We start from the raw sequence: 56856 nt of genomic DNA, 5'->3' as shown, positions 1-56856 counted from the left end.
AGAAGGACGAGATCAGCGGCGCCGACGCGGAAGCGGGCGTCGACGAGAAGCAGGAGAAGTAGCCGTGGCTGTTCCGAAGCGGAAGATGTCGCGCAGCAACACGCGCCACCGCCGGTCGCAGTGGAAGGCTGCGGTCCCCAACCTGATTGCGTGCGAGCGCTGCCAGGAGCCCAAGCTGCAGCACATCGCGTGCCCGTCTTGCGGCACTTACAACAAGCGCCAGGTCCTCGAGGTCTGAGCGGCTGGTGAGAGGCTTCATGTCTGACGCCCAGGCGGACTCGACCGCCAAGAAAAAAACGGCGGACACGGCCTCGTCCCACACGCTTCTGGAAGGGCGGCTCGGCTACCAGCTGGAGTCCGCCCTTCTGGTGCGTGCACTGACCCACCGTTCGTACGCGTACGAGAACGGCGGTCTGCCCACCAACGAGCGGCTGGAGTTCCTCGGGGACTCCGTGCTCGGCCTGGTGGTCACGGACACGCTGTACCGCACCCACCCCGACCTCCCAGAAGGCCAGTTGGCCAAGCTGCGGGCCGCGGTGGTCAATTCTCGTGCGCTCGCGGAGGTGGGCCGTGGGCTCGAACTCGGCTCCTTCATCCGGCTCGGCCGCGGTGAAGAGGGCACGGGCGGGCGGGACAAGGCGTCCATCCTCGCCGACACCCTCGAAGCGGTGATCGGCGCTGTCTATCTCGACCAGGGTCTCGACGCGGCGGGCGAACTCGTCCACCGTCTCTTCGACCCGCTGATCGAGAAGTCCTCGAATCTCGGTGCTGGCCTGGACTGGAAGACCAGTCTCCAGGAACTCACCGCGACCGAAGGGCTCGGTGTTCCCGAGTACCTGGTCACGGAAACCGGTCCGGACCACGAGAAGACCTTCACTGCTGCCGCCCGCGTCGGAGGCGTCTCGTACGGCACCGGCACCGGCCGCAGCAAGAAGGAGGCGGAGCAGCAGGCTGCGGAGTCGGCTTGGCGTTCCATCCGTGCTGACGCGGATGAACGTGCCAAAGCGGCTGCCGAGGCTGCCGTTGCTGAGGCCGCGGTGCCTGTTGAGGAGGACGTGGAGGCGTCTTCCTCAACCTCTGCCTGAGGTTGCTCGCGTGCACCAGTGCTTGTCCCTGGCGGGACTTGCACTGGTGTTCTTCGGTTTGTTCTTCGGCTGCGGGCCCGTCGTGGCTTGTCGCGCAGTTCCCCGCGCCCCTAAAAGCAGGGGGTTTCTATGCCCGAGTTGCCTGAAGTTGAGGTTGTGCGGCGGGGGCTTGCTCGGTGGGTTGCTCAGCGGATCATTGCTGATGCCGAGGTTCTGCATCCTCGGGCTGTGCGGCGGCACATTGCCGGTGGTGATGACTTCACTTACCGCCTCAAAGGGCATCGCGTCGGTACGCCCAGTCGGCGTGGGAAGTATCTGTGGCTGCCGTTGGAGGACACCGGGCAGTCGGTGTTGGCGCATCTTGGGATGAGTGGGCAGTTGTTGGTGCAGCCGCAGGACGCCGTCGATGAGAAGCATCTGCGGATTCGGGTGCGGTTCGCCGACGATCTCGGCACCGAACTCCGGTTCGTCGATCAACGCACCTTCGGTGGGCTGTCGTTGCACGACAACACGCCCGACGGGCTGCCCGACGTCATCGCCCACATCGCGCGCGACCCCCTCGACCCGCTGTTCGACGACGAGGCCTTCCATCAGGCGCTGCGCCGGAAGCGTACGACCATCAAACGGGCCCTGCTCGACCAGTCGTTGATCAGCGGCGTCGGCAACATCTACGCGGACGAGGCCCTTTGGCGGTCCCGCGTCCACTACGAACGTCCGACCGCCGGCTTCACCCGGCCGCGTACGGCCGAACTCCTGGGCCATGTACGGGATGTGATGAACGCGGCGCTGGCCGTGGGCGGCACGAGTTTCGACAGTCTATATGTCAACGTCAATGGCGAATCGGGGTACTTCGACCGCTCGCTCGACGCGTACGGACGCGAGGGACTGCCGTGCAAGCGGTGTGCGACGCCGATGCTCCGCCGTCCCTGGATGAACCGGTCCAGCTACTTCTGTCCGAAGTGTCAGAGGGTCCCGCGCGCGGTGTCGTAGCGTTCGCGAGCCGCCAGTACGGAGTCCATGCGGCCCTCCACGCAGTGGATGAGCGACAGCAGGCGCTCGGCGACCTCGTGGCCCAGGGGGGTCAGTTCGTAGTCCACGCGGGGCGGGTTCGTCGGCTGGGCCTCGCGGTGGACCAGGCCGTCGCGCTCCAGGGCCTGGAGGGTCTGGGAGAGCATCTTCTCGCTCACGCCGTCGACACGGCGGCGCAGCTCGTTGAAGCGGAGCGAGCCCTCCTGAAGGGCACCGAGCGTGAGCGCGCCCCAGCGGCCCGTGACGTGTTCCAGCGTGCCGCGCGACGGACACGCCTTGGCGAACACGTCGTAGGGGAGGTTCTGCTCCTCCGTGGCGTTCATCATGACCCCAGCGTACGCGAACGCAGCGCTGACCTGAAGGTTGCGCTAACTGTTGGTTAGCGCAACCTTCAGGCCGCTCAGCCGATTCCGACGGCGGATCTGCCGGTCAGTAGCCGAAGTCCTGCGTCCACCAAGGGCCGCCCGAGCCCAAGTGGACACCCACCCCCAGCGTCTTGAAGTCGCAATTCAGGATGTTCGCCTTGTGGCCGGGGCTGTTCATCCAGGCCTCCATCACCGCGGCCGCGTCGGCCTGGCCCCGGGCGATGTTCTCGCCGCCGAGGTTGGTGATGCCGGCCTTGTCCGCACGGTCCCAGGGCGAGAGGCCGTCGGGGTCGGTGTGGTCGAAGAAGTCCCGGGCGGCCATGTCGTCGCTGAGCGCCTCCGCCAGCTCCCGCAGGGCGCTGTTCGCCGCCACCGCGCTGCAGCCGACCTTCGCCCGCTCCTCGTTGACGAGCTTGAGCACCTCCGCCTCGGCGGCGGCCTCCGCGGTCACCGTGATCGGGGCGGAGGACTGCTGCTTCTCCTTCGACTTCGTCGGCGTGGGAGTCGGAGTCGGAGTCGCCTTCGGTTCCTTGGTGGGAGTGGCCGAGGGCTTCTTCGGTGGGGCCTCGGTCGTCGGGGCCGCCGACGCGGTCGACGTCGAGGGGGACGGAGACGGGGACGAGGTGTCGCGGTCGGCGTCCCGGCTCGTCGACGTACCGCTGTCGCGGTCCGTGTCGGCGTTGCCGGACGTGCCGCCCTGCTGGGTCTCGTCGTTCGTCGGGGAGTCAGCGGCCTGCACCTTGTCGCCGTTGCTGCCGCCGCCGAGCGTGTACTTGTCGCCGCCGGGCAGCACGCCCGTGGCGACCGCGACGGTACCGAGGGCGACCGCGGCGGAGACGCCGAGCAGGCCTGTACGGAGCGGCCTGGGCGACCGCTTCTTGCGGCTGCGCGCACCGCCGGCGCCCGGTCCGTCGAAGGAGCCGTCGCCGTTCAGTGCCCCGTGGGTGCCGGTGTCGTCCGGGGCGAAGAGGTAGGCGTTGCTCTTCGCGTAGGCCTCGGAGTGTGCCTCGGGGTTCAGATAAGGGGCGATGCCCACGGTCGTGGGCGCGTCCTCCCACAGTGTGCTGTAGGCGGTGTGCGGTATGTGATGAGTGGGCGGGACCCGGGAGTCGTACGGTCCGTGATCGGATCCGTGACCACCAGTGCCCGAATCGTATGTTTCCGTGACCCCCGTGGCGCGACCCGTGGTGGCGCGGCCGGCGGCGGAGCGTCGGTGGCGTCCCATGTTTTGGCCTTCCTCGTCCTTGCGGTCCGGGTAACTCACTCGATCGAGTGAGTTTCATATGAGATTCGTTGGGTGGGGACGGTACCCCATGGCGCAAGGGGAGGAAGTGCTGAGAGAGACATTGGCCCGTTAGCGTGCACCCATGAACGAGGATGTACGGCTGGTCGCCTGGGTGCGCGGACGCGTCCAGGGTGTGGGTTTCCGCTGGTTCACGCGGGCGAAGGCCCTGGAGATCGGCGGCCTGAGTGGTTTTGCTCTCAATTTGGACGACGGACGTGTGCAAGTGGTCGCGGAAGGGCCGCGTCCGGGCTGTGAAGGACTGCTCGACTGGCTGCGGGGGAGCGACACGCCCGGCCGCGTGGACGGGGTCACCGAGATCTGGGACACACCTCGCCGGATCTACGACGGCTTCGCCATCCGCTGAGGGGGTTCTGTAAAGGGGCCCAGGCGACGGCCCGTGGACATGCCACGCGCACCTGTCCACAGCAGAAACGGCCTGGTGGTTGCCAAGAAGCGCAGGTCGTGGCAGGCTCCGCAGAAAACGCTTGTCGTCACGCCCGCGGGCCCCGCCGGAGTCGCAGCGCCGCCCCACAGGGGCCGTGCGCCACGGTGCCGCCCGCCAATGCAGGGCGTGATCGTGTTGACCGTCAAACTTTTTGGTGAGACGCTGAAAGCCCCGCGCACCTTAGCTGTTTGGCATGTAAGAACGGCAGCAAGAACTCCAGAGTGCCAAGCATCGCGGGTGCGATTCCCTCACGACCCACACCGCTTCGGTCGGTCACTCAGTGTGGAGGACCATCAATCATGGCAAAGGCGCTTCTCGGTTACGTCGGCGGCTCTGACCCGCGACTCCTCGCCGAGATGCGACGGCTCCAGCAGCGCGTACAGGACCTGGAATCCGAACTCGGACGCATCCAGGCGGAGAACGACGAGCTGACGGCTGCCGCTTCTCACGACTCGCTTCTCGAGAGCATCGACGCACGCCAGGCGGAGCCCGCGCTCACCTGATCACTGCATCAGTCACGACACGCAGTGGTTGGCTGCCCGTATCAACCGCTAAGTCGTCAGAGTTCAGATTTTGGCCAGAGTATTGCAAGGGACGCTTCGGCGTCCCTTCTTTATTTCCCCCGGGTGCTTGGGTGCCTGGGGGCTTCTGTGGGTGCCGCTGTGCTTCCTCAAGCGCTTGCACTCTCTTTAACGTCTGGTGTGCCCTGCACGTTCATCCGTGAAACCGCGGGGTATCCGGGGGTTCACTGTGTGACATAACGGCGGAAGGTAGAGTCCAGCGGCGTGCACCTCAAGGCCCTGACCCTCCGAGGGTTCAAGTCGTTCGCCTCGGCGACCACGCTCCGGTTCGAGCCGGGCATCACGTGTGTCGTGGGACCCAACGGTTCTGGCAAGTCCAACGTCGTGGACGCGCTCAGCTGGGTCATGGGCGAACAGGGCGCCAAGTCGCTGCGCGGCGGCAAGATGGAGGACGTCATCTTCGCCGGCACCACCGGGCGCCCGCCGCTCGGCCGCGCCGAGGTGTCCCTCACCATCGACAACTCCGACGGCGCGCTGCCCATCGAGTACGCCGAGGTCACCATCACGCGGATCATGTTCCGCAACGGCGGCAGCGAGTACCAGATCAACGGCGACACCTGCCGGCTCCTCGACATCCAGGAACTGCTGTCCGACTCCGGCATCGGCCGCGAGATGCACGTCATCGTCGGCCAGGGCCAGCTGGACTCCGTACTGCACGCCGATCCGATGGGCCGCCGCGCCTTCATCGAGGAGGCGGCGGGCGTACTGAAGCACCGCAAGCGCAAGGAGAAGGCGCTGCGCAAGCTGGACGCGATGCAGGCGAACCTCGCCCGTGTCCAGGACCTCACCGACGAACTGCGGCGCCAGCTGAAGCCGCTCGGGCGGCAGGCGGCGGTCGCGCGCCGGGCCGCGGTCATCCAGGCGGACCTGCGCGACTCCCGGCTCCGGCTCCTCGCCGACGACCTCGTACGGCTGCGGGCGGCGCTCCGGACGGAGGTCGCGGACGAGGCCGCGCTCAAGGAGCGCAAGGATGCGGCGGAGGCCGAGCTGAAGAAGGCGCTCCAGCGCGAGGCGCTGCTGGAGGACGAGGTACGGCAGCTCACCCCGCGCCTCCAGCGCGCACAGCAGACCTGGTACGAGCTGTCCCAGCTCGCCGAACGCGTACGCGGCACCGTCTCGCTGGCCGACGCGCGCGTGAAGAGCGCCACCTCCGCCCCCGACGAGGAACGGCGTGGCCGTGAGCCCGAGGACATGGAGCGCGAGGCCGCGCGCATCCGGGAGCAGGAGGCCGAGCTGGAAGCGGCCCTGGAGGCCGCCGAACACGCGCTGGAGGACACGGTCGCGCACCGCGCCGAACTGGAACGCGAACTCGCGGTCGAGGAACGGCGCCTGAAGGACGTGGCCCGCGCGATCGCCGACCGCCGCGAGGGCCTGGCCCGGCTGAACGGCCAGGTCAACGCCGCCCGTTCACGTGCGGCCAGCGCCCAGGCCGAGATCGACCGTCTCGCCGCCGCGCGCGACGAGGCCCAGGCACGTGCGGTCGCGGCCCAGGAGGAGTACGAGATCCTGAAGGCCGAGGTCGACGGCCTCGACGCCGGTGACGCGGACCTGGCGGAACAGCACACCACGGCGAAGGCGGCCCTGACCGACGCGGAAGCGGCCCTCTCGGCGGCCCGCGAGGCGGCCACGGCAGCGGAACGCCGGCGCGCCGCCACCCAGGCCCGCCACGAGGCCCTCGCCCTCGGCCTGCGCCGCAAGGACGGCACGGGCGCGCTCCTGGCCGCCCAGGACCGCCTCACGGGCCTGCTCGGCCCGGCGGCCGAACTCCTGACGGTCACCCCGGGCCACGAGGTCGCCGTGGCCGCCGCCTTCGGTGCGGCGGCGGACGCCATCGCGGTGTCGACCCCGGCCGCGGCAGCAGCCGCGATCCGCCTCCTGCGCAAGCAGGACGGGGGGCGCGCTTCGCTGCTGCTTGCGGGGGCGCCCGAGCTGGAGGGCGATGGGCTGCGGCGGTCCAGGGGTTCGGCAGGGGAGTCGGGTCCGGGTGCGCTTGGCTCGGTGGGTGCTGCGGGGGGCGGTCCGGGGGCTGGTGAGGGGCTGGGTGGCGGCTCGGGTTCTGGGGGCGGTGCGTCGGGGGCGGGTGTCCGTGGCTCGGTGAGTGCTGCGGGTGGTGTGGGTGCGGGTGGTTCGGTGGCTTCTGGGGATGTCGGTGGGGGGTCGGGGAGTGGCTCGGGTTCTGCGGGTGGTGCGTCGGGGGCGGGTGTCCGTGGCTCGGTGAGTGCTGCGGGTGGTTCGGTGGCTTCTGGGGGTGCCGGTGGGGGGTCGGGGAGTGGCTCGGGTTCTGCGGGTGGTGCGTCGGGGGCGGGTGTCCGTGGCTCGGTGAGTGCTGCGGGTGGTTCGGTGGCTTCTGGGGATGTCGGTGGGGGGTCGGGGAGTGGCTCGGGTTCTGCGGGCGGTTTGCCGGAGGCGGCACCGCGCGTGGCGGGGGAGCAGGGTGCAGGGCCAAGTGACTTGGCGGGCGTCGCGGATACCGACGGAGGGCAGTCGGGTGCCCGGCTCGGCCCTGCGGGCGACGAGTCCGGCGGTGGCCTTGGTGCGCGACAGCACGCGGTGGTCCCCGCGCAGGACGGCTCGGCTTTCGGGGGTGTACGCGGTGCCGGTGTCGGCGGTTCGGTCGAGGACGCCGGAATCCGTGCCGGACAGGAGGCCGACGCCGAGGGCCGGTCGGGTACGGGCGCCGCTCCGGGCAGTGGAACCGCCTCCGGTGATCGTGACGCGGCCCGGAGCAGCGGGCGCACAGTGCCTCTCCTTGCCGCCGATCTCGTCCGAGGCCCCCTCGAACTCATGCCCGCCGTACGGCGGTTGCTGCGTGGGATCGTCGTTGTGGAGACGCTCGAAGACGCCGAGGAACTGGTCTACGCGCGGCCGGAGTTGACCGCCGTGACCGCCGAAGGGGATCTGCTGGGCGCCCACTTCGCGCACGGTGGGTCCGCCGGGGCGCCGAGTCTGCTGGAGGTGCAGGCCTCCGTCGATGAGGCCGCCGGGCAGCTCGATGAACTGGCCGTGCGGTGCGAGGAGTTGGCCGGGGCGCAGCAGCTCGCCGTGGAGCGGCGCAAGGAGTGTGCCGCGTTCGTCGAGGAGATCGGGGAGCGGCGCAGGGCCGCCGACCGGGAGAAGTCGGCCGTCGCCCAGCAGCTCGGGCGGCTCGCCGGGCAGGCCAGGGGCGCCGCCGGAGAGGCCGAGAGGTCCACCGCGGCTGCGGCGCGGGCGCAGGAGGCGCTCGACAGGGCCGTACAGGATGCCGAGGAACTCGCGGAACGGCTGGCTGTCGTCGAGGAGATGCCCGTCGAGGAGGAGCCCGACACCGGCGTACGGGATCGGCTCGCCGCCGATGGTGCCAACGCGCGGCAGACCGAGATGGAAGCCCGGCTCCAGGTCCGTACGCACGAGGAGCGGGTCAAGGGGCTGGCCGGACGGGCCGACTCGCTCGACCGGGCCGCCCGTGCCGAACGCGAGGCACGCGCGCGTGCCGAGCAGCGGCGGGCTCGGCTCAGACACGAGGCGGCCGTCGCCGAAGCCGTCGCCTCCGGGGCCCGGCAACTGCTCGCGCACGTCGAGGTGTCGCTCGGGCGGGCCGAGGCCGAGCGGGTCGCCGCCGATGCCGCCAAGGCGCGCCGGGAACAGGAACGGGGCGCCGCTCGTGCCCAGGGGCGTGATCTCAAGGCGGAACTCGACAAGTTGACGGATTCAGTGCACCGCGGTGAGGTACTCGGCGCCGAGAAGCGGCTGCGGATCGAGCAGCTGGAGACCAAGGCGCTGGAGGAACTCGGTGTGGAACCGGAGGGGCTCGTCGACGAGTACGGTCCGCATCAGCTGGTGCCGCCCTCGCCCCCCGCCGAGGGCGAGGAGCTGCCTGAGGACCCGGAGCACCCGCGCAACCAGCCGAAGCAGTTCCACCGGGCCGAGCAGGAGAAGCGCCTCAAGGCGGCCGAGCGGGCCTACCAGCAGCTCGGCAAGGTCAATCCGCTCGCCCTGGAGGAGTTCGCGGCGCTGGAGGAACGCCACAAGTTCCTGAGTGAGCAGCTTGAGGACCTCAAGAAGACTCGTGCCGATCTGCTTCAAGTAGTGAAGGAGGTCGACGAGCGCGTCGAGCAGGTTTTCACCGAGGCATACCGGGACACGGCCGTGCAGTTCGAGGGTGTGTTCAGTCGGCTGTTCCCGGGCGGTGAGGGGCGGTTGATCCTGACCGACCCCGACAACATGCTCACCACCGGTGTGGATGTGGAGGCCCGGCCGCCGGGCAAGAAGGTCAAGCGGCTCTCGTTGCTCTCCGGTGGCGAGCGCTCACTCACCGCCGTAGCGTTGCTGGTGTCGATCTTCAAGGCTCGGCCGAGCCCCTTCTACGTCATGGACGAAGTCGAGGCGGCCCTCGACGACACCAACCTCCAGCGGCTCATCCGCATCATGCAGGAGCTGCAGGAGGCCTCGCAGCTCATCGTGATCACGCACCAGAAGCGGACGATGGAGGTCGCCGACGCGCTGTACGGCGTCTCCATGCAGGGCGACGGCGTGTCGAAGGTGATTTCACAGCGGCTCCGCTAGCCCTTCAATGCTTCGAGACTTGAACACATTCCGGCTAAGGCTGCCTCTTATCTCACACCCTTCGCCCTCTTGACTTCGAAACTTGAAGGAATAGTCTCGGCAACGTTGTTTTTACCTTCAGGTACCACCTACCTGGGAGTTGTACGTGACCAGCACTGAGCAGGCACTCAAGTCAGGAGCCGGGACGGCTCACCCCGAGCATCTCGGACACGTCATCTTCATCGCGGCGGCGGCCGCGATGGGCGGTTTCCTCTTCGGCTACGACAGTGCCGTGATCAACGGCGCCGTCGAGGCCATCCGGGACCGCTACGACATCGGCTCCGCCGCTCTGGCGCAGGTCATCGCCATCGCGCTGATCGGCTGTGCCATCGGTGCCGCGACCGCCGGACGCATGGCCGACCGCATCGGCCGTATCCGCTGCATGCAGATCTCCGCCGTGCTGTTCACGATCAGTGCCGTCGGCTCCGCGCTGCCCTTCTCCCTGTACGACCTCGCCTTCTGGCGGATCATCGGCGGCTTCGCCATCGGCATGGCCTCCGTCATCGGCCCCGCCTACATCGCCGAGGTCGCCCCGGCCGCGTACCGGGGACGGCTCGGCTCCTTCCAGCAGGCCGCGATCGTCGTCGGCATCGCCATCTCGCAGCTGGTCAACTGGGGCATCCTGAACGCGGCCGGCGGTGACCAGCGCGGCACGCTGCTGGGCGTCGAGGCCTGGCAGGTCATGCTCGGTGTGATGGTCGTACCAGCGGTGCTGTACGGGCTGCTGTCCTTCGCGATCCCCGAGTCGCCGCGCTTTCTGATCTCCGTCGGCCGTGACGAGCGCGCCCGTGAGGTGCTGCGCGAGGTCGAGGGCGACGGCATCGACATGGACGCCCGGGTCGCCGAGATCGAGCACGCCATGAGGAGCGAGCACAAGTCGACCTTCCGGGACCTGCTCGGCGGCACCTTCTTCTTCAAGCCGATCGTCTGGATCGGCATCGGGCTCTCGGTGTTCCAGCAGTTCGTCGGTATCAACGTGGCGTTCTACTACTCCTCGACGCTGTGGCAGTCGGTCGGCGTCGACCCGACGGAGTCGTTCTTCTACTCCTTCACCACGTCGATCATCAACATCGTCGGCACCGTCATCGCCATGATCTTCGTCGACCGGATCGGCCGTCGGCCGCTCGCGCTCATCGGTTCCGTCGGCATGGTCATCGGGCTCGCCCTGGAGGCCTGGGCCTTCTCCTTCGACCTCGTCGACGGCAAGCTGCCCGCCACCCAGGGCTGGATCGCCCTGGTCGCCGCCCACATCTTCGTCCTCTTCTTCGCCCTCTCCTGGGGTGTCGTCGTCTGGGTCTTCCTCGGCGAGATGTTCCCGAACAAGATCCGCGCCGCCGCACTGGGCGTGGCCGCCGCCGCACAGTGGATCGCCAACTGGGCCATCACCGCGAGCTTCCCGTCGCTGGCCGACTGGAACCTCTCCGCGACCTACGTGATCTACACGATCTTCGCGGCGCTCTCGATCCCGTTCGTGCTCCGCTTCGTCAAGGAGACGAAGGGCAAGACGCTGGAGGAGATGGGCTGATCCCCGGTACCCCGGTACCCCGGTACCCCGGTATCCGTATGAACTCGGGGAGGAGGGCCAAGTCCCCGCTGCCCTCCTCCCCGTACCTCCGCCGCCCCGGCTCGGCCACTGCCCGAGCCGGGGCGGCGGTCTTCGTACGTCACCACGTTTCACCAGATGAGGACGCCGCCGCCGATCTCCAGGGCCTTGTGGGCGCTCTCCTCGATGATCCGCAGCCGGTCCTCGATGCCCGCGCGGTGTTCCGCCAGGGTCCGAGGCCGCTCCGTGCCGGCGGCGATCGCGTCCAGGTGGGCGCGCAACAGGGCGACCTCACGCAGCAGGGCCGGCACCTCCCCGGCCTCGACATGCAGATCGGCGTCGGCCAGCCGGGGCAGGAGGCGGGCGCCCAGCGCGCGTACCGACTCCGATCCCCACACCGTCGTACGCCATGACTCGAAGCCGCCCGACTGATACACGTCGGCCGGCACGTCGAGCAGCCGCAGCTTCCCGTCCGGCTCGCGGACGAACACTTCCACCAACAGGCTCATGACCGCAGGGAACCACCGCCGGACCCGACCGGACCACCGGGTTTCGCGGCGGGTCAGCCGCCCAGCGCCGGAACCACCCGCTCCCCGAACAACCGCAGGCTCCGCCAGCCCTCCTCCACCGGCATTCCGCCCGACAGCGGATGCAGTACGTAGTTGTCCAGGCCCTGGGTCACGCACTCCTCCGGCGTCAGCATCCGGTAGACGCCCTCGGCGCGCAGTTCCTCGACCGTCGTGGCCGCAGACCTCACGGCCGACCGGATGTCGCCGGACTGCCAGGAGGCGTACGTCCGGGCCTCGTGCAGGAAGTGGTGACCGTGCTCGGCCCAGGCCCGGTCCGGGTCCTCGGTGATGTGCAGCAGCGGGGTCTCGGCGGCCGGCATCATCGTCCAGCCCTCGGTGCCGTACTCGACGAGCCGCTCCTTGTAGTAGGCCTCCAGCTCGGGCAGGTGCGCGCTGGGGAAGAGGGGGAGCCCGAGACGGGCGGCCCGTCTCGCCGCCGCCTTCGACGAGCCGCCTACCAGGAGCAGCGGGTGCGGGTCGGTGCACGGGCGCGGAGTGACCCGTACCGTACGGCCCCGGTACTCGAACTCCTCGCCGCTCCAGGCCTTCAGGAGGGTCTCCAGCAGCTCGTCCTGGAGCTTGCCGCGCCGCTTCCAGTCGGCGCCGAAGTGGGCGTACTCCTCGGGCCGGTATCCGATCCCGGCGACCGTGACCAGCCGGCCGCCGCTCAGGAGGTCGAGTACGGCTATGTCCTCGGCGAGCCTCAAGGGATCGTGCAACGGGCCGATCACCGCAGACACCGTCACCGCGATCCGCCGCGTCGCCCCGAACACGGCTCCCGCGAAGGCGAACGGCGACGGCAGCCAGTTGTTGGCGACGCCGTGGTGCTCCTCGGTCTGGACGGTGGTGATTCCGTGGGCGTCGGCGTACGCGGCCATCTCGATCGCGGCCTCGTAGCGGGCGCGGAGATCGGCGGGGGCGGCGTCGGGGGCGACCAGGTTGAAACGTACGACGGTGACGGGCATGGGGGTCCCTTCCGGCGGGTGTGCCGGGGGAGATTAGCTGACGGTGTGTCAGATTGCCAGAGGTAAGGGGAGGGGGTGTCGCGGCCCACCGGATGGGCCGTGACACCCCCTGGGGACGCTGCTCCGCGTACCCGACGAGCACGGACGCATACTGGTGCGTGCTGTGACTCCGCCCCTGAGGGGCTTCCCGGCCGACGCGAAGTCGGACGGCGGACCAGCCCGGCCCGGTGGGACGCGTGGCCCCGCACGGACAACGAACGTCCGAGCGGGAGGTCACGCATACTGGACCGGCTATGGAAACCATCATCCTTGCTGTAGTCATCGCCGTGATCGTGCTCGGTGTGCTCGGTGGGCTCGTCGTCGGCAGCCGCAGGAAGAAGCCGCTGCCCCCGGCGCCCCCCACGACACCCGACCTCACCGCCCCTCCGGCCGAGCCGCACGTCGGCGACGAGGCCGAGACGCCGCGCGACGAACCGCGCCGCACGATAGAGGAGGTGGATCTTCCGGAGGGTGCGGACGGCACGTCCGTCGCCGTCGAGGAGCCTCCCTCCGCTCCCGAGATCGAGGTACCGGAGCCCACCGCCGGCCGGTTGGTCCGGTTGCGCGCCCGGCTCTCCAGGTCGCAGAACGCGCTCGGCAAGGGGCTGCTCACGCTCCTCGCGCGCGAGCACCTCGACGACGACACCTGGGAGGAGATCGAGGACACCCTCCTCACCGCCGACGTCGGCGTCCAGCCCACCCAGGATCTGGTCGAGCGGCTGCGTGAGCGGGTGAGGGTGCTCGGTACGCGGACGCCTGAAGAGCTGCGCGGGCTGTTGCGCGAGGAACTGCTCAAGATCCTCGAACCCGGGTTCGACCGCGCGGTGAACACCGACTCGCCCCTCGACACCCCGGGCATCGTGATGGTGGTCGGCGTCAACGGCACCGGCAAGACCACCACCACCGGCAAGCTCGCGCGCGTGCTCGTCGCCGACGGGAAGAACGTCGTCCTCGGCGCCGCCGACACCTTCCGGGCCGCCGCCGCCGATCAGCTTCAGACCTGGGGCGACCGGGTGGGGGCCCGTACGGTGCGTGGTCCTGAAGGGGGTGACCCTGCTTCCATCGCCTTCGACGCCGTCAAGGAAGGGATCGAGGCCGGTGCCGATGTCGTTCTCATCGACACCGCCGGGCGGCTCCACACCAAGACCGGGCTCATGGACGAGCTGGGCAAGATCAAGCGCGTCGTCGAGAAGCACGCCCCGCTGGACGAAGTGCTGCTCGTGCTCGACGCCACGACCGGGCAGAACGGGCTCGTCCAGGCCCGTGTCTTCGCCGAGGTCGTCGACATCACCGGCATCGTGCTCACCAAGCTCGACGGCACCGCAAAGGGCGGCATCGTCATCGCCGTACAGCGCGAGCTGGGTGTCCCGGTGAAGCTGATCGGGCTCGGCGAGGGGGCCGACGACCTGGCTCCGTTCGAGCCGGAGGCGTTCGTTGACGCCCTTATCGGCGACTGAACGGGCGGAGTGCCCGGGAGATTTACCACCTACTAGAAAAGTAGGTGGCGGGGTGAGCAAGAGGCCCGCCGCATGGTGCAGATGCGGTGGGCCTCTCGTATCGGCGAGGTCAGGCGCTACGCCCGCGACCGGTGCGCCACATAGGCCAGCGTGCCCAGCAGCAGCCGCGCCGCCGGAGGCTTCGTCGCCGTGTCCAGGGCCGGCGGGCGCAGCCAGGTGACCGGGCCGAGGCCGCCCCGGTCGGAGGGGGGCGCCGTGAGATGCGTACCGGCGCCGAGGCCGTGCAGGTCGAGGGACGCGTCGTCCCAGCCCATGCGGTAGAGGAGTTGGGGCAGTTCGGTGGCGGCGCCGGGGGCGACGAAGAACTGGGCGCGGCCCTGCGGGGTGGCCGTGACCGGGCCGAGGGGGATGCCCATGCGCTCCAGGCGGACCAGGGCGTGGCGGCCGGCCGGTTCGGCGACCTCGATCACGTCGAAGGCGCGGCCCACGGGGAGCATCACCGAGGCGCCGGGGAACTGGCCCCAGGTGTCCGTGACCTCGTCGAGCGTGGCGCCGGCCGCTACCCGGGGCGCGAAGCTCAGCGGGTGGGCGCCAGGCGTCGGGCAGTCCGGCAGGCCGCAGGAGCAGGCGCCGCCCGCCGCGCGGGCGCCGGCCACCACGTCCCAGCCCCAGAGGCCGGTGTACTCGGCCACGGCGGTGCACTCCGACGACCGGCCGCGGCGGCGCGTGCCGGGCCGGATCTCGCGGATACCCCGGCTGCTGCCGATCGTGAAGCCCATGCCCCCTCCAACGGGTCCGACGCACCGATGGTTACGAGATGCACGTGGAACGTAACCCTGTGTTTCCGACTGCCCGACAGCCCTGCCCGCCATCACCTGTTTCAGTCGGCGCCAGGAAGTACCGCGGGTAGTGCGCTCGGCGGCGTGCGCCCTCGTGTGCATCGCTCCGCCCACTTCCGGCTGTCCTCTGTCAAGTGAATCCTGTGCAGCCACCCGGGAGTTCATTCGAAGGGGTGGCGAATGGTGGCGTTTCCTGGATCCCCATGGCTGGAGCCGTGATCGTAGGATTACTTTGAGTGCACGAGGCCTGGAGGCACATGCACTTGTGGGTATGCCGGAGGCAAGTCGGCTTCCCGTTCGAAGGGTGAGAACCGCCGGACGCGAAGCCTATTTACCGGCATTCTGATAGGGCTTGGCGCACTCGGCGACAAGTGGTCTCAGGGATGGGGGCGTTCCAGTGGGCGGCAACGGCGGAAGCGCGACGACACCGGCCAGCGCCGACAAGCGCCCGAACGAGCTGCTCGGCTCATGGTTCGTGCGCAGCGGCTGGTCCAAGGGCGAGCTGGCGCGCCAAGTGAACCGACGGGCCCGCCAGTTGGGCGCCAACCACATCTCCACGGACACCTCGCGGGTCCGGCGCTGGCTCGACGGGGAGAACCCGCGCGAGCCGATCCCGCGCATCCTGTCCGAGCTGTTCTCCGAGCGCTTCGGCTGTGTCGTCTCCGTCGAGGACCTGGGGCTGCGCGCCGCCCGCCAGTCACCGTCCGCGTCCGGCGTCGACCTGCCCTGGACGGGCCCGCAGACCGTGGCCCTGCTCAGCGAGTTCTCCCGCAGCGACCTGATGCTGGCCCGGCGCGGCTTCCTCGGCACCGCCCTCGCCCTCTCCGCCGGACCGACCCTGATCGAGCCCATGCAGCGCTGGCTCGTCCCCGTGCCCCCCGCCCCGCCCGAGGAGCCCGAGCACCCGTCCGCCGCGCGCCGGGCCGGCCGGCTCTCCCAGCCCGAGCTGGAGCTGCTGGAGTCCACCACCGCGATGTTCCGGAAGTGGGACGCCCAGTGCGGCGGCGGCCTGCGCCGCAAGGCCGTGGTCGGACAGCTGCACGAGGTCACCGACCTCCTCCAGGAGCCCCAGCCCGAGGCCACCACCCGCAAGCTGTTCAAGGTCGCCGCCGAACTGGCCGAACTCGCCGGCTGGATGTCGTACGACGTGGGACTCCAGCCGACCGCCCAGAAGTACTTCGTGCTGGCCCTGCACGCGGCCAAGGAGGCCGGGGACAAGCCGCTGGGCTCGTACATCCTGTCGTCCATGAGCCGCCAGATGATCCACCTCGGCCGGCCGGACGACGCCCTCGAACTGATCCATCTCGCGCAGTACGGCAGCCGTGACTGCGCGAGCCCCCGCACCCAAGCCATGCTGTATGCGATGGAGGCACGCGCATACGCCAATATGGGACAGCCCGGAAAGTGCAAGCGGGCCGTGCGGATGGCCGAGGACACGTTCGCGGACGTACACGATTGGGACGAACCCGATCCCGACTGGATCCGCTTCTTCTCCCGGGCCGAGCTGTACGGCGAGAACTCCCACTCCTTCCGCGACCTGGCCTATGTCGCAGGCCGCAGCCCCACCTACGCCTCCCTCGCCGAACCCCTCATGCGCAGCGCCGTCGACCTGTTCGCGAAGGACACCGATCACCAGCGGTCGTACGCACTGAACCTGATCGGCATGGCCACCGTCCACCTCCTCCAGCGGGAGCCCGAACAGGCCACCGTGCTGGCCGCCGAGGCCATGGGAATCGCCAAGAAGGTGCGCTCGGAGCGGGTCAACACTCGTATTCGAAAAACCGTCGACACGGCCGTACGCGACTTCGGGGAACTCACCGAGGTCGCCGACCTCACCGACCAGCTCGCCATCGATCTGCCAGAGACCGCCGAAGCGGTCTGAACCCCCGGAACCCCGGCCGCGGCAGGCCCTCCCGAACAGCCCGACTCGGCTCCCCCGCCAGGTCATCGGAAGGCCCGCCGCGGTCGGACCACCGCCCCGGGTGAAGGTTGCGCCACGATAACGATCGGCGCGTCCGACATCTGGCAGTTCATCGATCCGTAACACACAAGGCGCCTTCGTCACTGCGGCGAAACATCGAGGGGCGTCGACCGAAACGGCGCTGCGCCAATCTCTGGCGCATAACCGGCCCACCCCTCAATCCGCTCAGGCTTCGCCCGCACGGGGCCGTACCAATGACGAGGAGACGCCGATGGCATCAGCCGCCATCACGCTAGCCGCAGACGCTCCCACGCTGTCTGCCGCAAACACCGGGTTCATGCTGATCTGTTCAGCCCTGGTGTTGCTCATGACCCCCGGTCTCGCCTTCTTCTACGGCGGCATGGTTCGGGTCAAGAGCACTCTGAACATGTTGATGATGAGCTTTATCAGCATCGGGATCGTCACGATCCTCTGGGTGCTCTACGGCTTCTCGCTCGCCTTCGGCACCGACAAGGGCGGCTTCATCGGCTGGACCTCGGGCTGGGTCGGTCTCAGTGACATCGGCACCGCCGATCTGTGGGACGGCTACACCATCCCGATCCTGGCCTTCATGGTCTTCCAGATGATGTTCGCCATCATCACGCCCGCCCTGATCAGCGGCGCCCTCGCGGACCGCGTCAAGTTCACGGCATGGGCGCTGTTCGTCGCCCTCTGGGCCACGGTCGTCTACTTCCCCGTCGCCCACTGGGTATGGGGCGCGGGCGGCTGGGCCTTCGAGCTCGGTGTCATCGACTTCGCCGGTGGTACGGCGGTTCACATCAACGCGGGTGCCGCGGCGCTCGGCGTGATCCTGGTCATCGGCAAGCGCGTCGGCTTCAAGAAGGACCCGATGCGCCCGCACAGCCTCCCGCTGGTCATGCTCGGCGCCGGTCTCCTCTGGTTCGGCTGGTTCGGCTTCAACGCCGGCTCGTGGCTGGGCAACGACGACGGCGTCGGCTCGCTGATGTTCGTCAACACGCAGGTCGCCACCGCCGCCGCCATGCTCGCCTGGCTCATCTACGAGAAGATCCGCCACGGCGCGTTCACCACGCTGGGCGCCGCCTCCGGCGCGGTCGCGGGTCTGGTCGCCATCACCCCCTCGGGCGGTGCGGTCTCCCCGATCGGCGCGATCGCCGTCGGCGCCATCGCCGGTCTGCTGTGCGCCATGGCCGTCGGCCTCAAGTACAAGCTCGGTTACGACGACTCGCTCGACGTCGTCGGTGTCCACCTCGTCGGTGGTGTCGTCGGCTCCCTGCTGATCGGCTTCTTCGCCAGCGGCAAGGGCCAGTCCGAGGTCCAGGGCCTCTTCTACGGCGGCGGTCTCGACCAGTTCTGGAAGCAGTGCGCGGGCGTCTTCGCCGTCCTCGGCTACTCCCTGGTCGTCTCCGCGATCCTCGCCTTCCTCATCGACAAGACGATCGGTATGCGCGTCTCCGAGGACGACGAGGTCGCCGGCATCGACCAGGCCGAGCACGCCGAGACCGCATACGACTTCAGCGGCGCCGGCGGCGGCGCGGCCCGTACGTCCGTCACCACGGCCGTCGGTGGCGAGAGCAAGAAGGTGGACGCATGAAGCTCATCACCGCCGTTGTGAAGCCCCACCGGCTCGACGAGATCAAGGAGGCCCTCCAGGCCTTCGGGGTCCACGGTCTGACGGTCACCGAGGCGAGCGGCTACGGTCGTCAGCGGGGCCACACCGAGGTCTACCGCGGCGCCGAGTACACGGTCGACCTCGTTCCCAAGATCCGCATCGAGGTTCTCGCCGAGGACGACGACGCCGAGGGTCTGATCGACGTCATCGTCAAGGCGGCCCGAACCGGCAAGATCGGTGACGGCAAGGTCTGGTCCCTCCCGGTCGACACGGCCGTCCGGGTCCGGACCGGCGAGCGCGGCCCGGACGCGCTCTGAGGCAGGAAAAAGAACAGGAGTCGCTGGGTGACGAGTACGAACGTGCGTAAGGATGCAGAGGACTCGGGACCCAGCGGCTATGCGGCGGCCCGGCTGCGCCTCCTCACCGAGGGGGTGCGGTCCGGGCCGCCGCGCCGTGCGGCCCTCGCCGAACTGACGGACGAATGGCTGACCGGCCTGTTCACCGCGGGCGCCGAGGGCATGCGCGGAGTCTCCCTGGTCGCCGTCGGCGGCTACGGCAGAGGTGAACTCTCCCCACGCAGCGACCTCGACCTGCTCCTCCTGCACGACGGCAGCGACTCCGCCGGGGTCGCCGCCCTCGCCGACCGGCTCTGGTACCCCGTCTGGGACCTGGGCCTCGCCCTCGACCACTCCGTACGGACCCAGTCCGAGGCCCGCAAGGTGTCCGGCGAGGACCTCAAGGTGCAGCTGGGCCTGCTCGACGCCCGCCACCTCGCCGGCGACCTCGGCCTCACGGCCGGCCTGCGCACCGCCGTCCTCGCCGACTGGCGCAACCAGGCCCCCAAACGCCTCCCCGAACTCCAGGAACTCTGCGCCGAGCGCGCCGAACGCCAGGGCGAACTGCAGTACCTCCTCGAACCCGACCTCAAGGAGGCCCGCGGCGGCCTCCGCGACGCCACCGCCCTGCGCGCCGTCGCGGCCTCCTGGCTCGCCGACGCCCCGCGCGAGGGGCTCACCGACGCCCGCCGCCGCCTCCTGGACGTTCGCGACGCCCTCCACCTCACGACCGGCCGCGCCACCGACCGCCTCGCCCTCCAGGAGCAGGACCAGGTGGCCGCCGAACTCGGCCTCCTCGACGCCGACACCCTCCTGCGGCAGGTGTACGAGGCCGCACGCGTCGTGTCGTACGCCAGTGACGTCACCTGGCGCGAGGTGGGGCGCGTACTGAGATCACGCGCCGTACGCCCGCGCCTGCGCGCCATGCTGGGCGGCGGCAAGCCGGTGGCGGAACGTTCACCCTTGGCCGAAGGTGTCGTCGAACAGGACGGCGAGGTGGTGCTCGCCCGCGCCGCCCGCCCCGACCGCGACCCCGTACTCCCGCTCCGCGCCGCCGCAGCCGCCGCCCAGGCGGGCCTCCCGCTCTCCCTGCACGCGGTGCGCCGCATGGCGGTGGCTGCCCGTCCCCTGCCCACCCCGTGGCCTGCTGAAGCCCGCGAACAACTGGTCACACTGCTCGGCTCGGGCCGCCCGACCATCGAGGTCTGGGAGGCGCTGGAGGCCGAGGGCCTGATCACCCACTTCCTCCCCGACTGGGAGCGGGTCCGCTGCCGCCCGCAGCGCAACGCCGTGCACATCTGGACGGTCGACCGCCACCTCATCGAAACGGCCGTCCGCGCCTCCGAGTTCACCCGCCGCGTCAGCCGCCCCGACCTCCTCCTCGTCTCCGCGCTCCTCCACGACATCGGCAAGGGCTGGCCCGGCGACCACTCCGTCGCGGGCGAGATCATCGCCAAGGACGTGGCCACCCGCATCGGCTTCGACCGCGCGGACGTGGCGGTGCTGGCAACACTCGTACGTCACCACCTCCTCCTCATCGACACCGCCACCCGGCGTGACCTGGAGGACCCGGCCACCGTGCGCTCGGTCGCCGAGGCGGTCGGCTCGCAGAGCACCCTGGAACTGCTCCACGCGCTCACCGAGTCCGACGCGCTCGCGACGGGCCCGGCCGCCTGGTCGACCTGGCGCGGCTCGCTCGTCGCCGACCTGGTGAAACGGGTCGCCGCCGTGCTCTCCGGGGACGCCGCCGAGGAACCCGAGGCCGCCGCGCCCACCGCCGAACAGGAACGGCTCGCCATCGAGGCGATCGCGACCGGGGGACCGGTCCTGGCGCTGCGCGCCCAGACGGAACCCCCGGCGGACGCGTCGGCGGAGGAGGAGCCCTCCGGGGATCCCGAGCCGCTGGGCGTGGAGTTGCTGATCGCCGTACCGGATCAGTCGGGGGTGCTGCCCGCGGTGGCCGGGGTGCTGGCGATGCACCGGTTGACGGTCCGCACGGCGGAACTGCGCGCACTGGACCTCCCCGACGGGGTCGAGGGCGCGGTCCTGCTCCTCGACTGGCGGGTGGCCGCGGAGTACGGCTCCCTGCCCCAGGCGGCCCGCCTGCGCGCCGACCTCGTACGGGCCCTGGACGGCTCCCTGGACATCGCGGGGCGGCTGGCGGAGCGGGATGCGGCTTATCCGCGGCGCCGGGGCGTGGTGGCTCCGCCGGCCCGGGTGACCGTGCATCCGACGGCCTCCCGCCAAGCCACGGTGATCGAGGTGCGCGCCCAGGATGCTCCGGGGCTGCTGCACCGGATCGGGCGTGCGCTGGATGATGCGGGGGTGCGGGTGCGGAGTATGCATGTCAGCACGCTGGGGTCGAATGCTGTGGATGCTTTTTACGTGACCACGGGCCAGGGTGCGCCTCTGCCCGGGGGCGAGGCGCCCGCGGTGGCGCGGAAGCTAGAGGAGATGTTGCGGGCGTGACCTCGCGGTCGTGGCGTGCGTTTACCAGATGTGCTCCCTGCTGAGGCGGGGATGGTCCAGCGGTGGACGCGTTCTACGTGACGAACAACAAGGTGCTCCCCGCCAACGCAGGGATTCCCGTCCCCGCCTGCTGAATCAGCAGGCGGGGACGAATTGCTTGCAGGGCCGGATACCCTGGAGAACAGCCCACTCTGCCCCCGACTCCGAGGACCGACGCCGCCGTGTTCGATACTCTCTCCGATCGCCTCCAAGCCACCTTCAAAACGCTCCGGGGCAAGGGCCGGCTTTCCGAGGCGGACATCGACGCCACGGCCCGCGAGATTCGTATCGCGCTCCTCGAAGCGGACGTGGCCCTGCCGGTCGTGCGGACGTTCATCAAGAACGTCAAGGAGAGGGCGCTCGGCAGCGATGTCTCCAAGGCCCTGAATCCGGCCCAGCAGGTCCTCAAAATCGTCAATGAGGAGCTTGTCACCATCCTCGGCGGCGAAACCCGCCGCCTCCGTTTCGCCAAGCAGCCCCCGACCGTCATCATGCTGGCCGGTCTCCAGGGTGCGGGTAAGACCACGCTCGCGGGCAAGCTGGGCAAGTGGCTCAAGGACCAGGGGCACTCGCCCCTCCTCGTCGCCGCCGACCTCCAGCGCCCCAACGCCGTCAACCAGCTCAGCGTCGTCGCCGAGCGGGCCGGGGTCGCCGTCTACGCGCCCGAGCCGGGCAACGGGGTCGGGGACCCGGTGAAGGTCGCCAAGGACTCCATGGAGTTCGCGAAGACCAAGGTCCACGACATCGTGATCGTGGACACCGCCGGGCGCCTCGGTATCGACGCCGAGCTGATGCAGCAGGCCGCGGACATCCGGGACGCGGTGTCGCCGGACGAGATCCTCTTCGTCGTCGACGCCATGATCGGCCAGGACGCCGTCAACACGGCCGAGGCCTTCCGGGACGGTGTCGGGTTCGACGGTGTGGTCCTGTCGAAGCTCGACGGTGACGCCCGTGGTGGTGCCGCGCTCTCCATCGCCTCGGTGACCGGCAAGCCGATCATGTTCGCGTCGAACGGCGAGAAGCTCGACGACTTCGACGCGTTCCACCCCGACCGGATGGCCTCCCGCATCCTCGACATGGGTGACCTCCTCACCCTGATCGAGCAGGCGGAGAAGACGTTCAGCCAGGAAGAAGCCGAGGCAATGGCCTCGAAGCTGGCGTCCAAGAAGGGCCAGGACTTCACCCTGGACGACTTCCTGGCCCAGATGGAGCAGGTCAGGAAGATGGGCTCCATCTCCAAGCTGCTCGGGATGCTGCCCGGAATGGGGCAGATCAAGGACCAGATCAACAACCTCGACGAGCGCGATGTGGACCGTACGGCGGCCATCATCAAGTCGATGACCCCGGCCGAGCGCCAGGACGCGACGATCATCAACGGCTCGCGCCGCGCCCGTATCGCCAAGGGTTCCGGTGTCGAGGTCAGCGCGGTCAAGGGCCTGGTCGAGCGGTTCTTCGAGGCCCGCAAGATGATGTCCCGCATGGCCCAGGGCGGCGGCATGCCGGGGATGCCCGGGATGCCGGGCATGGGTGGCGGACCCGGCCGGTCGAAGAAGCAGCCCAAGCAGGCCAAGGGCAAGCAGCGCTCCGGCAACCCGATGAAGCGCAAGCAGCAGGAGCAGGAGGAGGCCGCGCGCAAGGCCGCCGGCGCCCAGGGGGCTCCGGGCGGCGCGTTCGGTCTGCCGGGCCAGCAGGTCGGCCAGGACTTCGAGTTGCCGGACGAGTTCAAGAAGTTCATGGGCTGATTCGTGGGCTGATCCGACAAGTCCGTACGTCGTTCAGGGCGCCCCTCGTCGGAGGGGCGCCCTCGCGCGTTCTGCGCGTGCCCGCGCCCGGGGTGTGTCGTAACGTCCGCATATGACCAACCCTGTGCCGCCGCGCAAGGCCCCCGACCAGCCGTGGCGTTCCGAGGGCACTCCGGAGGAGGAGCCGCCGAAGCCGTCACCCGGTGGGCGGCGGATGCGGGGCGGCTGGTGGAATCTGGTCCTCGCCGCCCTGGTCGTCTATCTGATCGCCAACCTCGTGCTGTCCTTCTTCAACGACGGTGACGAGCCGACGATCTCGTACACCGCGTTCAGCAAGCAGGTCGCCGACGGCAACGTCAGCAAGATCTACTCCAAGGGCGACGCGATCCAGGGCCAGCTGAAGAAGTCCCAGGACAACCCCGAGGGCGACGGCAAGTACACCAAGTTCAAGACCCAGCGCCCGGAGTTCGCGGACGACCAGCTCTGGGAGCAGCTGACCAAGAACAATGTCACCGTCACGGCCGAGCCGGTCGTCCAGCAGCGCAGTTTCCTGGTCAATCTGCTGATCTCGCTGGCGCCGATGCTGCTTCTCGTCGTGCTGTGGGTGTTCATCGCGCGGCGGATGAGCGCGGGGCTGGGCGGCGGGGGCGGGATGCTGGGGCGCAAGGCGCCGCCGAAGCCGGTCGAGCTGGAGCCGGGCGCCCAGCGCACGACGTTCGCGGACGTGGCGGGTATCGACGAGGTCGAGGGTGAGCTGAACGACGTCGTCGACTTCCTGAAGAACCCGGACGCCTACCGCCGCATGGGCGCCAAGATGCCGCGCGGTGTGCTGCTGGCCGGTCCGCCCGGCACGGGCAAGACGCTGCTCGCGCGGGCGGTGGCCGGGGAGGCGGGGGTGCCGTTCTTCTCGGCCTCCGCCTCGGAGTTCATCGAGATGATCGTGGGCGTCGGCGCCTCGCGGGTACGGGAACTGTTCGCGGAGGCCCGCAAGGTGGCGCCGTCGATCATCTTCATCGACGAGATCGACACGATCGGGCGGGCCCGCGCTGGCGGTTCGGGCATGGGCGGTCACGACGAGCGCGAGCAGACCCTGAACCAGATTCTCACCGAGATGGACGGCTTCTCCGGCTCCGAGGGAGTGATCGTCCTCGCCGCGACCAACCGCGCGGACATCCTGGACCCCGCCCTGACCCGCCCGGGCCGGTTCGACCGGGTCGTCAACGTCTCGCCCCCGGACCGCGGCGGCCGTGAGGCGATCCTGGAGATCCACACCCGGCAGATTCCGCTGGCCCCGGACGTGGACCTGGCCCAGGTGGCCCGTACGACGCCGGGGATGACCGGTGCCGAGCTGGCCAACCTCGCCAACGAGGCCGCGCTGCTCGCGGTCAAGCGTCAGCAGGAGCTGGTCACGCAGACCGACCTGTCGGAGGCGCTGGAGAAGGTGCAGCTGGGCGCCGAACGCCCCTTGGTCATGCCGGCCGAGGAGCGTCGGCGCACGGCCTGTCACGAGAGCGGCCACGCCCTGCTGGGCATGCTCCAGCCGGGCGCCGACCCGGTCCGCAAGATCACCATCGTGCCCAGGGGGCGGGCGCTCGGTGTCACGCTCTCCACGCCCGACGCCGACAGATACGCGTACACGGAGGAGTATCTGCGCGGTCGGATCATCGGTGCGCTGGGCGGTATGGCCGCGGAACAGGTCGTCTTCGGGGTCGTCACCACGGGTTCGGAGAACGACCTCGAACAGGTGACCAATATCGTGCGTGGCATGGTCGCGCGCTGGGGCATGAGTGAGCGGGTCGGCCGGCTCTCGGCGCTCCCGAACGACGCCCAGCAGGCGTACGGCCTCTCGGCGGCTCCGCAGACCCTGGACGTGATCGAGCACGAGATGCGGCGCATCGTCGACGAGTGCTACGACGAGGCCTGCGGCAAGCTCCGCGACCACCGGGCCCAACTGGACGCGCTGGCCACGGCCCTGCTGGAGAACGAGACGCTGGAGGAGGCGGACGCGTACCGGGTCGCCGGGATCGCGCGCCTGGGCAAGGACGGCTGAGCCGGCTCACACCGTCAGGGCGATGAGGTACCGGAAGACGTTCGGCATCCAGATCGTCCCGTCCCGCCGCTGATGCGGATGCAGCGCCTCCGCCAGTTCCTTGTCGACCTGCTCCTGGCCGGTCGCCGTGATCGCCGCGTCGAAGAGCCCCGTCGACAGCAGCCCTCGTACCGCGCTGCCCATGTCGGCGTATCCGAACGGGCACGCCACCCGTCCGGAGCCGTCCGGGCGCAGGCCCGCCCGCTGGGCGACCTCCTCCAGGTCGTCGCGGAGTGCGGGGCGCCAACTGCCCGTGACGCGCAGCGGATCCGCGAGCCGGGTCGCGACCCGCAGCACGGCCGACGTGGCGCAGCGCTCCGGCGGACCCCAGCCCGCGAGCACCACGGGGGTGCCCCGTTCGACCGGTGGCACCGCCGCCGCGAGGGTCTCGGCGAGTCCGTCGGAGTCGCCCGCGAGACAGCCGATCGGCTCGAACGCGGTCACCAGGGTGTACGCGGGAGAGTCCGCCTCCCTAGGGAGGCGCGCCACAAGCCGGGTGTCGCCACGCGCGCGCGTGCCCGACGATTCGGGCAGCAGACGCTCCCGTGCGAGAGCCAGCCGTTCGGGTGAGGAGGCCTCGACACCGGTGACGGCAGCGCCTCTCGCGGCGGCCATCAACAGGGCCAGGCCCGAGCCGCAGCCGAGGCCGAGCAGCCGGGTGCCGGTGCCCACTTCCAGCCGTTCGTAGACGGTCTCGTAGAGCGGTACGAGCATCCGCTCCTGGATCTCCGACCAGTCACGCGCGCGTGCGCACAGGTCCACGCGGGTCGTCGGACCCGCGTGAGGCAGGTGCTGCCGCACGAGCGTAGGTGTCATCGAAAGCGCCCCAATCCGCCGAGAGTTGCCGCTGTGATCGATGTGGTGGCCCCCGTTCAGTGCGCTCGCACTTCCCCCGTATGCCAGGAAACTCCGCACCCGTCCTGTCGTCCAGGGGTTGTGGAGCCGAGGTTGTGCGCCGGCTGTGCTCACGAAAAGAATTCACATGCCGGCAACGTGGGCCCGTAGCATCGCGTCATGGCAAAGGCACCCGTACTCACGCCGCAGGCAATTGACTTCCCCCGCTGGTACCAGGATCTGGTCGGCAAGGCGGAGTTGGCCGACAACGGTCCAGTGCGGGGCACCATGGTCATCCGGCCGTACGGGTACGGGCTGTGGGAGCGGATGCAGGCCGAGATGGACGCGCGGATCAAGGAGACGGGTACGCAGAACGCGTACTTCCCGCTGCTGATCCCGCAGTCGTACTTCGCCAAGGAGGCCGAGCACGTCGAGGGTTTCGCGCCGGAGCTGGCCGTGGTCACGCACGCCGGCGGCAAGGACCTCGAAGAGCCCGCGGTGGTCCGCCCCACCTCCGAGATGATCATCAACGACTACTTCTCGAAGTGGGTGCAGAGCTACCGCGACCTACCCCTCCTGATCAACCAGTGGGCGAACGTGGTGCGTTGGGAACTGCGCCCCCGGCTCTTCCTCCGGACGACGGAGTTCCTGTGGCAGGAGGGCCACACCGCGCACGCCACCCACGAGGACGCCCGCGCGTTCGCCGAGCACATCCACCGCGACGTCTACGAGGACTTCATGGTGAACGTCCTGGCGATGGACACGGTTCCCGGCCGCAAGACGGTCAAGGAGCGCTTCGCGGGCGCGATCAACACGCTCACGCTCGAAGGCATGATGGGCGACGGCAAGGCCCTCCAGATGGCCACCAGTCATGAGCTGGGCCAGAACTTCGCCAAGGCGTTCAACACCAGCTACCTGTCGAAGGAAGGCAGGCAGGAACTCGTCTGGCAGACGTCCTGGGGGTCGACGACCCGCATGATCGGCGCCCTGGTGATGGCACACGGGGACGACAACGGCCTGCGGGTCCCGCCGCGTCTCGCCGCGATCCAGGCCGTGGTCCTCGCGATCAAGGGCGACGAAGCGGTTCTGGCCAAGGTCCGCGAACTCGGCGACCGGCTGAAGGCGGCGGGCGTACGCGTCCATGTCGATGACCGCACTGACGTGCCCTTCGGCCGCCGCGCCGTCGACTGGGAGCTGAAGGGCGTGCCCGTACGTATCGAGATCGGCCCCCGCGACCTGGAGAACGGCACGGCGATGCTCGCCCGCCGGATCCCGGGCGGCAAGGACCCGGTGGCCCTCGACACACTCGTACGACTGCTGCCCACTGTCCTCGAAGAGGACCAGGCGCTGCTGCTGGCCCAGTCGCGCGAGCGCCGGGAGTCGCGTACGTCGGACGTGTCGACGTTCGAGGAGGCCGTGGAGGTGGCGACCGCCGGCGGCTGGGCGCGCATCCCCTGGGCGGTGCTCGGCGAAGAGGGCGAGGCGAGGCTGGGTGAGCACGCGGTGACCGTACGCTGTCTGGTCGCCGCGGACGGGTCGGTGCCGGACGCCGATGACGCACCGGGTAACGTCGCCATCGTCGCGCGCGCTTACTGAAGTACGGACGAGAGCGACCGAAAGGCCTCTTGCGTACCGGACGACCACAGGTGCCCCGGCGTGCGGGCAGCGTCTACGCGCCGGGTCGTACGTGGGGCTACGCACCGGCTTGGTATGAGCTGTGAGGCTTCTCCGCAGATCAGCGCACCCGCCCTCGTCCGGACGCATCAGCGGCAACTGACGGGTACGTGCAAATTATTTGGGATGGCCCGGAATCGGAACACAGCGGCACCCAGGCTCGTTGTCATTACGTGAGCACGACACAGACACCACCTGTTCTCGCCGCAGAACTGGCGCAGGCGTGGGCCGACATTCAGCGGTACCACCCCGAGCTGCCCGATCTTGCCGCGCCCGAGTCCCTGATCGGAGAGTCGTCGTCCGCCTGCGGACACGCGCTCTCCTTCGAGCGACTGCTTCATGAGGCAGTCCATGGCATCGCCGCCGCCCGCGGAGTACGCGACACCTCCCGGGCCGGCCGCTACCACAACCGCAGATTCCTCGCGATCGCCGAGGAGCTGGGCCTGGACCACCCCGAGGAACCGCATCCCAGCAGCGGCTTCTCGCTGGTCACGCTCAACCCCGAGGCGAAGCGGCGTTACCGCCCCACCATGGAGCGGCTGCAGCGCGCCCTGAAGGCGCACACGGTGGCCACGTCCGCCGACACGACCCGCGCGTTCCGCGGCCCGGCCGCGCGCCACGGCTCCTCCGGGGGCGGGGTGCGCGTGAAGGCCGTCTGCGACTGCGGTCGCAACGTGCGCGTCGTCCCGTCGGTGCTGGCGCAGGCGCCGATCGTGTGCGGCGGCTGCGGCAAGCCGTTCAGAATCCCCGAGATCGTGGGCGCGGGCGCCGCGTGAGGCTCCGCCCCGCAACGTGATCGAACCCGGCATCTCGTGGGTGCCGGAGGAACACGTGGGGACGTTTTCCGGGGTGCTGCTGCGACGCGCAGCTGCGGGCATGCGTGCCGCCAGGGGCGGCACGGGTGGGCGCAGCGGCACCCCGTAAGCGCCGGGCTGCGCGTCCGGCCTGTGCGGCACCCCGACGCCGGGTGCCTCTCAGGCATGGGCGCGCACACCCTCCGGTTCAGGCAACCCGCAGGGTATGGCAGAATGGTCAGCTGTACTCGACAGCCGCACAGGAACCCTCTCGCCTCCGGCTGACGCGTCCATCGGGCACTCGGGTACCGCAACCCCACGCGGCAATCTCGCCGTGCCCAACCACGTCAAATCCAGGAGAACCCACTCCCGTGGCAGTCAAGATCAAGCTGAAGCGTCTGGGCAAGATCCGTTCGCCTCACTACCGCATCGTCGTCGCCGACTCCCGTACCCGCCGTGACGGCCGGGCCATCGAGGAGATCGGCCTGTACCACCCGGTGCAGAACCCCTCGCGCATCGAGGTCGACACCGACCGCGCGCAGTACTGGCTGGGTGTCGGCGCGCAGCCGACCGAGCCGGTTCTCGCCATCCTCAAGCTGACCGGCGACTGGCAGAAGTTCAAGGGCCTGCCCGCCCCGGCTCCGCTGCTCGTGGCCGCTCCGAAGGCCGCGCGTCCGTCGTTCGAGGCCCTGGGTGGCGACAACGACGGCAAGGGTGAGGCCATCACTCAGAAGAAGAAGGCTGAGAAGAAGGACGAGGCCGCGGCCGAGTCCACGTCGACCGAGGCCTGAGCATGCTCGAGGAGGCTCTTGAGCACCTCGTGAAGGGCATCGTCGACAACCCCGACGAAGTGCAGGTCGCCTCGCGCGACCTGCGTCGCGGGCGCGTTCTGGAGGTCAGGGTCCATCCCGACGACCTCGGCAAGGTGATCGGCCGCAACGGCCGTACCGCACGTGCCCTGCGTACCGTCGTGGGTGCCATCGGCGGGCGCGGTGTCCGTGTCGACCTCGTCGACGTGGACCAGGTTCGCTGATCATCACGCAGCACCGGCTCGGGCCGGGGAGGGCCACTTGGGCCGTCCCCGGCCCGTAGTCGTCTACGCGGTAATGCCGTAGGCACACGACAGGAGATTCCAGAAAGTGCAGCTCGTAGTCGCGCGTGTGGGCCGCGCCCACGGCATCAAGGGCGAGGTCACCGTCGAGGTACGTACGGACGAGCCGGAGCTGCGGCTCCCGCCCGGCGCCGTCCTGGCCACCGACCCGGCCACGGCGGGTCCGCTGACCATCGAGACGGGCCGCGTCCACAGCGGCCGGCTCCTGCTGCGTTTCGAGGGCGTACGCGACCGGACCGGCGCCGAGGCCCTGCGCAACGTCCTGCTGATCGCCGACATCGACCCCGAGGAACTGCCCGAGGGCGAGGACGAGTACTACGACCACCAGCTGATGGACCTGGACGTGGTCCTGGCCGACGGCACCGAGATCGGACGCATCACCGAGATCTCGCACCTGCCCTCCCAGGACCTGTTCGTCGTGGAGCGCCCCGACGGCAGCGAGGTGTACGTCCCGTTCGTCGAGGAGATCGTGCTGGAGATCGACCTGGAGGAGCAGCGGGCGGTCATCGACCCGCCGCCGGGTCTGATCGACGACAACGCCGAGATCGCTTCGTCGCGGGACGAGTCGTAATGCGCCTCGACGTCGTCACGATCTTCCCCGAGTACCTCGAACCCCTGAACGTCTCGCTCGTCGGCAAGGCACGCGCGCGTGGACAGCTGAATGTGCACGTGCATCATCTTCGGGACTGGACGTACGACCGCCACAACACGGTCGACGACACGCCCTACGGCGGCGGCCCGGGCATGGTCATGAAGACCGACCCCTGGGGCGACGCCCTGGACGACGTACTGGCCGACGGCTACGAGACCGGCTCCCGGATGCCCGCGCTGGTCGTGCCCACGCCCAGTGGCCGTCCCTTCGACCAGGCACTCGCCGTCGAGCTGTCCGAGCGGCCGTGGCTGGTCTTCACGCCCGCCCGGTACGAGGGCATCGACCGGCGGGTCATCGACGAGTACGCGACCCGGATGCCCGTGTACGAGGTGTCCATCGGCGACTATGTGCTCGCCGGCGGCGAGGCTGCCGTACTCGTGATCACGGAGGCCGTGGCGCGGCTGCTGCCCGGGGTCCTCGGCAACGCCGAGTCGCACCGGGACGACTCCTTCGCGCCGGGCGCCATGGCCAACCTTCTTGAGGGGCCCGTCTACACCAAGCCGCCCCAGTGGCGCGGCCGGGAGATCCCGGACGTGCTGCTCAGCGGCCACCACGGCAAGATCGCGCGCTGGCGCCGGGACGAGGCACTGCGTCGTACGGCGGCCAACCGGCCCGACCTGATCGAGCAGACCGACGCGTCCGCCTTCGACAAAAAGGACCGCGAGACGCTCTCCATCATGGGGTGGGCGCCTTCGGCCGACGGCCGATTTTGGCGCAGGCCAGAGGGCGTGGAAGAATAGGTCGCTGTTGTGCGTCGTCCGGCGTGCGCCCCTGCCACGGGGGGACACGACGCCCGCCCCGGCACGGACAGCATTCTTCCGGAAATCAAGCTCCCGTTGATGACCTGTGGCATCAACGAAGAAAGCAGACGAAATGTCCAACCTGCTCGACTCCGTCGACGCCGCGTCGCTGCGCGACGACATCCCGGCCTTCCGCCCGGGTGACACCGTCAACGTCCACGTCCGCGTCATCGAGGGCAACCGCTCCCGTGTGCAGCAGTTCAAGGGCGTAGTCATCCGCCGCCAGGGCGCCGGTGTCCGCGAGACCTTCACGGTCCGCAAGGTCTCGTTCTCCGTCGGCGTGGAGCGCACCTTCCCGGTGCACACCCCGATCGTCGAGAAGATCGAGCTGGTCACGCGCGGTGACGTGCGTCGCGCGAAGCTGTACTACCTCCGTGAGCTGCGCGGCAAGGCCGCGAAGATCAAGGAGAAGCGCGACAACTGAGCTTTCGCGGGGCCCGATGTAAAGAGGGCTCACATCGAGGCCGGATAACATCCTGCCCCGATGGACACCGAAGCACAGCCGACGGAGCGCGACCGCTCCTCCCACCCCGTTCGATCCGAGGAGAACTCGGACACCGAGGGGCCGGAGGACCGGTCGCGTTTCGCGTTGGTGTCCCGGGCGGCCGAGTGGCTCCCGGGCGGGCGGATCACCCTGACCGTGCTGGTCTGTCTGGTTTTTCTGCTGCTCTTCAGCAGGTTCGTCATCCAGCCGTTCGAAATTCCCAGCCGCTCGATGGAGAGCGGATTGAGGATCGGGGACCGCGTTCTCGTAAATAAGTTGGCGTACCGTTTTGGTGCCGAGCCGCGGCGAGGTGACGTCGTCGTGTTCGACGGAACCGGCTACTTCGGGCACGCCGACTACATCAAGCGCGTTGTGGGTGTGGGGAGAGACCACGTGGTCTGCTGCGACAAGGAGGGGAGGATCGAGGTGAACGGCCGGTCGGTCGACGAGTCGACATTCCTTTACCCCGGTGACAGCCCGTCCACGGTGTCCTTCGACGTAGTGGTGCCCGAGGGCAGACTCTTCGTCATGGGGGATCACCGCAGCGACTCCAGCGACTCCCGGGACCACCTGGGTTCACCCGGCGGCGGCATGGTCCCCGTCGGCAGGGTGATCGGCCGGGCCGACTGGATCGCCTGGCCCAGCGACCACTGGACCCGGCTGGAACGACCCGGCGCTTACGCGCGTGTGCCTGGCGCCCCGATGGCGAACGCGCTGAACAAGGCGGACGGTGTCCATGGGTAACCGCGGCAAGCCGCGCGGTGTGCCCGCCAGCGCCGCCGAGCAGCTGCTGCCCACCGGCTCCCGCCGGGCGGCCGGCGCCGCCGCGAGGCCCGGCCGGGCCGAGCGGCGCAAGCTCCAGCGCAAGGTCAAGCGGCGCAGGCGGCGTTCCGCCGTCAAGGAGATACCCCTCCTGGTGGGGGTCGCGGTCCTCATAGCCCTCGTTCTGAAGACGTTTCTCGTGCAGGCGTTCGTGATCCCGTCGGGCTCGATGGAGAACACGATCCAGATCGGCGACCGCGTCCTCGTGGACAAGTTCACCCCCTGGTTCGGCTCCGAGCCCCAGCGCGGTGACGTCGTCGTCTTCAAGGATCCCGGCGGCTGGCTCGACGACGAGCCGGCGGCCCAGCAGGGCGAAGACCCCATCGTCGTCAAGCAGGTCAAGCAGGCGCTCACCTTCATCGGCCTGCTGCCCTCGGACAACGAGAAGGACCTCATCAAGCGGGTCGTCGCGGTCGGCGGCGACACCGTCAAGTGCTGTGACACCCAGGGCCGCGTGACCGTCAACGGCATGCCGCTCGAAGAGACGACCTACATCCACCCCGACAACAAGCCGTCCTCCATCACCTTCGAGGTGAAGGTCCCCGAGGGGCGCCTGTGGGTGATGGGCGACCACCGGTCCAACTCCGCCGACTCCCGCTACCACCGCACCGAGGCGTACAGCGGCACGGTCTCCCTGAACTCCGTCGTGGGCCGGGCCATGGTCATCGCCTGGCCGTTCGGCCACTGGACCCGTCTGGAGGAGCCGGACACGTTCTCGTCGGTGCCGGGCGGGTCGGCCACCGCCCTCGGCCAGTCGCATAGGGTGGCTTCCGCGGATCGGTACGGATCGATCCCGCTCCCGACCCCTGCGGAACTCCCGCTCGTTATGGGAGTGGTGGGCCTGCGTCGCATCCGGCGCGGGCGGCGGCACGGAGTGAGGAGTGGATGTGGGGGATTTGGCGGTCGGCGCACGGTCCGGACAGGACGGTCCCGAGGAACAGCGCCCCGCGGAGCCGGTTCCACCGGCCGCAGAGGACGCCGGCCCCGCCGAGAGTGACCCCCGGGCCCCAGGGCTCTCCGGGAGTGGCTCAGGGTCCTCCGGGACGGGTGCAGGGGGCTCCGGGGACTCCGGGGACGACACGGCGGAGGACCTCGGCGAACCCGGCCACAAGCCCAGGAAGCAGCGCTCCTTCTGGAAGGAGTTGCCGCTGCTCATCGGTATCGCGCTGGTGCTCGCGCTGCTGATCAAGACCTTCCTGGTCCAGGCGTTCTCCATCCCCTCGGACTCCATGCAGCACACGCTGGAGCAGGGCGACCGGGTCCTGGTCGACAAACTGACCCCGTGGTTCGGCTCCGAGCCCGAGCGCGGTGAGGTCGTCGTCTTCCACGACCCCGCCGACTGGCTGGCCGGCGAGCCGACCGTCGAACCGAACCCCGTGCAGCGGGTCCTCGGCTGGATCGGCCTGATGCCGTCCGCCAACGAGAAGGACCTCATCAAGCGCGTGATCGGCGTCGGCGGGGACACCGTCGAGTGCAACGGCACGGGCCCGCTGAAGGTCAACGGCAAGGCGCTCGACGAGCCGTACGTCTACGCGGGGAACACCCCGTGCAGCGTCGACGACCAGGGCGGCCAGTTCAAGGTCACGGTACCCACGGGCAAAATCTGGGTCATGGGTGACCACCGGCAGAACTCGCTGGACTCCCGGTACCACCAGGAGGACAAGAACGCGGGCTTCGTCCCCGTGGACAACGTCGTCGGCCGCGCGATCGTGGTCGCCTGGCCGCCCACCCGCTGGGACACGCTGCCGATTCCCGACACCTTCGACCAGAACCTGAGCGCCGCCGCCCCGGGCGCGCTGGGCCTCGCGGGCGCGGTTCCGCTGGTGCTGTGGCGCAGGCGCCGCGTGGCGGGTCGTACGACTCCTCCCGTTACCGCCGGAAACTCCGGTGTTCCCGGGTCGGGTACCGCCGGGTAGGGTGCCGTCCCAGGCACCGATCTGGGGGACCACTGGGATGACCGGCACGACAACGCGTACGGACGAGGGCCACGGACGGCTCGGCAGCAAGCTGTCGGGACTGGCGGTGGCCCTCGGCTGTGTGCTCTTCCTCGGCGGCTTCGTCTGGGGCGCGATCCTCTACCGGCCGTACACCGTGCCGACCGACTCCATGTCGCCCACCATCGTGGCCGGCGACCGGGTGCTGGCCCAGCGGATCGACGGCGCCGAGGTCGAGCGCGGTGACGTCGTGGTCTTCACCCAGGAGAGCTGGGGCAACATGCCCCTGGTCAAGCGGGTCGTGGCCGTCGGCGGGGACACGGTCTCCTGCTGCACGGACGGCAAGCTGGTCGTCAACGGCAAGCAGATCCAGGAGTCCTACATCCCCAACGGTCAGGCCGCGGAGCTGATGGGCATCCCGTCGATCACGGTCCCCAAGGGACGCCTGTTCCTGCTCGGCGACGAGCGCACCGGCTCCCTGGACTCCACGGCCCACCTCACGGAGGCCTTCAACGGCACGGTGGCACGCAGTTCGGTGGCCGCCCGCGTCGACGCCGTGGTGTGGCCCATGAACGGCATGCTGGCCCGCCCCACGGGCTTCGAGACCCTGGGGGGCCTGTCCTCGCCCGGGCCGCTGCGGCTGCTCACCGTCGCGGTCGTGGTGGGCGGGGTGCTGGTCCTGGGCGGCGGCGCATACGGGCCGGTCGCCAAGCTGCTGGCGAAGCGGCGGCGCCCTGCCACGGAGGCGGAGCCCGCCGGTGCCCGCTGAGCCGGTGGGCGGTGTCGAGGACTCGTACGTCGGCAGGCTGCGCAAGGTGTCCCGGGTCGTACTCCTCGATCCGCAGGACCGGATTCTGCTGCTGCACGGACATGAGCCGGACGATCCGGCCGACGACTGGTGGTTCACGCCTGGCGGCGGCCTGGAGGGCGACGAGACCCACGAGGAGGCCGCGCTGCGGGAACTCGCGGAGGAGACCGGCATCACCGGCGCCGACGTCGAACTCGGTCCGGTGCTGTGGCGGCGCACATGCTCATTCCCGTTCGCGGGGCGCCGCTGGGACCAGGACGAGTGGTACTACCTGGCCCGTACGGACCGCACGGAGACCCGGGCCACGGCGCTCACGGAGCTGGAACGGCGCAGTGTCGCCGGAGCGCACTGGTGGACGTGCCAGGAACTGACCCGGGCACATGAGACGGTGTATCCGACCAGACTCGCCGAGCTCCTGCGGAGGCTGCTCGACGAAGGGCCCCCGGCCCGTCCCGAGATCCTCGACACGGAAATCGTCTAGAGGCTCGCGTGACTGGCGCACAATGGTGGGACGCACGGCTGAAGGGGAACATGCCATGAGCGCCGAGGACCTCGAAAAGTACGAGACCGAGATGGAGCTGAAGCTCTACCGGGAGTACCGCGATGTCGTCGGTCTGTTCAAATATGTGATCGAGACCGAACGGCGCTTCTATCTCACCAACGACTACGAGATGCAGGTGCACTCGGTCCAGGGTGAGGTTTTCTTCGAGGTGTCCATGGCGGACGCCTGGGTGTGGGACATGTACCGGCCGGCCCGGTTCGTGAAACAGGTACGGGTGCTCACGTTCAAGGACGTGAACATCGAGGAGCTGAACAAGAGTGACCTGGAGCTGCCGGGCGGCTGACGGTCACTCATGTGGGTGACGGAGTTATCCACAATGGCGAGCTTGTCCACCAAGATCCAATAGCTCGTTGAACTGCCCTCACTGTTGGCGCCGGAGGTGGTGCCGACATGAGCAACGTGAACACCCGCGACGGACGACGCGGCGCACTGGGCAGGTACGGCGAGGAACTGGCCGCGCGGCGGCTGACCGAGGCCGGGATGACGGTCCTGGACCGCAACTGGCGGGCCGGCCGCACCGGTGAGATCGACATCGTGGCCAGGGACGGTGACGCGCTCGTCGTCTGCGAGGTCAAGACCCGCCGGGCGGCCGGACCGGCGGGTGCCTTCCAGCACCCGATGGCGGCCGTCACCCCGGCCAAGGCCGAGCGGCTGCGGGGCCTCGCCGAACGCTGGGTCCAGGAACACGGGGGCGCGCCGCCCGGCGGGGTCCGCATCGACCTGGTCGGCGTTCTGCTGCCCGAGCGCGGCGCACCCGTGGTGGAACACGTGCGGGGGGTGGCGTGATGGGATTCGCCCGTACGTGTTCGGTGGCGCTGGTAGGTGTCGAGGGCGTGGTCGTCGAGGTCCAGGCGGATCTCGAACCCGGCGTCGCCGCGTTCACCCTGGTGGGACTGCCCGACAAGAGCCTGACGGAGAGCAAGGACAGGGTCCGCGCGGCGGTCGTCAACTCGGGGGCCGCCTGGCCGCAGAAGAAGCTCACGGTGGGGCTCAGCCCGGCGTCCGTGCCCAAGAGCGGCAGCGGGTTCGATCTCGCCGTCGCGGCGGCCGTCCTGGGGGCCGCCGAGCGGATCGATCCCCGGGTCCTCGCCGACATCGTGATGATCGGCGAACTGGGCCTCGACGGCCGGGTGCGGCCCGTCCGGGGCATCCTGCCGGCGGTGCTGGCGGCGGCCGACTCGGGCTACGAACAGGTCGTCGTACCGGAGTGTGCCGCCGCTGAGGCCGCACTGGTCCCCGGGGTGTCGGTGCTCGGCGTACGCAGTCTGCGGCAGCTGATCGCCGTCCTCACCGACGAGCCCGTACCCGACGAGGAACCGGACGAGCACGGCCGCCCCGACCCGCTCATGGCGGGCCTGCGGATGCCGGGCACCGGGGCGGCCACGGGCATGCACAGCATGGGCGCCGCCCAGTACGACAACGGCCACGACCTGGCCGACGTCGTGGGCCAGCACTCGGCGCGCACGGCCATGGAGGTGGCTGCGGCCGGCGGCCACCACGTCTTCCTCGAAGGGCCACCAGGAGCGGGCAAGACGATGCTCGCCGAGCGGCTGCCCGCCGTCCTGCCCCGGCTCACCCGGGAGGAGTCGCTGGAGGTCACCGCGGTCCACTCGGTCGCGGGCCTGCTGCCACCGGGCAAGCCCCTGATCGACACGGCGCCCTACTGCGCCCCGCACCACTCGGCCACCATGCAGGCCCTCGTCGGCGGCGGACAGGGCGTCGCACGGCCGGGAGCGGTGTCGCTCGCTCATCGTGGCGTACTTTTTCTGGACGAAACACCAGAATTCGGAAGCCAGGTGCTCGACGCCCTGCGCCAGCCCCTGGAGGCCGGGCACGTGGTGATCGCGCGGAGTGCGGGGGTCGTACGGTTCCCAGCCCGGTTCCTGATGATCCTGGCGGCGAATCCCTGCCCGTGCGGCCGCTTCTCGCAGCGGGACACCCTCTGCGAGTGCCCGCCCTCCGTCATCCGGCGCTACCAGGCCCGGCTCTCCGGACCCCTGCTCGACCGGGTCGACCTGCGGGTCGAGGTGGACCGGGTCACGCGCTCCCAGCTCACCGAGTGCGGGGCGCGGGGCGAGTCCACGGCGATGGTCCGCGAACGGGTCCGGGCGGCCCGGGAGCGGGCGACGGCACGGCTCGTGGGCACCCCGTGGCTGACCAACAGCGAGGTGCCGGGACGGGAGCTGCGCAGCCGCTGGCATGCCGTGCCCGGCGCGATGGAGGAGGCCGAGCGGAACCTGGAACGGGGCATGCTCACCGCACGCGGCATCGACCGCGTCCTGCGGGTCGCCTGGACCGTCGCGGACCTCGTCGGCCACGACCGTCCCGACGCGACGGACGTCGCCCTGGCGCTGCAGCTGCGTACGGGGGTGCCGCGAGGGGTGCCGATGGCGATTGGGGCGTTGGCGTGATGGGGGGTGTGGGTGGAGGCGCGGTTGGTGGTGGGTCGGGTGGCCGGCCGGGACCGGCCCGACGGGATGGGCGTTGTCTTGGCGATACAGCAGTCGGGCTGGGGGGTGCCGCAAGGGGTGCCCACGGCTATCGGGGTGTTGACGTGACGGGGGATGTGGTCGGCGGCGAGGTGGGGGATCAGTTGGGGGCGGAAGGGGTTGCCCGGGTCTTTCTCACGCGGGTCGTCGAGCCCGGTGACGAGGTCGCAGGGCGGTGGATCAGGGAGCGCGGGGCCGTGGAGGTGGCGCGGCGGCTGCGGGACGGTGGGCCCATGCTGACCGGGGTCACCGGGACCCGGTGGGCGGGGCTGTGTGCGCGGGCGGCGCAGGCCGAGCCTGAGCGGGATCTCGCCGTCGCGCGGGCGGCCGGAGTGCGGTTCGTGTGGCCCGGCGGGCTCGAGTGGCCGGCCCAGCTCGACGATCTCGGGGATGCGCGGCCGGTGGGGTTGTGGGTGCGTGGGCGGCCCAGTCTGCGGATGTGGGCGCTGCGGTCCGTCGCGGTCGTGGGTGCCCGGGCCTGCACCGAGTACGGGGCTCATATGGCGGCCACACTCGCCGCCGGGCTTGCGGAGCGGGGGTGGGTGGTGGTGTCGGGCGGGGCGTACGGGGTGGACGGGGCCGCGCACCGGGGTGCGCTCGGTGCGGGCGGGGCCACCGTCGCCGTACTCGCCTGCGGGGTCGACCGGCCCTACCCGCGCGGGCACACCCAGCTGATCACCAGAATCGCCGAACAGGGGCTGGTGGTCGGGGAGTTGCCGCCCGGTGATCATCCGACGCAGAGTCGGTTCGTGCAGCGGAACCGGGTGATCGCGGCCCTCACCCGGGGGACCGTGGTCGTCGAGGCCGCGTATCGCAGCGGTTCGCTCGTCACCGCGCGGGCGGCGCAGCGGCTGGGGCGGTTCACGATAGGGGTGCCGGGACCCGCCACCAGCGGGCTCTCCGCGGGCGTGCACGAACTCCTGCGCGGGGACGCGATGCTGGTCACCGACGCCGCGGAAGTCGCCGAGCTGGTCGGGGACATGGGCGAGCTGGCGCCGGACCGGCGCGGGCCGGTGCTCCCGCGCGACCTGCTGGAACCGGCGGCGGAACGCGTCCTGGCCGCGCTGCCCGCACGCGGGACGGCGACGGTGGACGACATCGCGCGGGGCGCGTCGACGGCCAAGGACGACGCGGTCGCCAGGCTGTACGAGCTCCGATCACTTGGTTACGTCGAACGACACGACGACGGCTGGAAGTTGACACGCGAGGCGATGATCTCCGTCCGGTCCGGGAGAGACCGGTGCTGACCGAGCGTGTTCGGCCGTCCGGGGGATACCCGACGCCCTTGCCGTTTCCCGCAGTTGGTCCGCACCGATGGTCACACAGGGCAACGACCACGACCCTGGAGGGCGTCCAGCGGAACGTATCTGCGCACACCCCGTCCCCCCGACCTCGCACACTGCGACGCCCCAGTCACGCTACGCTCACGTGGATTCCGGCTCAGACCGGCAGTCGGACAGGCAATTCGACCAGACGGGTAATTCGACATCAGACCGCATCAGACCGACGGCCCGACCGGGCACTCATCCAGACACCACCGGTTCACGGCAGAACGGCACTAGGCGACGTATGCCCCAGCACACCTCCGGGTCCGACCGGGCGGCGGCCCCACCGGCCGCCCGCGACGGCGGTAGCGGGCGCCCGCCCGCTCCTTCGACGCTCGACGAGCTGTGGCGTTCGTACAAGACGACGGGCGACGAGCGGCTGCGCGAGCAGCTGATCCTGCACTACTCGCCGCTCGTGAAGTACGTCGCCGGCCGGGTGAGCGTCGGGCTGCCGCCCAATGTCGAACAGGCGGACTTCGTCTCCTCCGGGGTGTTCGGGCTGATCGACGCGATCGAGAAGTTCGACATCGAGCGGGAGATCAAGTTCGAGACGTACGCGATCACGCGCATCCGGGGCGCGATGATCGACGAACTGCGGGCGCTGGACTGGATTCCGCGGTCGGTACGGCAGAAGGCGCGCAACGTGGAGCGGGCGTACGCGACGCTGGAGGCGCGGCTGCGGCGGACGCCGTCGGAGGGCGAGGTGGCCGCCGAGATGGGCATCGCCGTCGACGAACTCCACGCCGTGTTCAGCCAGTTGTCGCTGGCGAACGTGGTCGCGCTGGAGGAGCTGTTGCACGCGGGGGGTGAGGGCGGCGACCGGCTGAGCCTCATGGACACCCTGGAGGACACCGCCGCCGACAACCCGGTCGAGGTGGCCGAGGGGCGGGAGCTGCGGCGGTTCCTTGCGCGGGCGATCAACACACTGCCCGACCGGGAGAAGACCGTCGTGACGCTGTACTACTACGAGGGGCTCACCCTCGCGGAGATCGGCAACGTACTGGGCGTGACCGAGAGCCGGGTCAGTCAGATCCACACCAAGTCGGTCCTGCAACTGCGCGCGAAACTGGCGAGCTTCGGGCGCTGACTCCCCTCCGGGGCCGTGCGTCCGTACAGTGGTTGACGTGCCAAGGATTCGAGCGGCCTCCGTGGCCGAGCACCGGTCGATGCAGCGAGCCGCCCTGCTGGACGCGGCGAGGTCCCTGCTGTCCGAGGGCGGGACGGAGGCGCTGACCTTCCCGGCCCTGGCCGAGCGGACGGGGCTCGCGCGGTCGTCCGTCTATGAGTACTTCCGGTCGCGGGCGGCCGTCGTCGAGGAGTTGTGCGAGGTCGACTTCCCGGTCTGGGCTGCCGAGGTCGAGGCGGCGATGGCTGCTGCGGAGGGGCCCGAGGGCAAGGTCGAGGCGTATGTGCGTCGGCAGCTCGCGCTGGTGGGGGATCGGCGGCATCGGGCCGTGGTGGCGATCTCGGCGAGTGAGCTGGATGCGGGGGCCCGGGAGAAGATCCGGGCCGCGCACGGTGGGCTGGTCGCGATGGTGGTCGAGGCGTTGCGGGACATCGGGCATGCGGAGCCTCGGCTGGCTGCGATGTTGCTGCAGGGGGTTGTCGATGCTGCTGTGCGGCGGATCGAGTTCGGGGTTGCTGAGGATCCTGCGGTGATTACGGATGCGGCTGTGGGGGTGGCTCTGCGGGGTGTGCGGGGCTGAGGGTGGGTGTCGCTGGGGTCGGGGGATTTTCGCTTGCCCGCGCTTGCGGGGTGCCGCCTGCGCCCACCCGTGCCGCCCCTGGCGGCACGCATGCCCGCAGGCTAGGCGGCTGGGTGGGCGGTTGCCGCCCGTAGGCTAGGGCTGCGGCAGGGGTACGCCTTGTACCGGTAGTAGGCGGGACGGGCCCCTGCGTAGGAGCCATGGGGGTAGGAGTGTGAGCGGGTCCAGGTAGGTGTTGCCTCGTAGGAGGCCCCAGTGCACGCACGTCGTCGGGCAGTGGGTGCCTTCTGGTTCCACCGTGCCTACCATCTCGCCCGCCTTTACCTCCGCTCCCTTCTTCAGTGCTGCCGTCACCGGCTCGTACGTTGTTCGTAGGGGCGGAGTGCCTGTGCCCGTGAGTTCCACCGAGACGACTCCCCGGCCTGCCACCCGGCCCGCGAAGTGCACTCGGCCCGGGGCCACCGCTCGGACCGGGGCGCCCGGCGTTGCGGCCAGGTCCACGCCTCGGTGGCCCCTCGCGTAGGGCGTCGGGGGTGGTTCCCATGCCCGTAGGACCAGGGGGCGGGTGCCCACGGGCCAGGACCGGGCGAGCGTGGGGGTGGGAGGGGCGTTCGGCGTGAGTGGGTCGGGTCCGGCAGCTCCCTGTGCCGTCGACGTCGTCAGTGTCAGTAGCAGGCCCACGGTCCAGCACGCTCCTCGGTTCGCTCGCATGGGAGGAGGCTGGCGCGATTCGCGGTGGTTCGTGCGGGCCTGTGGAGTACTGACCGGTTGTGGACAACGGCGTCACCCGGGGCCCCGCGGGTCCCGTACACTTCCTTTGGCGATCCGGGTCACCGGGTCGACTTCGCACGCCCCGACATCAGGCCCCGTATGGAGTCGGTGTCAGCGCCTCTCGGTCCCTCGCGGCAAGGCGCAAATCGGGCGTCAGGCGCGGGTGCCGGCCGGTACCCGCGGCACAACCGAGAAACACAAGGAGAACGGCCATGGCCGTCGTCACGATGCGGGAGCTGCTGGAAAGCGGCGTCCACTTCGGTCACCAGACCCGTCGTTGGAACCCGAAGATGAAGCGCTTCATCTTCACGGAGCGCAACGGCATCTACATCATCGACCTGCTCCAGTCGCTGTCGTACATCGACCGCGCCTACGAGTTCGTCAAGGAGACCGTCGCCCACGGCGGCACGGTCATGTTCGTCGGCACGAAGAAGCAGGCGCAGGAGGCGATCGCCGAGCAGGCGACCCGCGTCGGCATGCCCTACGTCAACCAGCGCTGGCTGGGCGGCATGCTCACCAACTTCTCGACCGTCTACAAGCGTCTGCAGCGCCTCAAGGAGCTCGAGCAGATCGACTTCGAGGACGTCGCCGCGTCCGGTCTGACCAAGAAGGAGCTTCTCGTGCTCTCGCGCGAGAAGGCCAAGCTGGAGAAGACCCTCGGTGGTATCCGCGAGATGCAGAAGGTGCCCAGCGCCGTCTGGATCGTGGACACCAAGAAGGAGCACATCGCCGTTGGTGAGGCCCGGAAGCTCAACATTCCGGTCGTCGCGATCCTCGACACCAACTGCGACCCCGACGAGGTCGACTACAAGATCCCGGGCAACGACGACGCGATCCGCTCCGTCACCCTGCTCACCCGCGTGATCGCCGACGCTGTCGCCGAGGGCCTCATCTCCCGTTCCGGCGTCAACACCGGTGACAAGGGCGAGAAGGCCGTCGCCGAGCCCCTCGCCGAGTGGGAGCGCGACCTCCTCGAGGGCGAGAAGAAGGCTGACGACGCCGAGGCGCCCGCCGCCGAGGCCGCTGCCGCTGAGGCCCCCGTCGAGGCCGAGGCTCCGGTCGAGGCCGCCGCCGAGGCCGAGGTCGCCGCTGAGGCCCCCGTCGAGGCTCCCGTCGCCGAGGCTCCGGCCGCGGACGCCGAGCAGGCCTGACCCTCACCCCTTCGGGTTGTTGACGGCGGGGGCACCTCCATCGGGCCCCCGCCTTCGATCCGTAGATCTTTCAGACTTCGAGAGAGACTCCGAGAATCATGGCGAACTACACCGCCGCCGACGTCAAGAAGCTCCGTGAGCTCACCGGCGCCGGCATGATGGACTGCAAGAAGGCGCTGGACGAGGCCGAGGGCGATGTCGACAAGGCCGTAGAGGCCCTGCGCATCAAGGGCCAGAAGGGCGTCGCCAAGCGCGAGGGCCGGTCCGCCGAGAACGGCGCCGTCGTCTCCCTGATCGCCGACGACAACACCTCCGGTGTCCTCGTCGAGCTGAAGTGCGAGACGGACTTCGTCGCCAAGGGCGAGAAGTTCCAGGCCGCTGCCAACGCGCTCGCCGAGCACGTCGCCAAGACCTCCCCGGCCGACCTGGAGGCGCTGCTCGCCTCCGAGATCGAGGCCGGCAAGACGGTTCAGGCGTACGTCGACGAGGCCAACGCCAACCTGGGCGAGAAGATCGTCCTGGACCGCTTCGCGCAGTACGCGGACGGTTTCGTGCTGGCGTACATGCACCGCACGATGCCCGATCTGCCCCCGCAGATCGGTGTCCTCGTCGAGCTGGACAAGCCCAACGCCGACGTCGCCAAGGGCATCGCCCAGCACATCGCCGCCTTCGCGCCGAAGTACCTCTCCAAGGAGGACGTGCCGGCCGAGGTCGTCGAGACCGAGCGCCGTGTCGCCGAGGAGACCACCCGCGCCGAGGGCAAGCCCGAGGCCGCCCTGCCGAAGATCGTCGAGGGTCGCGTCAACGGCTTCTTCAAGGACGCCACGCTGCTCGGCCAGCCGTACGCCCTGGACAACAAGAAGTCCGTCCAGAAGGTCCTGGACGAGGCCGGTGTCACCCTGAAGCGCTTCACGCGCATCAAGGTCGGCATCTGAGTCCGTACCGCGATCGACGCGCGGCCCGCGTAGGCATGCCTATAGGGTCGACGGCAGTCACGCGCGTACGCCGTCACGCACGCGCGCGTGGCGGACGACAGCAGATCTGACGAGGAGGCCATTGCCGAGCATGGGATGCGATCGACACCCCACCGGCAGTGGCCTTCTTCGTATGTGTGACACGTGAAGAGGCGAGATTCTCCATGACCACCAAGGCCCAGAAGAGCGAAGACGGCAAGGTACGCGGCCGGTTCATGCTGAAGCTGTCCGGAGAGGCCTTCTCCGGCGGCGGGGGCCTGGGCGTCGACCCTGACGTGGTGCACAAGATTGCCCGCGAGATCGCGGCCGTCGTGCGCGACGGCTCGCAGATCGCCGTCGTCATCGGCGGCGGCAACTTCTTTCGCGGCGCGGAACTCCAGCAGCGCGGCATGGACCGGGCCCGTTCGGACTACATGGGCATGCTCGGCACCGTCATGAACTGCCTCGCCCTCCAGGACTTCCTGGAGAAGGAGGGCATCGACAGCCGGGTCCAGACCGCCATCACCATGGGGCAGGTCGCCGAGCCGTACATCCCGCTGCGCGCCGTACGGCACCTGGAGAAGGGCCGTGTGGTCATCTTCGGCGCCGGTATGGGCATGCCGTACTTCTCCACCGACACGACCGCCGCACAGCGCGCCCTGGAGATCGACGCCGAGGCGCTGCTGATGGGCAAGAACGGCGTGGACGGGGTCTACGACTCCGACCCGAAGACCAACCCCGAAGCCGTCAAGTTCGACTCGCTCGGCTACGGCGAGGTCATCACCCGGGACCTCAAGGTCGCCGACATGACCGCGATCACGCTGTGCCGCGACAACAAGCTCCCGATCCTCGTCTTCGAGCTTCTGACCGAGGGCAATATCGCGCGGGCCGTCAAGGGTGAGAAGATCGGCACTCTCGTCGGTGAACAGGGCAGCCGGGACTGACCAGGGATCAGCCCTGCCCGGGGACGGACCCTGAGCGGGGGATGGACAATGGCCTGCCGGTCGGGAACCGTGCAGGAAGAAGACGCGACGCAGCCGGCCGCCGACCCTGACCGAACAGCAGCCGGGCCTACTCAAGACACGCAGGAGCAAGTGGTGATCGAAGAGACCCTCCTCGAGGCCGAGGAGAAGATGGAGAAGGCCGTCGTGGTCGCCAAGGAGGACTTCGCCGCGATCCGCACCGGTCGTGCGCACCCGGCGATGTTCAACAAGATCGTGGCCGACTACTACGGCGCGCTGACGCCGATCAACCAACTGGCCTCGTTCTCCGTGCCCGAACCGCGCATGGCCGTGGTGACCCCGTTCGACAAGAGCGCGCTGCGCAACATCGAGCAGGCGATCCGGGACTCCGACCTCGGCGTCAACCCGAGCAACGACGGAAACATCATCCGCGTGGTGTTCCCCGAACTCACCCAGGAGCGCCGCAAGGACTACATCAAGGTCGCCCGGACCAAGGCCGAGGACTCCAAGATCTCGATCCGGTCCATCCGCCGCAAGGCCAAGGACGCCATCGACAAGTTCGTCAAGGACGGCGAGGTCGGCGAGGACGAGGGCCGCCGCGCGGAGAAGGAGCTCGACGACACCACCGCGAAGTACGTCGCACAGGTGGACGAGCTTCTCAAGCACAAGGAAGCGGAGCTTCTCGAAGTCTGATGAACGACTCTTCCTGGGGGGCGCCGCCACACGCCGGGTACTGGGGGCCGTCCGACGGGGGGCCTGTCCAGGGGGCTGCCCCGGCGGGTCCCGCGTACGATGCGCACCACGCGCAGCAGACTCGCCCCATGCCCATCGTGCCCGACGTACCCGCACATGGCGGGGACCAGGATGACGACCGGGGGGCCGCTCGGCCGGGCGGCCCCTTGTTCCGCGACGAGACGCCACAGGCGCAGCCCCACGGGACGGTGCCGCAGAAGCCGGATTCCATGCCCACGCCCGACGACGCCGCCCAGCCCGCCCCGCAGAAGAAGAGCGCGGGCCGGGACCTGGGCGCGGCCATAGGGGTCGCCATCGGGCTCGGTGCGGTGATCCTCGCGTCGCTGTTCGTCGTCAAGGCCGTCTTCGTCGGCGTGATAGTCGTCGCCGTCGTGGTCGGCCTGTGGGAGCTGACGTCCCGGCTCCAGGAGCGCAAGGGCATCAAGGCACCCCTGGTGCCGCTCGCGCTCGGCGGGGCCGCGATGGTCGTCTCCGGATACGTCCGGGGTGCCGAGGGCGCGTGGGTCGCGATGGCGCTCACCGCGCTCGCTGTCCTGGTCTGGCGTATGACGGAACCACCGGAGGGCTACCTCAAGGACGTCACGGCGGGCGTCTTCGCGGCCTTCTACGTCCCCTTCCTGGCCACGTTCGTCGCGATGATGCTCACCGCCGACGACGGTGCGCAGCGCGTCATGACGTTCCTGGTGCTGACCGTGGTCAGCGACACCGGGGCGTACGCGATCGGCTGGCGCTTCGGCAAGCACAAGCTCGCCCCCCGCATCAGCCCCGGCAAGACCCGCGAGGGCATGCTGGGGGCGGTCCTCTTCGCGATGGTGGCGGGCGCGCTGCTGATGGAGCTCGCGATCGACGACGGCACCTGGTGGCAGGGGCTCTTGCTCGGCCTCGCGGTCGCGGTCAGCGCCACGCTCGGCGACCTCGGCGAGTCCATGATCAAGCGGGACCTGGGCATCAAGGACATGGGCACGCTGCTGCCGGGCCACGGCGGGATCATGGACCGGCTGGACTCGTTGCTGCCCACGGCTCCTGTGGTGTGGCTGCTCTTCGTCGCCTTCGTGGGCTGAGGGCGGGGGCGACGGCGGTGCCGAGAGCGGTCGGAATGTTCCAGTACGGTCCGGGTTTCCTGTGAAACACCTACGTCGGCCCGAAACCACCCCTTTCGAACCTAAGATCGACTTCGGTGTGGTCGATGTGTCCGGAAGGGGTGGCGTGCATGTGGGGGCGTAGTCGTGTCAGACGCGAGCGGCAGGCCGAAGGGCTGGCAGCTGTCACCGGCCCGGTCGAGGCGGCAGACGCCGCTCATCAGGCGCTGCTGGAGCTGAGCCGGGAGATGCGGGGCGAACTGGCGCGGCTCGAAGCGCTGCTCGACCGTGGCGACGGGGTGCCCTCGGACACGATCCGGGAGCAGACGCTCGGCGCGGTGACTGTCTTCGCCGACCTGGACGGCGTGTCCCAGCAGTACCAGGAGATCCGTACGGCGACCGTCGAGGCGGCCGAGCACGGCGCCGAGGTGGCCGCTCCCTGGCTGGCGGCGCTCGGGGAGCACACCGGGTCGATGACCGAGCTGGGCGAGACGTTCGCCGGGGTCGGCGAGTCCCTGGCCTACCTCCGCGAACGCACCGAGCGGCTGCGCGCCGACCTGGTCCCGCTGCGCGAGGGGGCCCACGAGGCCCTGCGTGCCGCCCAGGACGAGCTGGCGGCCGCCGAGGGCGCCGACGGCTGGCACACCTGGCGGACGGCCCTCACCGCCCTGGCCACCCGACTGACCGAACTGGACGGCGGCCACGTCGTACCGACGGCCCGACGCAAGGTCAGCGACCACTACCGCGAGCTGGAGCGAGAGGTGGCGGAGCTGCGGGGGGCGATGGCGGCGGCGCCGCGGTGAGGGCGTCTCAGCTCTGCTGAGCTGGCCTTTTGTGCATGGTTCGGAGGTTGTCCACAGGGCGGCGAGGGGCTGTCCGGATGTCTGCGACACTGGTACAGCCATGCCTAAGCCCGGAGAACTCACATTCGTCGCCCCGCGCGGAGCCCAGAAGCCGCCGCGGCATCTTGCCGATCTCACGCCTGCCGAGCGTAAAGAGGCCGTTGCCGCGATCGGTGAGAAGCCGTTTCGTGCCAAGCAGCTCTCGCAGCACTACTTCGCGCGGTTCGCGCACGACCCGGCCGAGTGGACGGACATCCCGGCCGCCTCGCGCACCAAGCTCCAGGAGGCGCTGCTTCCGGAGCTGATGACGGTCGTGCGGCATCTGTCGACCGACCAGGAGACCACCCGCAAGACACTGTGGCGGATGGTCGACGGGACGCTCGTCGAGTCGGTGCTCATGCGGTACCCGGACCGGGTGACCATGTGCATCAGCTCGCAGGCGGGGTGCGGGATGAACTGCCCGTTCTGTGCGACCGGGCAGGCGGGTCTTGACCGGAACCTGTCCACCGCCGAGATCGTGCACCAGATCGTGGATGGGATGCGTGCGCTCAGGGACGGGGAGATTCCCGGTGGTCCCGCGCGGCTCTCCAACATCGTCTTCATGGGCATGGGTGAGCCCCTCGCCAACTACAAGCGGGTCGTCGGTGCCATCCGCGCGCTGACCGACCCCGAGCCGGACGGGCTCGGGCTGTCGCAGCGGGGGATCACCGTCTCGACCGTCGGGCTGGTGCCGGCCATCAACCGGTTCTCCGACGAGGGCTTCAAGTGCCGACTCGCCATCTCCCTGCACGCCCCCGACGACGAGCTGCGCGACACCCTCGTGCCCGTCAACACCCGGTGGAAGGTGCGGGAGGTGCTCGACGCCGGGTGGGAGTACGCGGCCAAGTCGGGGCGCCGGCTGTCCATCGAGTACGCGCTGATCCGGGACATCAACGACCAGGCCTGGCGCGGTGACCGGCTCGGGCGGCTGCTTCGGGGCAAGCCCGTGCATGTCAACCTGATCCCGCTGAACCCGACTCCGGGGTCCAAGTGGACCGCCTCGCGGCCCGAGGACGAGAAGGCGTTCGTCGAGGCCATCGCCGCACACGGGGTGCCCGTGACCGTTCGGGACACCCGGGGGCAGGAGATCGACGGGGCGTGTGGCCAGCTCGCGGCCACCGAGCGATAGCCTGCGGTCGGCCACCGGGCGGTAGCTCGCGGCCACCGGGCGGTAGGCTTACGTCGTACCTACATATCTTCATATTCCGACAGGGGAGCGCCACAGCGCTGAGAGTGCGGGACAGACCGCAGACCCTCTGAACCTCGCCCAGGTCATTCTGGGTAGGAAGTTCGGTCATCACTCAAGCTGTTGCGCCCTGCCCGGGAACCCTCCATGAGGTCCCGGGCAGGGCCGCGTCTCTTCCTGGTCATCCCAGGAGGAAGAATCCAGTGAGCACCACCAAGCAGGTCATGGTCACGGCCGTGGCCCTCGGACTCGGGCTCGTCACGCTGGCCGCGTGCGGGTCCGAGGACGGCGGTAGCGGGTCGGCGGCGGAGTCCAAGACCGTCACCCTCGTCAGCCATGACTCGTGGGCCGTGTCGAAGGACGTTCTCGCCGCCTTCGAGAAGCAGTCCGGGTACACCGTCAAGGTCCTCAAGGACGGCGACGCCGGGCAGGCCGTCAACAAGGCGATCCTGACCAAGGACAACCCGCAGGGCGATGTCTTCTTCGGCGTCGACAACACCCTGCTCTCCCGCGCGCTCGACAACGGGCTCTTCCAGTCGTACGAGGTGAAGGACGCCGACGCGATCCTGCCCGCGTACCGGGCCGACGAGGACAAGCACCGGGTCACGCCGATCGACACCGGCGACATCTGCGTCAACTACGACAAGGCCTGGTTCAGCGAGCACAAGCTGACCCCGCCCGAGTCCTTCGACGATCTGATCAAGCCCGCCTACAAGGACCTCCTCGTCACCGAGAACGCCTCCACCTCCTCGCCCGGGCTCGGCTTCCTGCTCGGCAGCGCCGCCAGGTACGGCGACGACGGCTGGACCGGCTACTGGAAGAAGCTCCAGGCCAACGGCGTCAAGGTCGTCGATGGGTGGGAGCAGGCCTACAACGAGGAGTTCTCCGGGTCGGCCGGCGGCAAGAAGGCCAAGGGCGACCGGCCGCTCGTCGTCTCGTACGCCTCCTCGCCGCCCGCCGAGGTGATCTTCGCCGATCCGAAGCCGGCCACTGCCCCGACCGGGGTCGCGACGGGCACCTGCTTCCGGCAGGTCGAGTACGCCGGGCTGCTCAGCAACGCCAGGAACAGCGAGGGCGGCAAGGCGCTGCTCGACTTCCTCGTCGGCAAGACCTTCCAGGAGGACATGCCGCTCAACATGTTCGTGTACCCGGTGCGGGAGGGCGCCCAGGTGCCCGCCGAGTTCACCGAGTACGGGCCGCAGGCCAAGGACCCCGAGACCATGGCTCCCGCGAAGATCGCCGAACACCGTGACCAGTGGGTCAAGTCGTGGACATCGCTCGTACTGAAGTAGCCCCAGGCCTGGTGACCGGACGGGCTAAGGGTGCCGCTCTGCGCGGTGCCCTGCTCGTGCTGCCCGTCTTCTTCTTCGCGCTCTTCTTCGCCTATCCCGTCGCCGCCATCGTCGCGCGCGGCCTGCACGTCGACGGGGTCTGGCGGTTCGGGCAGATCGGGGACGTGCTGGCGGACTCCGGCATTCGGCGCGTCCTCTGGTTCACCGCCTGGCAGGCGCTCGCGTCGACTGCGCTCACGCTGCTGATCGCGCTCCCCGGCGCGTATGTCTTCGCGCGCTTCGATTTCAGGGGCAAGCAGATTCTGCGGGCCGTGGTGACCGTGCCGTTCGTGCTGCCGACCGTTGTCGTCGGTACGGCGTTCCTGGCGCTGGTCGGGCGCGGCGGGCTGCTCGACGAGCTGTGGGGCGTACGGCTGGACACGACCGTGTGGGCGATCCTGCTCGCGCACGTCTTCTTCAACTACGCCGTCGTGGTGCGGACCGTCGGCGGGCTCTGGGCGCAGCTCGACCCCAGGCAGGAGGAGGCCGCGCGGGTGCTCGGTGCCTCGCGGTTCGCGGCCTGGCGGCAGGTCACCCTGCCCGCCCTCGCGCCCGCCGTCGCCGCCGCCGCGCTCATGGTCTTCCTCTTCACCTTCACCTCCTTCGGGGTGGTGCAGATCCTCGGCGGGCCGACCTTCGCCACCCTCGAAGTGGAGATCTACCGGCAGACCTCCGAGATCTTCGACCTCGGTACGGCCGCTGTCCTGACGATCGTCCAGTTCGTCGCAGTGGGCGCGATCCTCGCCGTACACGCCGGGACCGTACGTCGGCGGGAGAGCGCGCTGCGGCTCGTGGCGTCGGAGACCACCTCACGCCGGCCGCGTGGGCGGGGGCAGTGGGCGCTGCTGGGCGGGGTGCTGGTGAGTATCGCCCTGCTGCTCGTGCTGCCGCTCGGTGTTCTTGTGCAGCGGTCGTTCGATACGCCCGGCGGGCCGGGGCTCGGCTACTACAGGGCGCTCACCAGTGACGACTCCGGGATCTTTCTCGTCGCGCCGATCGCCGCCATCGGGAACTCGCTCCAGTACGCCCTCGCCGCCACCGGTATCGCCGTCGTGGTGGGGTCGCTGGCCGCCGTGGCGCTCACCCGGCGCGATGCCGGGCGGCTCGTACGGGGGTTCGACGCGCTGTTGATGCTGCCGCTCGGGGTGTCGGCGGTGACCGTCGGGTTCGGGTTCCTCATCGCGCTCGACGAGCCGCCGCTCGATCTGCGCAGCAGCTGGATCCTCGTACCGCTCGCGCAGGCGCTGGTCGGGGTGCCGTTCGTGGTGCGGACCATGCTGCCGGTGCTGCGGGCCGTGGACGGGCGGCTCAGGGAGGCGGCGGCCGTCCTCGGGGCCTCGCCCTGGCGGGTCTGGCGTGAGGTCGATCTGGCGATCGTGCGGCGGGCGCTGCTGGTCGCGGCGGGGTTCGCGTTCGCCGTGTCGCTGGGCGAGTTCGGGGCGACCGTGTTCATCGCGCGGCCCGACAACCCCACCCTGCCGGTCGCCGTGGCCCGGCTGCTGGGGCGCCCGGGTGACCTCAACTACGGCCAGGCGATGGCCCTTTCGACGATCTTGATGGTGGTGTGCGCGGTGGCCCTGTTGGTGCTGGAGCGGCTGCGGACCGACCGGACGGGGGAGTTCTGACCATGGCCATGCTCAGTCTCGAAGGGGCGTCCGTGCGGTTCGGGGCGCGGGCCGTGTTGGACGGGGTCGGTCTCGATGTCGCCGAGCACGAGATCGTGTGTGTGCTCGGGCCGAGTGGGAGCGGGAAGTCGACGCTGCTGCGGGCGGTTGCCGGGCTTCAGTCGTTGGACGCGGGGCGCGTGTTGCTGGACGGGCGGGATCTTGCCGGGGTTCCCGCGCACAAGCGGGGGGTCGGGCTGATGTTCCAGGACCATCAGCTGTTCCCGCAGCGGGATGTCGGCGGCAACGTCGAGTTCGGGTTGCGTATGCATCACGTGTCCAAAGAGCAACAGGGCGTACGTGTGCGGGAGTTGTTGGAGCTGGTGGGGTTGCCGGGGGCTGCGGGGCGGGCTGTTGCCGCGTTGTCCGGTGGGGAGCAGCAGCGGGTCGCGCTTGCTCGGGCGCTTGCGCCTCGGCCTCGGTTGCTGATGCTCGACGAGCCGCTGGGGCAGCTGGATCGGTCGTTGCGTGAGCGGCTTGTTGTCGAACTCCGGGAGCTTTTTGGGCGGTTGGGGACCACCGTGCTCGCGGTCACCCATGACCAGGGGGAGGCCTTTGCTCTTGCCGACCGGGTGGTGGTGATGCGGGATGGGCGGATCGCTCAGTCCGGTACGCCGCTTGAGGTGTGGCAGCGGCCTGTTGACGAGTTCGTGGCGCGGTTTCTTGGCTTCGACAATGTTGTTGAGGCGATGGTGAGTGGGCAGGTCGCGGATACGGCGTGGGGGAAGGTGCCGGTGCCCGAGGGCAGCTTGCAGGGGGTGCGGATGGTGCTTGTGCGGCCTGGTGGTGTGCGGGTGGTGGGTGCCGATGAGGGGCTGCGTTGTGTTGTGGCTGCGCGGACGTTTCGGGGGACGCATGTTGCTGTGCGGCTTCAGCCTGAGGGTGTGTCTGGGGATGTGCCTTGGGTGGAGGCTGCGTGTGCGTTGCGGGAGGCGCCGGGGCCGGGGGATGTGGTGGGGGTGGTTTTTGAGGGGGCGGAGACTGTTGTGCTCGGGTGAGCTTGGGGGCTTTTCTCGCCCCCGCCGCCCCTACCCGTCCCATCCCTGGGGGCTGCGCCCCCAGACCCCCCTTTCGGCCTGAACGGCCTCGTCCTCAAGCGCCGGACGGGCTGAAGTGCGGTGCGGCATTAGGGTTCAGGCTATGACGAAGCTCGCGCATGACCGCTACTGCGATGAAATCGCTCATCAGGTCGGACAGTTGAGGGCTGTCGTGACCTCTGGTGTCGATCTGGACGCGACCGTGCCGACCTGTCCCGACTGGTCGTTCGAGCAGTTGGTGCGGCACACCGGTGGTGCCCTGCGGTGGGTGGACACGCTGGTGCGTACGCGGGCCGACGAGAACGTTGATGAGGGGCAAGTGCCCTTGAGTGGTGGGCCCGAGGCGCAAGGCGATGCCGGCGCGCTGGACGCCTGGCTTGCCGAGACCGGGGAGTTGGTTGTCGGGGCGTTGCGTGAGGCCGGGGCGGATACCGAGGTGTGGGCCTGGGCCGGGATTCACAACTCGGGGTTCTGGGCGCGGCGGATGGCCCACGAGATCACCGTTCACCGCGCGGACGCGACCCTCGCCGCAGGGCTGCCGTACGAGGTCGCGGCCGACATCGCCGCCGACGCGATCGACGAGTGGCTGCAGATCGTCGAGTTCGTGCAGCGGACCGATCCGCACGACGCGGCACGGGAGTTGCGGGGGGTGGGGCGCAGTATTCATCTCCATGCCACCGACGCCGGTCCCGAGTTGAACGCCGAGTGGTTCATCCAACTTACCGAGGACGGTGTCGTCTGGCGTCGTGGGCATGAGAAGGCGACGGTCGCTCTGCGGGGGCCCCTCACCGACGTCCTGCTCGCCTTCTATCGGCGACTTCCGCTGGACAGCCCGGAGTTGGAGGTTCTCGGGGAGCGGGAGCTTTTGGACTTCTGGCTGGAGAAGGCCACCTTCGGCTGACAGCGGAGTGGCCCGCCTCCCTGACGAGGGGCGGGCCACAACGTACGTACAACCGGATACCACTTGTGGAACGTCAGCGGTTGCTGGACGTCCCACGACGGCGCATGCCGAAGAAGACAGCGCCGCCGCCGACGGCGACCAGGGCAGCCGCGATACCGGCGATCACGCCGGTGTTCGAGCCGGCGCCGGTCTCGGCGAGGTTGGAGCTGCCGCCCGCGGGCGTCGGAACGCTGCTCGCGGGGGCACCCGGGGTGCTCTCGTCGGCCGACGGGGTCGGGGTGGCCGACTCCTCGGGCTCCGAGGCCGACGGGGTCGGCGTCGCGGGCTCGGACGGCTCCGGGGTCTCCGACGCCGACGGGGTCGGAGTCGGGGTCGGCTCCGTCTTGCAGGCGTCGCCCGGCGTGGTCACGTCCGGCTTGATGTACTCGTCGACCTGGTTGCCGGCCTTGACGTGGACGCGGTACGTCGTGTTCGGCGCCCAGTCCTCCGAGAAGTCGACGGTGACGCCCTCGCGGGTGCCCACGACGTCCTCGGTGCCGATGACCTTGTCGCCCAGGTACACGGTGACGGTGGCCGGGGTGCCCGACGGGTCCTTGTCGGTGACGCTGATGACACCGTTTTCGCCGTCGCACTTGGCGACGGCGGAGAACTCACTGATGTTGCAGGCGAACGCGTTGCCCGCGACACCGAGCGCGAGCGCGGCCGAGGCGGAGGCGACACCGAGAAAACGCACGGAACGTGCGGTACGGCGAGATATGGACACGATTGCCCTTCACGGGATGCGCAACTGAGGGGGGTGGAGGGAGTGAAGAGACCTCATCACCTCATCACTCCCTGGAGTCTCACAGGTTTATAAGCGCGGGATAAGGGCTGTCAATCCGTATGCGGGCTACAGGGATTGGTTTTGCCTACCCGTTAACCAGCGAGACGTTTCAAGGCCTCCGGAGCCTCCTCGATCCGGTCGACCAGGGCAATTCGGTCCTCCATCGCCCGCTCCCGCGCGAGCGACTGGAGCAGTGGCCAGGCGGGCAGCCGCTCGGTCCAGTGCGCGCGGTTCACGAGCACCATGGGCGTGGGCTCGCCGCGCGACTCGTAGTAGTTCGGGGTCGCGTTGTCGAAGATCTCCTGTACGGTCCCGGCGGCGCCCGGCAGGAACACGACCCCCGCGTTCGAGCGGGCCAACAGGCCGTCCTCGCGGGTGGCGTTGGCGAAGTACTTGGCGATGTGCGAGGCGAAGGCGTTCGGCGGCTCGTGCCCGTAGAACCAGGTCGGGATGCCGACCGAGTTGCCGCCCCTGGGCCAGCGTGAGCGGACCTCGAACGCGGCGCGCGCCCAGTCGGTGATCGAGGGCGTGAACGAGGGCGCTGCGGTGAGGAGTTCGCATGCCTCGTCGAGCATGGTGTCCTCGAAGGGCGCCGCGTACGCCCCGAGGTTCGCCGCCTCCATCGCGCCCGGGCCGCCGCCCGTGGCCACCGTGAACCCGGCGCGCGTCAGCTCGCGCCCCAGGCGCGCGGCACCGGCGTACGCCTCGGTCCCGCGCGCCATCGCGTGCCCGCCCATCACCCCCACGACCTGTGTTCCGCGCAGGAGTTCGTCGAGGGCGTCGGTGACGGAGTCGTCGTGGACGGAGCGCAGCATCGAGGCGAAGATGTCGCCGTCGGCCTTGGTGAGCTGGAACCAGGCGTATGCCAGGGCGTCGGGTGTCAGCTCGTAGCCCTTGTCGAGTCCGGCGAACAGCTCGTCCGGCGAGTAGGGGTGGCCGCGGTACGGGTCGAAGGGCAGGTCGGGGGCGGGCGGGAAGACCAGGGCGCCGCTCGCGCGCACCTTCGCCGCCGCGTCCTGCCGCATGGGGCAGCCGAGGAAGACGGCGCCCGCGGTGTCGCTGGTCAGCAGTTCCTTCGTACGGTCCGTCAGATCGACTGCCTGGACGCGGAATCCGGCGAGGGTGCCGCGCGCCGAGACCACGGCGTCGAACTCCTCCAGCGTCTCGATCTCACGGTCGTCGTGGTGGGCCGCATGGGCGGGGCTCGTCTGCACCCGCCCATGTAAGCACGGTCCGTGTACGCGCTCGGACTAGCCCTGGACGGCCGCCGGGTCCATCCACACGACCTCCCAGGTGTGGCCGTCGAGGTCGTCGAAAGAGCGGCCGTACATGAAGCCGAGGTCCTGCGTCTGGCCGGCCGGGGAACCGCCCGCGGCGAGTGCCTTGTCGACCAGCTCGTCGACCTTCTCGCGGCTCTCGGCGCTCAGCGCGACCAGCACCTCGCTGGTCTTCGTCGCGTCCGCGATCTCCTTCTGGGTGAAGGTCCCGTAGAACGCCTTGGTGAGCAGCATCGCGACGATCGTGTCGCTGATCACGATGGACGCGGCGTTGTCGTCGCTGAACTGCGGGTTGATCGTGTAGCCGAGTTCCGTGAAGAACTTCTTCGAGGCGCCGAGGTCGTTCACGGGCAGGTTCACGAAGATCATCTGCTGGTAGGTCGGCGAGGTCATCGGAGTCTCTCCCATTCGTGATGTGTGCTGTTCGGAGGGGTAGACCCGCGGGTCGGGCAGAACTCATCGGTGAGTGCGGGATTTTCTTTGTGCGGGTTCAGGTGGTCAGTGGCAGCGCCGCCAGCTCCGCGATCAGGAAGGTCAGCGGGGCGAACAGGGCGAGGAGGGCTCCTGCGCGCAGGGCTGCGGCGGTGCGCAGGGTCGTCGCCGGGGCGCCGAGGCGGAGCAGGGCCGCGGTGGTGTCCGCGCGGGCGGTTCTCGCCTCGGCGGCGGCTGTGAGGAGCGTGGCGAGGGTGCAGCCGACCACGACCAGGGCGCCGAGGGCGGTGAGGGGGCCGAGGGACGGGTCGTCGGCGTCGTACAGCGTGACCATGGCGTACGCGCCTGAGGCCACCGCGCAGACGACGCCCAGGGGGCGGCCGATGCGGGTCGACTCGGCCATGAGGACGCGGCCGGCGAGGAGGCGGAGGGCGCCGGGGCGGACCGCCTGGAGGAGGCGTCCGCAGAGGTGGGTGAGGCCTGGGCCGGCGAGGGCGAGGCCCAGGGCTGTGAGGGTCCAGCCGGCGAGTACGGCTGCGGGGCTGCCGGTGGCTCCGCCGGGGATGGTGAGGCCGGGGGTGTGGGTGTCTCGGCTGGCGTACGCCTCTACGGCGAGGCCTGCTGCGAGGACCGCGATGCCCCAGGGGAGGTC

At 69.7% G+C, this 56856-nt stretch carries 55 protein-coding genes (2 of these 55 only partly in view); 44 read left to right on the top strand and 11 right to left on the bottom strand.

From position 1 onward, the window contains the following. The 4 genes from LUX31_RS10870 to mutM all read left to right on the top strand — a co-directional run. Positions 1-62, top strand: the final stretch of a protein-coding gene (locus tag LUX31_RS10870; protein ID WP_235474579.1) for a YceD family protein. It extends 589 nt beyond the left edge of the window; the window shows 62 of its 651 coding nt (coding positions 590-651); its start codon lies beyond the left edge, outside the window; its stop codon occupies positions 60-62. Between the two features lie 2 nt (positions 63-64). Next, positions 65-238, top strand: coding sequence for a 50S ribosomal protein L32 (rpmF, locus tag LUX31_RS10865; protein ID WP_105973780.1), 174 nt, complete (start codon positions 65-67; stop codon positions 236-238). A 19-nt stretch (positions 239-257) separates the two neighbouring features. Further along, complete coding sequence (gene rnc / locus LUX31_RS10860; RefSeq protein WP_235474578.1) at positions 258-1085, top strand: ribonuclease III; 828 nt, start codon at positions 258-260, stop codon at positions 1083-1085. Between the two features lie 129 nt (positions 1086-1214). Continuing rightward, positions 1215-2075, top strand: coding sequence for a bifunctional DNA-formamidopyrimidine glycosylase/DNA-(apurinic or apyrimidinic site) lyase (gene mutM, locus LUX31_RS10855; protein ID WP_235474577.1), 861 nt, complete (start codon positions 1215-1217; stop codon positions 2073-2075). Here the strand turns inward: mutM and LUX31_RS10850 are convergent. Next, positions 2048-2440 (bottom strand): winged helix-turn-helix transcriptional regulator, encoded by a 393-nt coding sequence (locus LUX31_RS10850; RefSeq protein WP_405535233.1) that lies wholly within the window; start codon positions 2438-2440, stop codon positions 2048-2050. The genes mutM and LUX31_RS10850 overlap by 28 nt on opposite strands. Before the next feature lie 103 nt (positions 2441-2543). After that, on the bottom strand, positions 2544-3704 hold the full coding sequence (locus tag LUX31_RS10845) for a CAP domain-containing protein (RefSeq protein ID WP_235479873.1): 1161 nt from the start codon (positions 3702-3704) through the stop codon (positions 2544-2546). 142 nt (positions 3705-3846) lie between these two features. On the opposite strand from LUX31_RS10845, the gene LUX31_RS10840 reads away from it, so the two are divergent. From LUX31_RS10840 to LUX31_RS10825, 4 genes are all read left to right on the top strand, one after another. Beyond that, positions 3847-4128: an acylphosphatase gene (locus LUX31_RS10840; RefSeq protein ID WP_235474576.1), complete on the top strand. Its 282-nt coding sequence runs from the start codon at positions 3847-3849 to the stop codon at positions 4126-4128. A 380-nt stretch (positions 4129-4508) separates the two neighbouring features. Continuing rightward, entirely contained in the window at positions 4509-4712 is a 204-nt protein-coding gene (locus LUX31_RS10835; RefSeq protein ID WP_006375438.1) for a hypothetical protein, read from the top strand. 282 nt (positions 4713-4994) lie between these two features. Then, positions 4995-9332: an AAA family ATPase gene (locus LUX31_RS10830; RefSeq protein WP_235474575.1), complete on the top strand. Its 4338-nt coding sequence runs from the start codon at positions 4995-4997 to the stop codon at positions 9330-9332. A 145-nt stretch (positions 9333-9477) separates the two neighbouring features. Then, positions 9478-10896, top strand: coding sequence for a sugar porter family MFS transporter (locus LUX31_RS10825; protein ID WP_235474574.1), 1419 nt, complete (start codon positions 9478-9480; stop codon positions 10894-10896). Between the two features lie 149 nt (positions 10897-11045). Here LUX31_RS10825 and LUX31_RS10820 read toward each other — a convergent pair whose 3' ends face one another. Both LUX31_RS10820 and LUX31_RS10815 read right to left on the bottom strand, forming a co-directional pair. Next, positions 11046-11423 (bottom strand): hypothetical protein, encoded by a 378-nt coding sequence (locus tag LUX31_RS10820; RefSeq protein WP_235474573.1) that lies wholly within the window; start codon positions 11421-11423, stop codon positions 11046-11048. A 53-nt stretch (positions 11424-11476) separates the two neighbouring features. Continuing rightward, positions 11477-12448 (bottom strand): LLM class flavin-dependent oxidoreductase, encoded by a 972-nt coding sequence (locus tag LUX31_RS10815; RefSeq protein ID WP_235474572.1) that lies wholly within the window; start codon positions 12446-12448, stop codon positions 11477-11479. A gap of 293 nt (positions 12449-12741) precedes the next feature. Here LUX31_RS10815 and ftsY point away from each other — a divergent pair, with 293 nt between their 5' ends. Continuing rightward, positions 12742-13944: a signal recognition particle-docking protein FtsY gene (ftsY, locus tag LUX31_RS10810; RefSeq protein ID WP_235474571.1), complete on the top strand. Its 1203-nt coding sequence runs from the start codon at positions 12742-12744 to the stop codon at positions 13942-13944. A 116-nt stretch (positions 13945-14060) separates the two neighbouring features. Here the strand turns inward: ftsY and LUX31_RS10805 are convergent, their stop codons facing one another. After that, entirely contained in the window at positions 14061-14723 is a 663-nt protein-coding gene (locus LUX31_RS10805) for a bifunctional DNA primase/polymerase (RefSeq protein WP_235474570.1), read from the bottom strand. Between the two features lie 457 nt (positions 14724-15180). Between LUX31_RS10805 and nsdA the strand changes: the two genes are divergently transcribed. From nsdA to ftsH, 6 genes are all read left to right on the top strand, one after another. Further along, positions 15181-16665 carry a transcriptional repressor NsdA gene (gene nsdA, locus LUX31_RS10800; protein ID WP_235474569.1) on the top strand — a complete coding sequence of 495 codons (1485 nt, stop codon included), beginning with the start codon at positions 15181-15183 and terminating at the stop codon, positions 16663-16665. Between the two features lie 310 nt (positions 16666-16975). Continuing rightward, on the top strand, positions 16976-18316 hold the full coding sequence (locus tag LUX31_RS10795; protein ID WP_235474568.1) for an ammonium transporter: 1341 nt from the start codon (positions 16976-16978) through the stop codon (positions 18314-18316). After that, positions 18313-18651 carry a P-II family nitrogen regulator gene (locus LUX31_RS10790; protein WP_235474567.1) on the top strand — a complete coding sequence of 113 codons (339 nt, stop codon included), beginning with the start codon at positions 18313-18315 and terminating at the stop codon, positions 18649-18651. The genes LUX31_RS10795 and LUX31_RS10790 overlap by 4 nt, the downstream gene beginning before the upstream one ends. A gap of 27 nt (positions 18652-18678) precedes the next feature. Beyond that, positions 18679-21138: a [protein-PII] uridylyltransferase gene (locus LUX31_RS10785; protein WP_235474566.1), complete on the top strand. Its 2460-nt coding sequence runs from the start codon at positions 18679-18681 to the stop codon at positions 21136-21138. A gap of 221 nt (positions 21139-21359) precedes the next feature. Then, positions 21360-22919, top strand: coding sequence for a signal recognition particle protein (gene ffh, locus LUX31_RS10780; RefSeq protein ID WP_235474565.1), 1560 nt, complete (start codon positions 21360-21362; stop codon positions 22917-22919). A 112-nt stretch (positions 22920-23031) separates the two neighbouring features. Continuing rightward, positions 23032-24969, top strand: coding sequence for an ATP-dependent zinc metalloprotease FtsH (gene ftsH, locus LUX31_RS10775; protein ID WP_235474564.1), 1938 nt, complete (start codon positions 23032-23034; stop codon positions 24967-24969). A 6-nt stretch (positions 24970-24975) separates the two neighbouring features. Here the strand turns inward: ftsH and LUX31_RS10770 are convergent, their stop codons facing one another. Beyond that, the gene (locus tag LUX31_RS10770) at positions 24976-25824 is read right to left on the bottom strand and encodes a class I SAM-dependent methyltransferase (RefSeq protein ID WP_235474563.1); all 849 of its coding nucleotides are present in this window, start codon (positions 25822-25824) and stop codon (positions 24976-24978) included. 198 nt (positions 25825-26022) lie between these two features. Here LUX31_RS10770 and proS point away from each other — a divergent pair, with 198 nt between their 5' ends. From proS to LUX31_RS10680, 18 genes are all read left to right on the top strand, one after another. Beyond that, positions 26023-27438: a proline--tRNA ligase gene (gene proS, locus LUX31_RS10765; RefSeq protein WP_235474562.1), complete on the top strand. Its 1416-nt coding sequence runs from the start codon at positions 26023-26025 to the stop codon at positions 27436-27438. A gap of 251 nt (positions 27439-27689) precedes the next feature. Beyond that, positions 27690-28292: a hypothetical protein gene (locus LUX31_RS10760; RefSeq protein WP_105973762.1), complete on the top strand. Its 603-nt coding sequence runs from the start codon at positions 27690-27692 to the stop codon at positions 28290-28292. Between the two features lie 389 nt (positions 28293-28681). Beyond that, on the top strand, positions 28682-29101 hold the full coding sequence (gene rpsP / locus LUX31_RS10755) for a 30S ribosomal protein S16 (RefSeq protein WP_235474561.1): 420 nt from the start codon (positions 28682-28684) through the stop codon (positions 29099-29101). Between the two features lie 2 nt (positions 29102-29103). After that, complete coding sequence (locus tag LUX31_RS10750) at positions 29104-29343, top strand: RNA-binding protein (protein WP_006373563.1); 240 nt, start codon at positions 29104-29106, stop codon at positions 29341-29343. Positions 29344-29449: 106 nt separating this feature from the next. Further along, entirely contained in the window at positions 29450-29992 is a 543-nt protein-coding gene (gene rimM / locus LUX31_RS10745) for a ribosome maturation factor RimM (protein ID WP_235474560.1), read from the top strand. Next, positions 29992-30813, top strand: coding sequence for a tRNA (guanosine(37)-N1)-methyltransferase TrmD (gene trmD / locus LUX31_RS10740; protein WP_235474559.1), 822 nt, complete (start codon positions 29992-29994; stop codon positions 30811-30813). Before rimM ends, trmD begins: the two co-directional genes overlap by 1 nt. Positions 30814-30946: 133 nt before the next feature. Then, the gene (gene rplS / locus LUX31_RS10735) at positions 30947-31297 is read left to right on the top strand and encodes a 50S ribosomal protein L19 (RefSeq protein WP_235474558.1); all 351 of its coding nucleotides are present in this window, start codon (positions 30947-30949) and stop codon (positions 31295-31297) included. Between the two features lie 60 nt (positions 31298-31357). After that, positions 31358-32101 (top strand): signal peptidase I, encoded by a 744-nt coding sequence (lepB, locus tag LUX31_RS10730; RefSeq protein WP_235474557.1) that lies wholly within the window; start codon positions 31358-31360, stop codon positions 32099-32101. After that, positions 32094-33176, top strand: coding sequence for a signal peptidase I (gene lepB, locus LUX31_RS10725; protein WP_235474556.1), 1083 nt, complete (start codon positions 32094-32096; stop codon positions 33174-33176). Before lepB (LUX31_RS10730) ends, lepB (LUX31_RS10725) begins: the two co-directional genes overlap by 8 nt. Continuing rightward, a complete protein-coding gene (lepB, locus tag LUX31_RS10720) occupies positions 33067-34095 on the top strand; it encodes a signal peptidase I (protein ID WP_235474555.1) in 1029 nt (342 codons plus the stop codon). The genes lepB (LUX31_RS10725) and lepB (LUX31_RS10720) overlap by 110 nt, the downstream gene beginning before the upstream one ends. A gap of 37 nt (positions 34096-34132) precedes the next feature. Continuing rightward, entirely contained in the window at positions 34133-34882 is a 750-nt protein-coding gene (lepB, locus tag LUX31_RS10715; RefSeq protein WP_235474554.1) for a signal peptidase I, read from the top strand. After that, on the top strand, positions 34872-35402 hold the full coding sequence (locus LUX31_RS10710) for an NUDIX hydrolase (RefSeq protein WP_235474553.1): 531 nt from the start codon (positions 34872-34874) through the stop codon (positions 35400-35402). Before lepB (LUX31_RS10715) ends, LUX31_RS10710 begins: the two co-directional genes overlap by 11 nt. Positions 35403-35457: 55 nt before the next feature. Further along, the gene (locus LUX31_RS10705; RefSeq protein ID WP_003965949.1) at positions 35458-35766 is read left to right on the top strand and encodes a DUF2469 domain-containing protein; all 309 of its coding nucleotides are present in this window, start codon (positions 35458-35460) and stop codon (positions 35764-35766) included. Positions 35767-35873: 107 nt separating this feature from the next. Then, positions 35874-36269 carry a YraN family protein gene (locus LUX31_RS10700; RefSeq protein WP_235474552.1) on the top strand — a complete coding sequence of 132 codons (396 nt, stop codon included), beginning with the start codon at positions 35874-35876 and terminating at the stop codon, positions 36267-36269. Then, entirely contained in the window at positions 36269-37894 is a 1626-nt protein-coding gene (locus LUX31_RS10695; protein ID WP_235474551.1) for a YifB family Mg chelatase-like AAA ATPase, read from the top strand. Before LUX31_RS10700 ends, LUX31_RS10695 begins: the two co-directional genes overlap by 1 nt. Next, the gene (gene dprA / locus LUX31_RS10690; RefSeq protein ID WP_443045947.1) at positions 37894-39219 is read left to right on the top strand and encodes a DNA-processing protein DprA; all 1326 of its coding nucleotides are present in this window, start codon (positions 37894-37896) and stop codon (positions 39217-39219) included. Before LUX31_RS10695 ends, dprA begins: the two co-directional genes overlap by 1 nt. Before the next feature lie 322 nt (positions 39220-39541). Further along, positions 39542-40384 carry an RNA polymerase sigma factor WhiG gene (whiG, locus tag LUX31_RS10685; RefSeq protein WP_235474549.1) on the top strand — a complete coding sequence of 281 codons (843 nt, stop codon included), beginning with the start codon at positions 39542-39544 and terminating at the stop codon, positions 40382-40384. 61 nt (positions 40385-40445) lie between these two features. Continuing rightward, positions 40446-41003, top strand: coding sequence for a TetR/AcrR family transcriptional regulator (locus tag LUX31_RS10680; protein WP_235479872.1), 558 nt, complete (start codon positions 40446-40448; stop codon positions 41001-41003). Between the two features lie 135 nt (positions 41004-41138). On the opposite strand, the gene LUX31_RS10675 is transcribed toward LUX31_RS10680, so the two are convergent. Next, positions 41139-41714 (bottom strand): M23 family metallopeptidase, encoded by a 576-nt coding sequence (locus tag LUX31_RS10675; protein ID WP_235474548.1) that lies wholly within the window; start codon positions 41712-41714, stop codon positions 41139-41141. Between the two features lie 272 nt (positions 41715-41986). On the opposite strand from LUX31_RS10675, the gene rpsB reads away from it, so the two are divergent. From rpsB to LUX31_RS10620, 11 genes are all read left to right on the top strand, one after another. Then, positions 41987-42925 carry a 30S ribosomal protein S2 gene (gene rpsB, locus LUX31_RS10670; protein WP_235474547.1) on the top strand — a complete coding sequence of 313 codons (939 nt, stop codon included), beginning with the start codon at positions 41987-41989 and terminating at the stop codon, positions 42923-42925. A gap of 98 nt (positions 42926-43023) precedes the next feature. Continuing rightward, entirely contained in the window at positions 43024-43860 is an 837-nt protein-coding gene (gene tsf, locus LUX31_RS10665) for a translation elongation factor Ts (RefSeq protein ID WP_235474546.1), read from the top strand. Between the two features lie 203 nt (positions 43861-44063). Next, a complete protein-coding gene (gene pyrH, locus LUX31_RS10660) occupies positions 44064-44822 on the top strand; it encodes a UMP kinase (RefSeq protein WP_235474545.1) in 759 nt (252 codons plus the stop codon). A 153-nt stretch (positions 44823-44975) separates the two neighbouring features. Beyond that, complete coding sequence (frr, locus tag LUX31_RS10655; RefSeq protein WP_053739750.1) at positions 44976-45533, top strand: ribosome recycling factor; 558 nt, start codon at positions 44976-44978, stop codon at positions 45531-45533. Further along, a complete protein-coding gene (locus LUX31_RS10650; protein WP_235474544.1) occupies positions 45533-46654 on the top strand; it encodes a phosphatidate cytidylyltransferase in 1122 nt (373 codons plus the stop codon). The genes frr and LUX31_RS10650 overlap by 1 nt, the downstream gene beginning before the upstream one ends. A gap of 149 nt (positions 46655-46803) precedes the next feature. Next, positions 46804-47475, top strand: a complete 672-nt coding sequence (locus LUX31_RS10645; protein WP_235474543.1) for a hypothetical protein — start codon at positions 46804-46806, stop codon at positions 47473-47475. Positions 47476-47575: 100 nt separating this feature from the next. Further along, a complete protein-coding gene (gene rlmN, locus LUX31_RS10640; RefSeq protein WP_235474542.1) occupies positions 47576-48682 on the top strand; it encodes a 23S rRNA (adenine(2503)-C(2))-methyltransferase RlmN in 1107 nt (368 codons plus the stop codon). 281 nt (positions 48683-48963) lie between these two features. After that, the gene (locus LUX31_RS10635; protein WP_443046049.1) at positions 48964-50031 is read left to right on the top strand and encodes a thiamine ABC transporter substrate-binding protein; all 1068 of its coding nucleotides are present in this window, start codon (positions 48964-48966) and stop codon (positions 50029-50031) included. Then, entirely contained in the window at positions 50007-51695 is a 1689-nt protein-coding gene (locus LUX31_RS10630) for an ABC transporter permease (protein WP_235474540.1), read from the top strand. Before LUX31_RS10635 ends, LUX31_RS10630 begins: the two co-directional genes overlap by 25 nt. A gap of 2 nt (positions 51696-51697) precedes the next feature. Then, positions 51698-52732 (top strand): ABC transporter ATP-binding protein, encoded by a 1035-nt coding sequence (locus LUX31_RS10625; RefSeq protein WP_443045946.1) that lies wholly within the window; start codon positions 51698-51700, stop codon positions 52730-52732. Between the two features lie 142 nt (positions 52733-52874). Next, on the top strand, positions 52875-53672 hold the full coding sequence (locus LUX31_RS10620; RefSeq protein ID WP_235474539.1) for a maleylpyruvate isomerase family mycothiol-dependent enzyme: 798 nt from the start codon (positions 52875-52877) through the stop codon (positions 53670-53672). 73 nt (positions 53673-53745) lie between these two features. Here LUX31_RS10620 and LUX31_RS10615 read toward each other — a convergent pair whose 3' ends face one another. The 4 genes from LUX31_RS10615 to LUX31_RS10600 form a co-directional block, all read right to left on the bottom strand. Beyond that, entirely contained in the window at positions 53746-54435 is a 690-nt protein-coding gene (locus tag LUX31_RS10615; RefSeq protein WP_235474538.1) for an LAETG motif-containing sortase-dependent surface protein, read from the bottom strand. Between the two features lie 152 nt (positions 54436-54587). Next, complete coding sequence (locus LUX31_RS10610; protein WP_235474537.1) at positions 54588-55709, bottom strand: LOG family protein; 1122 nt, start codon at positions 55707-55709, stop codon at positions 54588-54590. A gap of 36 nt (positions 55710-55745) precedes the next feature. Next, on the bottom strand, positions 55746-56165 hold the full coding sequence (locus LUX31_RS10605; RefSeq protein ID WP_235474536.1) for a VOC family protein: 420 nt from the start codon (positions 56163-56165) through the stop codon (positions 55746-55748). Positions 56166-56262: 97 nt separating this feature from the next. Next, a protein-coding gene (locus LUX31_RS10600) for a hypothetical protein (protein WP_235474535.1) crosses the window boundary here: on the bottom strand, positions 56263-56856 show its 3' end. Its footprint extends 759 nt past the window's final position; 594 of the gene's 1353 nt are visible here — the last part of the coding sequence; its start codon lies off the right edge, out of view; its stop codon occupies positions 56263-56265.

Source organism: Streptomyces sp. GQFP (assembly GCF_021545335.1).
In the GTDB taxonomy this organism is placed as follows: Bacteria; Actinomycetota; Actinomycetes; order Streptomycetales; family Streptomycetaceae; genus Streptomyces.
Note: the sequence above shows the minus strand (reverse complement) of the source record. Positions and strands in the feature narration are given on the sequence as shown.

Coding starts and splice junctions, on each gene's coding strand:
- rplS (WP_235474558.1), top strand. CDS start 30,947: ATGTCCAACCTGCTCGACTCCGTCGACGCCGCGTCGCTGCGCGACGAC.
- LUX31_RS10790 (WP_235474567.1), top strand. CDS start 18,313: ATGAAGCTCATCACCGCCGTTGTGAAGCCCCACCGGCTCGACGAGATC.
- lepB (WP_235474554.1), top strand. CDS start 34,133: ATGACCGGCACGACAACGCGTACGGACGAGGGCCACGGACGGCTCGGC.
- LUX31_RS10845 (WP_235479873.1), bottom strand. CDS start 3,704: ATGGGACGCCACCGACGCTCCGCCGCCGGCCGCGCCACCACGGGTCGC.
- rpsB (WP_235474547.1), top strand. CDS start 41,987: ATGGCCGTCGTCACGATGCGGGAGCTGCTGGAAAGCGGCGTCCACTTC.
- LUX31_RS10650 (WP_235474544.1), top strand. CDS start 45,533: ATGAACGACTCTTCCTGGGGGGCGCCGCCACACGCCGGGTACTGGGGG.
- mutM (WP_235474577.1), top strand. CDS start 1,215: ATGCCCGAGTTGCCTGAAGTTGAGGTTGTGCGGCGGGGGCTTGCTCGG.
- dprA (WP_443045947.1), top strand. CDS start 37,894: ATGGGGGGTGTGGGTGGAGGCGCGGTTGGTGGTGGGTCGGGTGGCCGG.
- LUX31_RS10620 (WP_235474539.1), top strand. CDS start 52,875: ATGACGAAGCTCGCGCATGACCGCTACTGCGATGAAATCGCTCATCAG.
- LUX31_RS10705 (WP_003965949.1), top strand. CDS start 35,458: ATGAGCGCCGAGGACCTCGAAAAGTACGAGACCGAGATGGAGCTGAAG.
- LUX31_RS10645 (WP_235474543.1), top strand. CDS start 46,804: ATGTGGGGGCGTAGTCGTGTCAGACGCGAGCGGCAGGCCGAAGGGCTG.
- LUX31_RS10750 (WP_006373563.1), top strand. CDS start 29,104: ATGCTCGAGGAGGCTCTTGAGCACCTCGTGAAGGGCATCGTCGACAAC.
- ftsH (WP_235474564.1), top strand. CDS start 23,032: ATGACCAACCCTGTGCCGCCGCGCAAGGCCCCCGACCAGCCGTGGCGT.
- LUX31_RS10805 (WP_235474570.1), bottom strand. CDS start 14,723: ATGGGCTTCACGATCGGCAGCAGCCGGGGTATCCGCGAGATCCGGCCC.
- LUX31_RS10700 (WP_235474552.1), top strand. CDS start 35,874: ATGAGCAACGTGAACACCCGCGACGGACGACGCGGCGCACTGGGCAGG.
- LUX31_RS10840 (WP_235474576.1), top strand. CDS start 3,847: ATGAACGAGGATGTACGGCTGGTCGCCTGGGTGCGCGGACGCGTCCAG.
- LUX31_RS10635 (WP_443046049.1), top strand. CDS start 48,964: ATGGTCACGGCCGTGGCCCTCGGACTCGGGCTCGTCACGCTGGCCGCG.
- proS (WP_235474562.1), top strand. CDS start 26,023: ATGGCAAAGGCACCCGTACTCACGCCGCAGGCAATTGACTTCCCCCGC.
- LUX31_RS10850 (WP_405535233.1), bottom strand. CDS start 2,440: ATGATGAACGCCACGGAGGAGCAGAACCTCCCCTACGACGTGTTCGCC.
- LUX31_RS10625 (WP_443045946.1), top strand. CDS start 51,698: ATGGCCATGCTCAGTCTCGAAGGGGCGTCCGTGCGGTTCGGGGCGCGG.
- LUX31_RS10695 (WP_235474551.1), top strand. CDS start 36,269: ATGGGATTCGCCCGTACGTGTTCGGTGGCGCTGGTAGGTGTCGAGGGC.
- ftsY (WP_235474571.1), top strand. CDS start 12,742: ATGGAAACCATCATCCTTGCTGTAGTCATCGCCGTGATCGTGCTCGGT.
- rlmN (WP_235474542.1), top strand. CDS start 47,576: ATGCCTAAGCCCGGAGAACTCACATTCGTCGCCCCGCGCGGAGCCCAG.
- LUX31_RS10770 (WP_235474563.1), bottom strand. CDS start 25,824: ATGACACCTACGCTCGTGCGGCAGCACCTGCCTCACGCGGGTCCGACG.
- LUX31_RS10795 (WP_235474568.1), top strand. CDS start 16,976: ATGGCATCAGCCGCCATCACGCTAGCCGCAGACGCTCCCACGCTGTCT.
- rnc (WP_235474578.1), top strand. CDS start 258: ATGTCTGACGCCCAGGCGGACTCGACCGCCAAGAAAAAAACGGCGGAC.
- LUX31_RS10605 (WP_235474536.1), bottom strand. CDS start 56,165: ATGACCTCGCCGACCTACCAGCAGATGATCTTCGTGAACCTGCCCGTG.
- trmD (WP_235474559.1), top strand. CDS start 29,992: ATGCGCCTCGACGTCGTCACGATCTTCCCCGAGTACCTCGAACCCCTG.
- LUX31_RS10835 (WP_006375438.1), top strand. CDS start 4,509: ATGGCAAAGGCGCTTCTCGGTTACGTCGGCGGCTCTGACCCGCGACTC.
- LUX31_RS10675 (WP_235474548.1), bottom strand. CDS start 41,714: ATGCGAGCGAACCGAGGAGCGTGCTGGACCGTGGGCCTGCTACTGACA.
- LUX31_RS10815 (WP_235474572.1), bottom strand. CDS start 12,448: ATGCCCGTCACCGTCGTACGTTTCAACCTGGTCGCCCCCGACGCCGCC.
- pyrH (WP_235474545.1), top strand. CDS start 44,064: ATGACCACCAAGGCCCAGAAGAGCGAAGACGGCAAGGTACGCGGCCGG.
- LUX31_RS10820 (WP_235474573.1), bottom strand. CDS start 11,423: ATGAGCCTGTTGGTGGAAGTGTTCGTCCGCGAGCCGGACGGGAAGCTG.
- tsf (WP_235474546.1), top strand. CDS start 43,024: ATGGCGAACTACACCGCCGCCGACGTCAAGAAGCTCCGTGAGCTCACC.
- whiG (WP_235474549.1), top strand. CDS start 39,542: ATGCCCCAGCACACCTCCGGGTCCGACCGGGCGGCGGCCCCACCGGCC.
- lepB (WP_235474556.1), top strand. CDS start 32,094: ATGGGTAACCGCGGCAAGCCGCGCGGTGTGCCCGCCAGCGCCGCCGAG.
- lepB (WP_235474557.1), top strand. CDS start 31,358: ATGGACACCGAAGCACAGCCGACGGAGCGCGACCGCTCCTCCCACCCC.